The sequence below is a fragment of the Citrobacter sp. wls710 genome (genome assembly GCF_005281115.1).
GTDB lineage: Bacteria > Pseudomonadota > Gammaproteobacteria > Enterobacterales > Enterobacteriaceae > Citrobacter > Citrobacter werkmanii.
Window position 1 is genome coordinate 57,237 of record NZ_SZXD01000011.1, and the last position, 57,671, is coordinate 114,907.

47 protein-coding genes and 1 pseudogene (2 of these 48 cut by a window edge) are annotated in these 57,671 nt (G+C 53.7%); 19 read left to right on the forward strand and 29 right to left on the reverse strand.

Annotation, left to right across the window (positions count from 1 at the left end):
• On the forward strand, positions 1-549 hold the 3' portion of the coding sequence (locus FDX14_RS04535; RefSeq protein ID WP_003827547.1) for a DcrB family lipoprotein. Its footprint begins 9 nt before the window's first position; 549 of the gene's 558 nt are visible here — the last part of the coding sequence; its start codon lies beyond the left edge, outside the window; its stop codon occupies positions 547-549.
• Positions 550-552: 3 nt separating this feature from the next.
• Here FDX14_RS04535 and FDX14_RS04540 read toward each other — a convergent pair whose 3' ends face one another.
• Positions 553-1,770: an MFS transporter gene (locus FDX14_RS04540; protein ID WP_079225863.1), complete on the reverse strand. Its 1,218-nt coding sequence runs from the start codon at positions 1,768-1,770 to the stop codon at positions 553-555.
• A 133-nt stretch (positions 1,771-1,903) separates the two neighbouring features.
• On the opposite strand from FDX14_RS04540, the gene FDX14_RS04545 reads away from it, so the two are divergent.
• Entirely contained in the window at positions 1,904-2,953 is a 1,050-nt protein-coding gene (locus FDX14_RS04545; protein WP_137349079.1) for an AI-2E family transporter, read from the forward strand.
• Positions 2,954-3,015: 62 nt separating this feature from the next.
• Positions 3,016-3,606 (forward strand): 4'-phosphopantetheinyl transferase AcpT, encoded by a 591-nt coding sequence (gene acpT / locus FDX14_RS04550; protein WP_042311813.1) that lies wholly within the window; start codon positions 3,016-3,018, stop codon positions 3,604-3,606.
• Here the strand turns inward: acpT and FDX14_RS04555 are convergent.
• Positions 3,598-4,104, reverse strand: coding sequence for a phenolic acid decarboxylase (locus FDX14_RS04555; RefSeq protein WP_042311811.1), 507 nt, complete (start codon positions 4,102-4,104; stop codon positions 3,598-3,600). The genes acpT and FDX14_RS04555 overlap by 9 nt on opposite strands.
• Before the next feature lie 99 nt (positions 4,105-4,203).
• Between FDX14_RS04555 and FDX14_RS04560 the strand changes: the two genes are divergently transcribed.
• Positions 4,204-5,064 (forward strand): LysR family transcriptional regulator, encoded by an 861-nt coding sequence (locus FDX14_RS04560; RefSeq protein WP_137349080.1) that lies wholly within the window; start codon positions 4,204-4,206, stop codon positions 5,062-5,064.
• A gap of 91 nt (positions 5,065-5,155) precedes the next feature.
• The gene (gene nikR / locus FDX14_RS04565) at positions 5,156-5,557 is read left to right on the forward strand and encodes a nickel-responsive transcriptional regulator NikR (RefSeq protein WP_006687486.1); all 402 of its coding nucleotides are present in this window, start codon (positions 5,156-5,158) and stop codon (positions 5,555-5,557) included.
• A 50-nt stretch (positions 5,558-5,607) separates the two neighbouring features.
• Here the strand turns inward: nikR and FDX14_RS04570 are convergent, their stop codons facing one another.
• The 11 genes from FDX14_RS04570 to FDX14_RS04620 all read right to left on the reverse strand — a co-directional run bounded on the left by FDX14_RS04570 (position 5,608) and on the right by FDX14_RS04620 (position 20,700).
• Positions 5,608-6,732: an ABC transporter permease gene (locus FDX14_RS04570; protein ID WP_137349081.1), complete on the reverse strand. Its 1,125-nt coding sequence runs from the start codon at positions 6,730-6,732 to the stop codon at positions 5,608-5,610.
• Entirely contained in the window at positions 6,732-9,479 is a 2,748-nt protein-coding gene (gene rbbA / locus FDX14_RS04575; RefSeq protein WP_137349082.1) for a ribosome-associated ATPase/putative transporter RbbA, read from the reverse strand. Before rbbA ends, FDX14_RS04570 begins: the two co-directional genes overlap by 1 nt.
• Positions 9,476-10,543 (reverse strand): HlyD family secretion protein, encoded by a 1,068-nt coding sequence (locus FDX14_RS04580; protein WP_042311803.1) that lies wholly within the window; start codon positions 10,541-10,543, stop codon positions 9,476-9,478. Before FDX14_RS04580 ends, rbbA begins: the two co-directional genes overlap by 4 nt.
• 352 nt (positions 10,544-10,895) lie before the next feature.
• On the reverse strand, positions 10,896-12,062 hold the full coding sequence (locus FDX14_RS04585) for an iron-containing alcohol dehydrogenase (protein ID WP_137349083.1): 1,167 nt from the start codon (positions 12,060-12,062) through the stop codon (positions 10,896-10,898).
• 33 nt (positions 12,063-12,095) lie between these two features.
• Positions 12,096-12,410, reverse strand: a complete 315-nt coding sequence (locus FDX14_RS04590; protein ID WP_042311800.1) for a putative quinol monooxygenase — start codon at positions 12,408-12,410, stop codon at positions 12,096-12,098.
• Between the two features lie 17 nt (positions 12,411-12,427).
• Entirely contained in the window at positions 12,428-13,003 is a 576-nt protein-coding gene (locus FDX14_RS04595; protein ID WP_042311797.1) for a glycerol-3-phosphate responsive antiterminator, read from the reverse strand.
• Positions 13,000-14,559, reverse strand: coding sequence for an FAD-binding oxidoreductase (locus FDX14_RS04600; protein WP_137349084.1), 1,560 nt, complete (start codon positions 14,557-14,559; stop codon positions 13,000-13,002). The genes FDX14_RS04595 and FDX14_RS04600 overlap by 4 nt, the downstream gene beginning before the upstream one ends.
• On the reverse strand, positions 14,556-16,235 hold the full coding sequence (locus tag FDX14_RS04605; RefSeq protein WP_042311793.1) for a glycerol-3-phosphate dehydrogenase/oxidase: 1,680 nt from the start codon (positions 16,233-16,235) through the stop codon (positions 14,556-14,558). The genes FDX14_RS04600 and FDX14_RS04605 overlap by 4 nt, the downstream gene beginning before the upstream one ends.
• Positions 16,232-17,776, reverse strand: coding sequence for an FGGY family carbohydrate kinase (locus FDX14_RS04610; RefSeq protein WP_137349085.1), 1,545 nt, complete (start codon positions 17,774-17,776; stop codon positions 16,232-16,234). Before FDX14_RS04610 ends, FDX14_RS04605 begins: the two co-directional genes overlap by 4 nt.
• Positions 17,773-19,263: an MFS transporter gene (locus tag FDX14_RS04615; RefSeq protein ID WP_306463082.1), complete on the reverse strand. Its 1,491-nt coding sequence runs from the start codon at positions 19,261-19,263 to the stop codon at positions 17,773-17,775. Before FDX14_RS04615 ends, FDX14_RS04610 begins: the two co-directional genes overlap by 4 nt.
• Positions 19,264-19,503: 240 nt before the next feature.
• On the reverse strand, positions 19,504-20,700 hold the full coding sequence (locus FDX14_RS04620) for a BaiN/RdsA family NAD(P)/FAD-dependent oxidoreductase (RefSeq protein WP_042311785.1): 1,197 nt from the start codon (positions 20,698-20,700) through the stop codon (positions 19,504-19,506).
• A gap of 229 nt (positions 20,701-20,929) precedes the next feature.
• Here FDX14_RS04620 and pitA point away from each other — a divergent pair, with 229 nt between their 5' ends.
• Positions 20,930-22,429, forward strand: a complete 1,500-nt coding sequence (pitA, locus tag FDX14_RS04625; RefSeq protein ID WP_038635082.1) for an inorganic phosphate transporter PitA — start codon at positions 20,930-20,932, stop codon at positions 22,427-22,429.
• A 65-nt stretch (positions 22,430-22,494) separates the two neighbouring features.
• Here the strand turns inward: pitA and uspB are convergent, their stop codons facing one another.
• Positions 22,495-22,830 carry a universal stress protein UspB gene (gene uspB, locus FDX14_RS04630; protein ID WP_003023371.1) on the reverse strand — a complete coding sequence of 112 codons (336 nt, stop codon included), beginning with the start codon at positions 22,828-22,830 and terminating at the stop codon, positions 22,495-22,497.
• Between the two features lie 392 nt (positions 22,831-23,222).
• Here uspB and uspA point away from each other — a divergent pair, with 392 nt between their 5' ends.
• A complete protein-coding gene (gene uspA / locus FDX14_RS04635) occupies positions 23,223-23,660 on the forward strand; it encodes a universal stress protein UspA (protein ID WP_003023368.1) in 438 nt (145 codons plus the stop codon).
• Between the two features lie 281 nt (positions 23,661-23,941).
• Positions 23,942-25,414: a dipeptide/tripeptide permease DtpB gene (gene dtpB, locus FDX14_RS04640; RefSeq protein WP_042311784.1), complete on the forward strand. Its 1,473-nt coding sequence runs from the start codon at positions 23,942-23,944 to the stop codon at positions 25,412-25,414.
• 85 nt (positions 25,415-25,499) lie between these two features.
• Here dtpB and FDX14_RS04645 read toward each other — a convergent pair whose 3' ends face one another.
• The gene (locus FDX14_RS04645; protein WP_042311782.1) at positions 25,500-26,003 is read right to left on the reverse strand and encodes an RrF2 family transcriptional regulator; all 504 of its coding nucleotides are present in this window, start codon (positions 26,001-26,003) and stop codon (positions 25,500-25,502) included.
• A 232-nt stretch (positions 26,004-26,235) separates the two neighbouring features.
• Between FDX14_RS04645 and FDX14_RS04650 the strand changes: the two genes are divergently transcribed.
• Positions 26,236-27,435, forward strand: a complete 1,200-nt coding sequence (locus FDX14_RS04650; protein ID WP_137349087.1) for an NAD(P)/FAD-dependent oxidoreductase — start codon at positions 26,236-26,238, stop codon at positions 27,433-27,435.
• Positions 27,436-27,526: 91 nt separating this feature from the next.
• On the opposite strand, the gene rsmJ is transcribed toward FDX14_RS04650, so the two are convergent.
• Positions 27,527-28,285, reverse strand: a complete 759-nt coding sequence (rsmJ, locus tag FDX14_RS04660; RefSeq protein WP_061380965.1) for a 16S rRNA (guanine(1516)-N(2))-methyltransferase RsmJ — start codon at positions 28,283-28,285, stop codon at positions 27,527-27,529.
• 8 nt (positions 28,286-28,293) lie between these two features.
• Entirely contained in the window at positions 28,294-30,336 is a 2,043-nt protein-coding gene (gene prlC / locus FDX14_RS04665) for an oligopeptidase A (RefSeq protein ID WP_137349088.1), read from the reverse strand.
• Positions 30,337-30,544: 208 nt separating this feature from the next.
• Here prlC and FDX14_RS04670 point away from each other — a divergent pair, with 208 nt between their 5' ends.
• Together FDX14_RS04670 and gorA are read left to right on the forward strand one after the other, a co-directional pair.
• The gene (locus tag FDX14_RS04670; RefSeq protein WP_038635089.1) at positions 30,545-31,387 is read left to right on the forward strand and encodes a 23S rRNA (adenine(2030)-N(6))-methyltransferase RlmJ; all 843 of its coding nucleotides are present in this window, start codon (positions 30,545-30,547) and stop codon (positions 31,385-31,387) included.
• A 104-nt stretch (positions 31,388-31,491) separates the two neighbouring features.
• The gene (gene gorA, locus FDX14_RS04675; protein WP_137349089.1) at positions 31,492-32,844 is read left to right on the forward strand and encodes a glutathione-disulfide reductase; all 1,353 of its coding nucleotides are present in this window, start codon (positions 31,492-31,494) and stop codon (positions 32,842-32,844) included.
• A gap of 78 nt (positions 32,845-32,922) precedes the next feature.
• Here the strand turns inward: gorA and FDX14_RS04680 are convergent, their stop codons facing one another.
• Complete coding sequence (locus FDX14_RS04680; RefSeq protein ID WP_085049058.1) at positions 32,923-34,086, reverse strand: mandelate racemase/muconate lactonizing enzyme family protein; 1,164 nt, start codon at positions 34,084-34,086, stop codon at positions 32,923-32,925.
• 183 nt (positions 34,087-34,269) lie between these two features.
• On the opposite strand from FDX14_RS04680, the gene FDX14_RS04685 reads away from it, so the two are divergent.
• On the forward strand, positions 34,270-35,196 hold the full coding sequence (locus FDX14_RS04685; protein WP_137349090.1) for a LysR family transcriptional regulator: 927 nt from the start codon (positions 34,270-34,272) through the stop codon (positions 35,194-35,196).
• A gap of 65 nt (positions 35,197-35,261) precedes the next feature.
• Here the strand turns inward: FDX14_RS04685 and FDX14_RS04690 are convergent, their stop codons facing one another.
• A complete protein-coding gene (locus tag FDX14_RS04690; RefSeq protein ID WP_137349091.1) occupies positions 35,262-36,656 on the reverse strand; it encodes a cytochrome-c peroxidase in 1,395 nt (464 codons plus the stop codon).
• A 427-nt stretch (positions 36,657-37,083) separates the two neighbouring features.
• Here FDX14_RS04690 and FDX14_RS04695 point away from each other — a divergent pair, with 427 nt between their 5' ends.
• Positions 37,084-38,733 (forward strand): alpha,alpha-trehalase, encoded by a 1,650-nt coding sequence (locus tag FDX14_RS04695; protein ID WP_137349092.1) that lies wholly within the window; start codon positions 37,084-37,086, stop codon positions 38,731-38,733.
• Between the two features lie 27 nt (positions 38,734-38,760).
• Here the strand turns inward: FDX14_RS04695 and FDX14_RS04700 are convergent, their stop codons facing one another.
• Positions 38,761-40,350: an STY4199 family HEPN domain-containing protein gene (locus tag FDX14_RS04700; protein WP_137349185.1), complete on the reverse strand. Its 1,590-nt coding sequence runs from the start codon at positions 40,348-40,350 to the stop codon at positions 38,761-38,763.
• 410 nt (positions 40,351-40,760) lie between these two features.
• Here FDX14_RS04700 and FDX14_RS04705 point away from each other — a divergent pair, with 410 nt between their 5' ends.
• A complete protein-coding gene (locus FDX14_RS04705; protein WP_137349093.1) occupies positions 40,761-41,111 on the forward strand; it encodes a glycoside hydrolase family protein in 351 nt (116 codons plus the stop codon).
• An 18-nt stretch (positions 41,112-41,129) separates the two neighbouring features.
• Here the strand turns inward: FDX14_RS04705 and FDX14_RS04710 are convergent, their stop codons facing one another.
• Entirely contained in the window at positions 41,130-41,732 is a 603-nt protein-coding gene (locus FDX14_RS04710) for a helix-turn-helix transcriptional regulator (RefSeq protein ID WP_137349094.1), read from the reverse strand.
• A gap of 363 nt (positions 41,733-42,095) precedes the next feature.
• Positions 42,096-42,854 (reverse strand): SDR family NAD(P)-dependent oxidoreductase, encoded by a 759-nt coding sequence (locus tag FDX14_RS04715; RefSeq protein WP_137349095.1) that lies wholly within the window; start codon positions 42,852-42,854, stop codon positions 42,096-42,098.
• Positions 42,855-42,973: 119 nt separating this feature from the next.
• Between FDX14_RS04715 and FDX14_RS04720 the strand changes: the two genes are divergently transcribed.
• From FDX14_RS04720 to FDX14_RS04730, 3 genes are all read left to right on the forward strand, one after another.
• Positions 42,974-43,873 carry a LysR family transcriptional regulator gene (locus FDX14_RS04720; protein ID WP_137349096.1) on the forward strand — a complete coding sequence of 300 codons (900 nt, stop codon included), beginning with the start codon at positions 42,974-42,976 and terminating at the stop codon, positions 43,871-43,873.
• Between the two features lie 47 nt (positions 43,874-43,920).
• Positions 43,921-44,946, forward strand: coding sequence for an inner membrane protein YhjD (gene yhjD, locus FDX14_RS04725; protein ID WP_079225852.1), 1,026 nt, complete (start codon positions 43,921-43,923; stop codon positions 44,944-44,946).
• A 349-nt stretch (positions 44,947-45,295) separates the two neighbouring features.
• Positions 45,296-46,618 carry an MFS transporter gene (locus FDX14_RS04730; RefSeq protein ID WP_042311748.1) on the forward strand — a complete coding sequence of 441 codons (1,323 nt, stop codon included), beginning with the start codon at positions 45,296-45,298 and terminating at the stop codon, positions 46,616-46,618.
• 43 nt (positions 46,619-46,661) lie between these two features.
• Here the strand turns inward: FDX14_RS04730 and FDX14_RS04735 are convergent, their stop codons facing one another.
• On the reverse strand, positions 46,662-48,722 hold the full coding sequence (locus tag FDX14_RS04735) for an AsmA family protein (protein ID WP_137349097.1): 2,061 nt from the start codon (positions 48,720-48,722) through the stop codon (positions 46,662-46,664).
• Between the two features lie 77 nt (positions 48,723-48,799).
• A pseudogene (gene pdeH / locus FDX14_RS04740) lies at positions 48,800-49,567 on the reverse strand (cyclic-guanylate-specific phosphodiesterase).
• Positions 49,568-49,796: 229 nt separating this feature from the next.
• Here pdeH and kdgK point away from each other — a divergent pair.
• A complete protein-coding gene (gene kdgK, locus FDX14_RS04745; RefSeq protein WP_061380955.1) occupies positions 49,797-50,726 on the forward strand; it encodes a 2-dehydro-3-deoxygluconokinase in 930 nt (309 codons plus the stop codon).
• A gap of 92 nt (positions 50,727-50,818) precedes the next feature.
• Here the strand turns inward: kdgK and FDX14_RS04750 are convergent, their stop codons facing one another.
• The 5 genes from FDX14_RS04750 to FDX14_RS04770 form a co-directional block, all read right to left on the reverse strand.
• Complete coding sequence (locus FDX14_RS04750) at positions 50,819-52,312, reverse strand: M16 family metallopeptidase (protein WP_137349098.1); 1,494 nt, start codon at positions 52,310-52,312, stop codon at positions 50,819-50,821.
• A 222-nt stretch (positions 52,313-52,534) separates the two neighbouring features.
• Positions 52,535-53,821 carry a C4-dicarboxylate transporter DctC gene (gene dctA / locus FDX14_RS04755; protein ID WP_006687518.1) on the reverse strand — a complete coding sequence of 429 codons (1,287 nt, stop codon included), beginning with the start codon at positions 53,819-53,821 and terminating at the stop codon, positions 52,535-52,537.
• Positions 53,822-53,978: 157 nt separating this feature from the next.
• Complete coding sequence (gene hmsP / locus FDX14_RS04760) at positions 53,979-55,985, reverse strand: biofilm formation regulator HmsP (protein ID WP_072014793.1); 2,007 nt, start codon at positions 55,983-55,985, stop codon at positions 53,979-53,981.
• 225 nt (positions 55,986-56,210) lie between these two features.
• Positions 56,211-56,318, reverse strand: coding sequence for a type I toxin-antitoxin system toxin Ldr family protein (locus FDX14_RS04765; RefSeq protein ID WP_042311730.1), 108 nt, complete (start codon positions 56,316-56,318; stop codon positions 56,211-56,213).
• 85 nt (positions 56,319-56,403) lie between these two features.
• Positions 56,404-56,637, reverse strand: a complete 234-nt coding sequence (locus tag FDX14_RS04770; protein WP_137349099.1) for a hypothetical protein — start codon at positions 56,635-56,637, stop codon at positions 56,404-56,406.
• A 105-nt stretch (positions 56,638-56,742) separates the two neighbouring features.
• On the opposite strand from FDX14_RS04770, the gene megL reads away from it, so the two are divergent.
• Positions 56,743-57,671: the 5' portion of a methionine gamma-lyase gene (gene megL, locus FDX14_RS04775; protein ID WP_061380953.1), read on the forward strand. It continues 268 nt past the right edge of the window; 929 of the gene's 1,197 nt are visible here — the first part of the coding sequence; it begins with the start codon at positions 56,743-56,745; the stop codon falls past the right edge of the window.

Below are 57,671 nucleotides of genomic sequence, written 5' to 3' on the forward strand. Positions count from 1 at the left end.
CTGGTTAAATATGTCGGTATTGGCCTGCTGGTTATGGGGCTTGCGGCCTGTGATAATAGCGATACGAAAGCGCCGGCAGAGGGTGCCGCCGCAGAAAGTAACGCCACCGGACAACCGGTCAGCCTGCTGGACGGCAAACTCAGTTTTTCCCTGCCAGCGGATATGACCGATCAGAGCGGCAAGCTGGGTACCCAGGCGAACAATATGCACGTGTATTCTGACGCAACCGGCCAGAAAGCGGTGATTGTGATCGTCGGCGACAATACGAACGAAGATCTGGCGGTGCTGGCAAAACGCCTGGAAGATCAGCAGCGTAGCCGCGACCCGCAGTTGCAGGTCGTCACCAATAAATCTATTGAGCTGAAAGGCCACACGCTGCAACAGTTAGACAGCATCATCTCGGCCAAAGGCCAGACCGCTTACTCTTCCGTGGTGCTGGGTAAAGTGGACAACCAACTGCTGACGCTGCAAATCACGCTGCCTGCTGACGATCAGCAAAAAGCGCAAACGACCGCAGAAAACATCATTAACACGCTGGTTATCCAGTAACGGTTAAGACGATGACTCGGCCTCCGGTGACACCACCTGAGGCCGTTTTTTTAACCGCCAGGTCAGCAATAACGCCACCGCCACCAGCCCGGCTGCCGCCAGATAGATAACCGGTACGCCCGCCCACGTCATTACCAGCCCGGCCAGCGGCCCGGTAACGCCCAGCGATAAATCCATAAACACCGTATAGGTCGCCAGCGCGGCGCCCTGATTTTGCTGCGGGACGGCTTTTACCGCCACCACGCCCAGCGCCGGGAAGACCAACGAGAACCCGGCACCTGCCAGCAGAACGCCAATTTTCGCCATCCACGGCATGGAGGCCATGCCCACCAGCAGTAACCCAACAATCTCGACGCTAAAACAGATCATCGCGACATTGAGCCCACCTAACCGATTGATACCATTCGGGAATAACAAGCGAGTACCCACAAACGTACAGCTAAAAAGCGTCAGCGCAAAAGCTGCGCCGTCCCAACCTTTTGCATCATAAAACAGCGTGATAAAGGTGGCGATCACGCCAAATCCGGCGGAGGCCAATGCCAGCGCCATGCCGTACAACCAGACGCGTCCAAGTACCGCGCGAAACGGCAACGGTTTGCCTTTGCTGGCCTTCACCGCCGGGCGGGGGAGCGCCAGCAGTATTGCCAACAGCGCCACGCCCATCACGGTCAGCGCCAGCCCCTGTAAGCCACCCCAGGCATAACACAGAACGCCCAGCGGAGCGCCTATCGCCATCGCGCCATAGGTCACGATGCCGTTCCACGAAATCACCCGTCCGATATGCATCGAGCCAACAACTCCCACGCCCCATAGCGTAGAGCCGGTCCCGGCAAAGCTTTGCCCGATGCCCAGAATCACGCGCCCCAAGCATAGCAGCAACAGGCTGGCCAACGGCCAACCATTCGTTGATCCCGCCAGCAGGTAGCCCAAACCACTTAAAAAGCAGCCGCACAGTCCGAATACCACGATTTTTTTCGGCCCCAGCAGATCGGCATAGCGACCAGCATGAGGGCGGCTCAGCAGCGTGGCGAAATATTGCAGGCTGATAACCAGCCCCGCCCAGAAGGCGCTAAATCCCATCACATCATGGACATAGCCTGGCAATACCGCGAGCGGCAGGCCGATGGTCAGATAGCTGGCGAAGTTAAACATCACCACCGAAACAATGCGCAGATTAAGGCGCAAACCGCTTAGCGTCGGTTCAGCGACGGGTTCGGGCATGGAAGGTCACCACATTTTCACAACAGTGTTTCATTTCTACCATGTTGCAGACTATAAATCAGCAGCGAGTTTAGGAATAACAGACGCAAGCCAACCGCTACACTTAATGCAAAAACGCAAACAGGAAGAAAACATGACAACCGCTCAGCCCGATAAAACGGGTATGCATATTTTGCTCAAACTGGCCGCTTTGGTGGTGATCCTCGCGGGCATCCATGCCGCGGCGGATATCATTGTGCAACTGCTATTGGCGCTCTTTTTTGCCATCGTATTGAACCCGCTGGTCACCTGGTTTATTCGCCGAGGAGTGCGTCGCCCGGTAGCCATTACGTTAGTGGTCGTGGTAATGCTGATTGTTCTTACGGCGCTGGTTGGCGTGCTTGCATCGTCGATCACTGAGTTCATGGCCATGTTGCCAAAATACAATAAGGAGTTGACGCGCAAGGTTCTGTATCTGCAAGAAATGGTCCCCTTTCTGAACCTGCATATGTCCCCGGAGCGCATGCTGCAACGGATGGACTCCGACAAACTGATGACCTTCACGACCACGCTAATGACGAGTCTTTCCGGTGCCATGGCCAGCGTCGTCCTGTTAGTAATGACGGTCGTCTTTATGCTGTTTGAAGTGCGCCATGTTCCTTATAAGCTGCGCTTCGCGTTAAACAATCCGCAGATTCATATTGCGGGGCTGCATCGGGCGCTGAAGGGCGTTTCACACTATCTGGCGCTGAAAACGTTGCTCAGCTTATGGACCGGCGCCATTATCTGGCTGGGGCTGGCGCTGATGGGGATTCAGTTTGCTCTGATGTGGGGCGTGCTGGCATTCCTGCTAAACTACGTGCCCAACATTGGCTCGGTCATTTCCGCCGTCCCGCCCATGGTTCAGGCGCTGCTGTTCAACGGCATTTACGAATGCGTGCTGGTTGGCGCGCTGTTTCTGGTCGTGCATATGGTGATTGGTAATATTCTCGAACCCCGTATGATGGGGCACCGCCTGGGATTATCGACGCTGATCGTCTTTCTCTCCCTGTTGGTATGGGGATGGCTGCTCGGCCCGGTCGGCATGTTACTCTCCGTGCCGTTAACCAGCGTGTGTAAAATCTGGATGGAAACCACCAAAGGCGGCAGCAAACTGGCAATTTTGCTGGGACCAGGCAGACCCAAAAGTCGATTACCGGGATAAACTTGCAAATGGCACGTGAAGAATGATACACAACCCCATTATTACTAAAGGTTAGTCCTGATATGTATCAGATCGTTCTTGGGAAAGTTTCTGTTTTAAGCGCTGGCGAACTGCCTGCCGCGATGAAAGAGCAAGCGCCGCAAGGTGCTCGCCGGGCACGCTGGCTGGCTGGCCGCGTGCTGCTTTCCCATGCCCTTTCGCCATTGCCGGACATTGTCTACGGCGAGCAAGGAAAACCCGCTTTTCCCGCTGATACGCCGCTGTGGTTCAATCTCAGCCATAGCGGCGATGACATCGTCCTGCTGCTCAGCGACGAAGGGGAAGTCGGCTGCGATATTGAAGTCGTGCGCCCGCGCGATAACTGGCAGACGCTGGCAAACACGGTGTTCAGTCTCGGAGAACATGCCGAAGTAGAGGCCGAACGCCCGGAGCAACAGCTGGCGGCGTTCTGGCGTATCTGGACGCGTAAAGAAGCTATTGTGAAACAGCGTGGCGGCAGCGCCTGGCAAATCGTCAGCGTCGATAGCACCGCGCTGACCTCCTCACTCTCCGTCAGCCAGTGCCAGATCGATACCCTGAGCCTGGCGGTGTGCACCCCCACGCCATTTACCCTGACCGCCGACGCCGTGCAGCGTCTGGAAGCCTTAGCGTAAATTTTCCGGGAAGTTTTTCGGCAACTCACTCGCCGCGCAGGCAATCACGTCGTCATTGTTTGCCCCGCAGTCACGCACGAAGGTGATGGTCGCGAACTCATCAATCACCTCGGTTGGATACGCCGGACCCGCATCGCGATACGACATCATCAACGGAATATGATCATTCTGGAAGCACACCGTTTTTTCCGGATTGTTAATCACCCAGCGCGGGAAAAAGATGGTGCCGTGAAAGAGTTTGTCGCCCAGGTTTACGATCAGGCTGACGTCGGTCCCGGTCGGTTCGGTCCAGGAAATTTTATAAACACTCGCCCCTACCCGCACAATATACGCCCGCTGATCTTTCACCCAACGATTACCCACAATACCGCTGTGAATGCGGTAATCCAGCGTGGTCTCATTTTTTACGTAGATCTCGTAATTCCAGCCATTATCGTAGGTATAGACCAGATGTTTGCCGACAAATTCGCTCAAATCATGTTTATCAAAAGCGCTCATATTCGTTCTCCTCTTACTTGATGCGATGATCTTAACGCTTCAAAAATTGGATGAATAACGCTATGTTTACATCATATTCATTCAATTTTTAGATGAGTTATGTACAAAGCAACCCTCGAGCAATGGGCCCTGCTGGAGAAAGTAGTGGAACTGGGCAGCTTTGCGAAAGCCGCGGAAGAGACCAACCGTAGCCAGTCATCGGTAAGCTACAATCTGGCGCTACTGCAGGAGCGACTCGGCGTGCCGCTGCTGACGCCGGAAGGCCGCAGGGCGGTTTTAACCCCGGCGGGCGAGTTGTTGCTAGCTCAGGTCAAACCGTTACTGAAGGCCTTTTTATGGGTGGAGACCCGGGCAGCAACGTTGCAAAACGGCACGCGAACACGGCTGGATTTGCTGGTGGATAGTATCTTCCCACGCAAACGCCTGTTCGCGATCCTCAAGCAGTTTCAGCTGGCGTGGCCGCAAACGCAGGTGCGGCTGACCGAGGTACTGGAAAATGCAGACGACAGGCTGGCAGCGCATGCCGATGCGGACGTAATGGTCCTGACCCGGCGTCAGGATGTTACCGGGCGTGGTGAATGGCTGATGAACATTGACTTCGTGGCCGTTGCCCATCGCGATCACCCGCTCTGCACTCTTGATGCACCGCTGGATGAAGACGCATTACGCGCGTGGCCACTGATTCGCATTGCCGATCGCGACAACCCGCAGCAACCGGTGCGCGATGCCTGGACATTCTCTACCATTGATGCCGCGATTGATGCTGTCATGTATCAGGTCGGTTACGGCTGGCTGCCTGAGGAGCGTATTCAGACGCAACTGGCCCAGGGGCTTTTACGTCCGCTGCCGTTAAGCCATGGCGCTCGCCGCGCCACGCCGCTGCATCTGATCGTTAAAGATACGCTCGCCCCGCTGGATGAACAGGTCAGTACCCTGCTGCGTTTATTGCGGGAGCATTAACCTTTTCCCCGGATGCCTGACGTATGTTACAAAATACGCTATTCCCTTTATTCCCTGTGCGCCAACGCGCCACATGAAAGGTTAATTGCAGATGCAACGAGTCACCATTACCCTCGATGACGATTTACTGGAAACGCTCGACGGCCTGAGCCAGCGCCGTGGCTACAACAACCGTTCCGAAGCGATCCGCGATATTCTGCGCGGCGCACTGGCGCAAGAAACCACCCAGGAGCACGGCACCCAAGGCTTCGCGGTACTCTCATATGTTTATGAGCATGAGAAACGCGACCTGGCGAGCCGTATTGTTTCCACCCAGCACCACCACCATGATTTATCGGTCGCCACATTACATGTGCATATCAACCATGACGACTGCCTGGAAATCGCTGTGCTGAAAGGTGACATGGGCGATGTGCAGCATTTTGCCGATGACGTCATTTCCCAGCGCGGCGTACGCCACGGTCATTTGCAGTGCCTGCCGAAAGAAGAGTGATTGCCTGTTTCGTTGCCGGATGGCGGCTGCGCCTTATCCGGCAATAATGTTTACGCCATCGTGCCGATCGTCTTGCGAAAACGCAGCAGCGCTATCAGGAAAAACGCCCCGCCAATCGCCAGCAGCGTCAGGAACTGCGGCCAGACGATGTTAAACCCGGCCCCGCGATAAAGTATCGCCTGCGCGAGACTGACAAAGTGGGTGGTCGGCATGGTCAGCATAATGTCCTGCACCGCCTGCGGCATGCTTTCACGCGGTGTGGAGCCGCCGGAGAGCATCTGTAACGGCAGCAGCACCAGAATCATCAACAGCCCCAGTTGCGGCATGGAACGCGCCAGCGTACCCATAAAAATGCCGATCGAGGTGGTGGCAAACAGGCTCAGCGCCACGCCCAGCATAAACAGCGGTATCGAGCCTTCAATTGGCACCCCGAGTACGCCTTTTACCATCAGCATCAGCGACAGACCGGAAACCACCAGCACCACCAGTCCCATCGACCAGATTTTCGCCACCATTATCTCAAACGGTGTCACCGGCATCACCAGCAGGTGCTCAATGGTCCCATGTTCGCGCTCGCGGATCAGCGCCGACCCGGTAAGCACAATCGCCAGCATGGTAATGTTATTGATAATTGCCATTACCGCGCCAAAGCGGGCAGGCTCCAGGTTGGGGTTGAAGCGCATGCGCATTTCCAGCGCCACCGGCGGCTCATTATTGTCGCGGTAACGCGCCACAAAACTGTTCACTTCACCACTAATGATATTCTGGATATAGCTGTTGCCGGTAAAGGCCTGGCTCATCCGCGTGGCATCGACGTTGACCTGGATATCTGGCTGTCGCCCGGCCAGCACATCACGCTGAAAATCAGGCGGAATGTTCACGGCGAAGGTGTAGCGACCGGCATCCAGCCCGGCATCCATCTCATCGGCGGTGATCATCTCCGGCGGTAAAAACCACGGGCGATAAAAGCTGTTCACAATCCGGTTCGACAACTGCGACTGGTCCATATCCGCGATGGCAATCGGCGCCAGATGTAGCGACCCCGGCAGGACAGTTGCGGAGGAGTAAACCGAAATCGTGAAGGCGAAAACGATCAGCGTCAGCATCGCTTTGTCCCCCAGCAGACTGCGTAACTCTTTGATGCCAAGGTTATAAATATTGCGTAATCGGCGCATCACCCCTCCTGTTTTTTCAGCAGTAATACGCTCAGACCAACCACTACCGGAATAGCGATTGCCAGCGGGATAAATAGCTGCCAAAGATCCGCCAGATCCAGCGCTTTAGAGAACGTCCCGCGCGCAATGGTCAGAAAATGGCTGGTCGGATAAATTTCACCAATCCAGCGTCCCGGCCCTTCCAACGAGGCCACCGGATCGATCATCCCGGAAAACTGTGTCGCCGGGATCAGCGTAATAATCGCCGTACCAAAAATGGCGGCGATCTGGCTTTTCATAAACGTAGAGATTAACAAGCCCAGTCCGGTAGCAATGGTGACGTACAGCAGCGCGGCCAGCGTCAGTGTTAAAAAGCTACCCTTATGCGGGACGCCGAAAACAAACACCGACAGCGCACATAGCAGCAGGAAGTTCAGCATTCCCAGCACGATGTAAGGCAACTGTTTGCCGAGCAAAAACTCGCTGCGGGTGGTGGGCGTAACGTACAGGTTGATAATCGACCCCAGCTCTTTTTCGCGCACCACACTGAGTGCGCTGAGCATGGAAGGAATCATCATCAACAGCAGCGGGATAACCGCCGGAACAATCGCCGGCAGGCTCTTCACATCCGGGTTGTAACGATAGCGCGTCTCGATGGTCATCAACCCGTTTTGCCCGCTGGCATTGGGCTGACGGGCCATCACATCCTGCAGCCAGGTCTGGTGCATCGCCTGTACATAGCCTCTGACCGTTTCTGCGCGGCTCGGCATCGCCCCATCAACCCAGACGCCAATCTTCACCGGCGTTCCACGCGCGATATCGCGGCCAAAATTGGGCGGGATTTCAATGGCTACTGCCACCTCGCCCGAACGCATCCGTTTGTCCAGTTCGTCATAACTGGTGAGCGGCGGCTGCTCGATAAAATAGCGCGATCCCGCCAGATTCAACGTCCACGCCTGGCTGCTGACGGTCTGGTCACGATCGAGCACCGAAAAACGCAGGTTTTCCACATCCATACTGATGCCGTAGCCCATAATCAGCATCAGGATCACCGTCCCCATCAGCGCCAGCGTGGAGCGCACCGGATCGCGTCGCAGCTCCAGCGCTTCACGCCGGCTGTAGCTGAACAAACGCCGCAGACTAAAGCCCTGGCGTAGCGGCTGATTATTTTCATGCACCACCGGCGTATCCGCTTGCGAAAGCGTAGTCTCCGGCGCCGGACCAGCCGCTTCCTGTAACCAGGAGATAAACGCCTCTTCCAGACTGGCGGCACCGCGTTGCTTCACCAGTTCCTGCGGCGTGCCGCTGGCCAGCACTTTTCCGGCATGCATCAGCGACATGCGATCGCAGCGCTCCGCTTCATTCATAAAGTGGGTGGAGATAAAAATGGTCACTTTATCCTGGCGCGACAAATCAACCATCAATTGCCAGAACATGTCCCTCGCCACCGGATCGACCCCGGAGGTCGGCTCATCAAGAATGAGCATTTCCGGGCGATGAATCACTGCCACCGCCAGCGACAGGCGTTGACGGATCCCCAACGGCAGAGCGCCGGGCAACGCGTCTTCGACATCGGCCAGGCTAAAGCGCTCGCTCATCTCTTGTACGCGTTGAGGGATTTCTGCCTCGGGGATATGGAACAGCCGCGCGTGGAGTTCGAGGTTTTGCCGCACGGTCAGCTCGCTGTAGAGCGAAAACGCCTGTGACATATAGCCTACCCGGCGGCGGGTATCGATATTCTTCGGGTCAACCGCTTGCCCAAACAGCCATGCCTCGCCTTCGCTTGCGGGCAGCAGTCCGGTGAGCATCTTCATGGTGGTAGATTTGCCGCAGCCATTGGAGCCGAGAAAACCGAAGATTTCCCCGCGCGGAATGCGAAAGTTAACGTGGTCAACGGCGACGAACTTGCCGAAGCGCATGGTCAAATCTTTCGCCTCAATGGCAATCTCTTCCCGCTCAGCGTGATACGGCGGGATCACCACCGGTTTGTGTGCCTGACGCTGGGCTTCGGGTAACAGCGCGATAAACGCCTGCTCCAGCGTGTCGCTGGCGGTTTGTTCCCGTAGCTGTTGCGCGCTCCCGGTGGCTAACACCTCCCCGGCGTTCATCGCCACCAGCCAGTCAAAGCGCTCGGCTTCTTCCATGTAGGCGGTCGCAACCAGCACGCTCATGTTGGTCTGGCGCTGGCGAATACTGTCAATCAGATCCCAGAACTGAGCGCGGGACAGGGGGTCGACCCCGGTGGTGGGTTCATCGAGAATTAATAGCTCTGGGTCGTGGATCAACGCGCAGCACAGCCCCAGCTTTTGTTTCATCCCCCCCGAGAGTTTCCCGGCAGGACGATCGCGAAACGGCGCCAGGCCGGTACTATTCAGCAGCTCGGTAATCCGCGCTTCGCGCTCCGCTTTATCATGACCAAACAGGCGGGCAAAGAAATCGACGTTCTCATACACCGATAGCGTGTGATACAGGTTTTTCCCCAGCCCCTGCGGCATCCAGGCAATGCGCGGGCAGACATCCCGGCGGTGCTGCGGGTCGTGCATATCGCCGCCCAGCACCATCACGTTGCCGTGTTCAATGACCCGCGCGCCGGAGATGAGTGACAACAAGCTCGATTTCCCAACGCCATCCGGGCCAATCAACCCCACCATGCAACGGGCGGGAATATCCAGCGTGATATTGTTCAGCGCGACCGTTTTCCCGTAATGCTGACTCACGCCGTCAAGGTGCGCCACGGGAGGAACGGGAACCAGCGCCAGATGCGTCATTGCGGCAACCTCACCATCAGATCCTCAGGCCAGGCGCGATTTTCATCGACACGCACCCACGCCATGCCCGGCAAACCGGTTTTCACGTACTCGAGGTGCTGCTGCAACAGCTCTGGCGGGATACGCGCTTTGACGCGGAACATCAGCTTCAGCCGTTCATCACTGGTTTCCACCGTTTTCGGCGTGAACTGCGCGACGCTGGCCACAAAGCTGATGGTCGCCGGAATACGCAGATCCGGCGCGGCATCCAGCACCAGTCGCGCTTCGCCGCCAATCTTCAGTAAGCCCGCCTGTTCAGTAGGTAAGAAGAACGTCATGTAGACATCGCTGAGATCGACCATATTCAGCACGCGCCCACCCGCGGAAAGCACCTCGCCCGGTTCGGCTACGCGATACTGTACGCGACCATCGCGCGGAGCTTTCAGCTCACTGTCATCAATATCAGCGGCAATGCGACGTTCGGTAGCCTGTGCGGCTTCTACGCGGGTCTGCGCCTGAATGATGCTGGTACGAGCGGCTTCAATTGCCGCTTTGGCCGCAGAGACCTGCGCCTTTGCCGACTCCAGCGCGGCACGTGCACTTTCCGCCGCGGCCCGATCGTCATCCAGTTGTTGCTCGGACACCGCCCCTCGCTGGGATAGCGAACGGGAACGCACATGACGTTTAGAGACCGACTGCAGTTCCGCCTCACGCTGTTTTACCACCGACTGCGCGGCGCGCATTTCACTTTGCCGCTGTTCCAGCAACGCTCGCGCCGCCGCCACCGCGCTTTCTGCTTCTTTGATTTGCGCGATCGCCTCCAGCCGCTGCTCCTGCAGCACGCGGGTATCCATTTTCGCCAGCACCTCGCCCTGACGAACAAATTGCCCTTCCGAAACGAGGATGGTATCAATACGCCCGGCGATCTTAGTGGCAATATCCACTTCGGTGGCTTCAATTCTGCCGTTGCTGGCTGCAAACCCCTCCGGTATTCCCGCAGGGCGCAGCATCCACCAGGCTGTCGCGGCCACCACCACAAGAACACCCGCTCCCCACCACATCAGATAACGCTTAAACTTATCCATATTCGACCCGCCGTAATCCCTGTTATCAAACGTTGCGTGTCACAAAGCCCACTGAATAGCTATTCAGCGGGAGATTCCATCCGGGATGAGAAGGAATGAAAAACAATGGCCATTGAGCGAGCAGGCGTTAAGGCAACGCGCGCCACGAAGGAAGTGAATGACGAAAATGCTGTGAAATCGGGTAGTAATGTTGTCATCATCAGCGTTCCTGGCCGGAAATGAAACACGCATACTCATAACTGCTGTCTATTGAATACTAACACCTGGATTCAATATGTCTATTCGGTTGTAGTGGGTATATCGCCGCCGATAAAGCGTGTCTGGTGATCCACTCACCGGACACGTTCAGGGTTTAATAAGCCTGCTGGTAAAGCCGCAACGCATCGTCTTCATTAAGCGTAACAGGATTATTGCCCAGCAAGCGGGTCTGCTGCATGGCATCCTGCGCCAATATCGCCAGACCGTCTGCGGGAACACCAATGTCACGTAGCCTGTTCGGCGCCCCGGTTGCCGCAATAATGCTTACCATCCCGGCAATAAACGACTGGGCATCGATATCCACATTTCCTGTCACCTGCGCCCCAATGACGGGAGCCAGCTCGGCATAAAGTGGGGCAGTTACCGCCACGTTAAACTGCAGTACCGGAACCAACATTAGCGCATTCGACAAGCCGTGCGGGATATGGTGTCTGCCTCCCAAGGGATAAGCCAGTGCATGCACCGCCGCCACCGGAGAGTTAGCGAAAGCCTGTCCCGCCAGCATCGCGCCCAGCAGCACATTTTCTCGCGCTTCACGGTTGTGCCCGTCACGACATGCGGTCACCAGATGGCGACTGATTAAACGTAACGCTTCGCGGGCCAGCGCGTCCGAGAGTGGGTTTTTCTTATGCTTGCCGGTATAGGCCTCAATCGCATGCACCATCGCATCTATCCCGGCGGCGGCAGTATGGACAGGAGGAAGTCCCAGGGTCAGTTGCGCATCCAATAGCACCAAATCGCCATACAGTTGCGGGGAGACAATGCCCATTTTGCTGTCATCGTTGGTCGTCAAAATTGCAATATTGGTGACTTCAGACCCGGTGCCGGCGGTGGTGGGAATGTTAACCAGCGGTAGACGTTTCCCGGCGACCTTGTCGATGCCGTAAAGCTCCGGCAGGTCTTGTTCAGAGTTGATTAATACAGCCACCAGCTTTGCGACATCGAGCGAGGAGCCGCCGCCCAGACCAATAACCATTTCGCAGTTACCATCGCGTGCAACCTGTAAAGCTTCGCGAACGAGGCGCTCGTGTGGATCGGGTTGGACCCGATCATACAGCGTCACCTGAAACCCTGCGTTGTGCAGACTGTGCAGAACCGGTGGCAAAACCCCAGCCTTGACCAGACCGGGATCGGTCACCAGCAATACACGACGTGCGCTAAACCGTGGCTGAAGGATCTCTCCTAACCGTGACGCCCCCGCCCACTCGACGATGATTTCCGCTACCGTGGTAAACGCAAAATCCTTCATGACATTTTTCATTGGGGTATTCCTTGCAGTGAAAATGGACAGCTTTTAGCAATGCGGTTCATCGGGATGAATGTGAAAGCTTTTCACCTCTTTACGCGCCAGCATCGGGGCAATAATGCCAGTGCCAATACGTTGGAAATGCTCCGTTTGCCGATGAAGTTCCAGCCCCTCTGCACAACGATAAGTTTCAAGAATCACAAAGCGATCGCCATCTTCCGTGGAGCGGAAAAACTCATACGATATATTTTCAGGCTCCTGACGCGTTGCCTCTGCCAGCATTTTGAGCGCGTCGTTAACCTTGTCACCCATCGTCGGTTGGGCAAAATAATGTGCAACGACAAACAGCTGCGTGTTTTCCATTTTTGGCTCCCGGTGGTTTAACGTAGCAAATTCACATCCCATAACGCGCTGTCGCTGCTTGATACAGCTATCGCGCCGTGCAACAGCGCCGTCCGGGCATGTTCCTCATTGCAGACAAACCCGGAGGCCACAATCGGCGGCAACACATTACGATCGGCCTGCGGCAGCAACGGCAGCATCTGCGCAGGCATCAGTTGCACATAATCGGGTTCGCTTTGCTCCACGGCTTTCAGGCTGCGTAGCCAGGTGGAGCGGTCGGTGACGAAGATTTTCTGCATGGTGATCAGCCCGCATTTTTTCGCGCGCTGTACGGTTTGCAGACGCGTGGAAAGCAACCCCATCGCCCCCGTTTCGGCCACATAATCAATGCCGCCTTTATCCTGAGACAGCCCATTACAACTGTCGATATTCACGATGACGTACTTTCCCGCCTTCGACAGCAGTTCGATCACCGGCTGGAGCTTGATCAGATCGATATTGGCAATAATGCAGACTTCAGCTTTGCTGGACAGTGCGGTTTTCAGTTGCTCAATACCGTAAATCGCCATGATGACGGGCTGGCGTGCCAGAAGCACGCCAAGGTTTTTTATCATGATTGACCTGCCTGATGTGCGTAAAGCTGAGCGCTTAAGCCCAGCTTGCCCGGGTTAAGGATATTCTGCGGATCCAGCGCTTTTTTAATATCAGCCAGAACCGACAGCGATTCGCCTAAAGAAGCCTGCATGTAGGGGGAACGGAGCAGCCCGACGCCATGGTGATGGCTAAGGGAAGTATTGTGTTTAATCAGTACCGCATTTGCCGCATCCCATGCCGCACGATACCAGGCCGCACGCTGCTCGACGGGCACATCGCCACGCAGCGAGAAGTAAAGACATGCGCCGTCGACGTAGGCATGGGACTGATGCGCAGACCCCGCCAGCGTGCCCGGTACGGCGTTAATCGCAGCCACCACATCATCATAAACCGCACTGAGATCGCGCCAACGCCCCACCATTTCCAGCGTATCCGCCACCAGGCCGGGGCTTTTCTTAAAGCCTTCGGCGCTTTTTCCCGTCAGATACCGGGTATCCAGCCAGCGCTCAAAGATGGATTCACCGTCAAGTTCTTCTCCGCTCTGCTGACAAATACGTTCACTGATCGCCAACACCGCGTCGACAATGTCAGGTTCTCCCTCATCCGCAATCAACAGGACATTGGTCTCGGGCAGGCCAAACTGCACGCCGCTTTCCAGGTTATCGTACAAGCGCAGTGCCGCTGGATTAGCGCCATGCTGTAAGATTTCGCGACACGCCTCCAGCCCGCTGGCGAAACTGGAAAAACCCCAGGCGATAGCACGGCCATAATCCGGCAGACGATGTAGCTTCAAACGCACACGTACTATCACGCCCAGCGTGCCTTCCGAACCGATAAACATTTGCTGTAAATCAGGTCCGATAGCGCTGCGGGCATAACCGCCAACGGTGATTAAGCGCCCATCAGCCAGCACCACATCCATGCCAAAAACCATATCTTCAATTTTTCCGTAGCGTGTAGATAGCTGTCCCGCACCGCGACAGGCAACCCAACCGCCGACAGTACTGATCCCAAACGATGACGGCCAGTGCCCCATGGTCATGCCATACTCTTTTTGAATAGTTTTCTCGAAAATATCGCCAAACATGCCGGCTTCTACCTCAACAATCTGGCTTTGCGGGTCATAATCGAGCAATTTGTTGAGTTCGCAAACGTCGAGCACAATCCCCCCGCGCAACGGCAATGCGGCTCCGGTAACGTTACTGCGCCCGGCAGAAACTGTGACCGGAATAGCGGATTCACTGGCGAGGCGCATTACGTCCTGAATCTGTTCTACGGTAGAAACGCGTACAATCACGCCTTTTGAGGTGGCGGGCGCGCCCTGGGTTTCCGCAATCATCGAACCGGCCCACCAGTCGCGGGTCCAGGTAATCACATCGGACTCCGACGTCAGCACCTCATCAGCAATCACCCGCAGCCGGTCACACGTCGCTTCGCTAACCGCAACGGGATCTACCTGCATTCCTTTTGCGCCATTGCTGCGGGTGATATCCGTTGCCCATGCGGGGCGAGTATGTGCGCCAACGGTATAGTTTCCACGGTTGTAACCACGTTTAATCGCTTCTTTACTGATCATTCTGATGTCCCCATAAGCATTGATTTTTCATGTTTAATTGCGGCCTGATAGCTGGCTACCTGTTTTGCAACCTGTTCAGGCTGTAACCGGAGTTCTTGTTGCAGTATCTCCCCAACGCGTTCAGCGGCAGCGGCTGACGCATCGCGTGCCATCAGACGCGCGCGAATTCGACGCGACAGCACATCATCAACGGTGCTGGCAAGCTCATGGCGTACGGCATACACCACTTCCGCTTCGGTGTAGGGAAGCCCTTCCACAATAGGTTTAACCAGCGAGGAATCGGCCTGAATAATGTCACTGACAAAATGCGCTTCGGTGCCATAGCGCTCGCCCAGATGCGCAGACAGGCCGCCAGAGGCCAGAATGGCCTGTGGGTCATAGCCAGCCGCGCCCAGCAAATACGCAGTTTTCGTTGAGCAGGCTTTTTTACGGCCCAGTATTTTGCTGGCCGCATCAATGGTTTCTTCCGCCATGTGGCGTGATGTCGTCAGTTTGCCGCCGACAATGGTAATCAGTCCGTCCGCTGCAACCCTGATCTCATGGTTACGCTTCATCTCAACGGTTTTACCGCCCGCGGTACCGACAAGCGGGCGGCAACCAGCAATACTTCCCACCACATCTTCCGGACGCAGATCCGTTTTCAGCGCCGAGTTTGCGCCTTCCAGCAGAAAGTCCAGTTCAGTGCGATTGCAGTGAACATCGTTCAAATCACCCTGATAGTCTTCATCCGTGGTGCCCAGATAGGAGACGTTGCCCCAGCGCGTAATGGTCGCGCGCCGACTGCGTCCGGCCACCGGAATGGTCACCGTGCAATCATTGCGAATTTTCATCCACGGGATGGCGACATGAACCCCCTTCGCCGGACGGATATTAAGCGGCGATGATTCCCCTTTTTTCAGCCCACTCCAGTCACGCAACCAGACGCCCGTCGCCATAATGACCACCCGCGCTTTGACCCGGATTTCCCTGCCATCGGCATACACGATGCCCCCATTGACCTTGCCATGCTGGTCTCGTGTGGTTTCGATGACTTCGGCATGATTTGTCACCGTCGCCCCATGAAACGCCGCCGTCCGCACCAGGGCCAGCGTTAACCTGGCGTCATCAACGCGGGCATCGAAATACATAAAGCCACCGGAGAGTTGCTCTTCTTTCAGCGTTGGGCAGTGCGATAACACTTCCGCCGGAGTTAATTTTTGGTGAAGAATACCTTCCCGCCATCCCCCGGCGAGATCGTAGGTCCAGAGCAGACTTTCAAACGCAGAGGACATGCGTTTATCAAACACGCCATTCTTATCGAGTACCGGAAATAAAAAGGGCAGCCGCTGCACCAGATGGCGAGCATTGCGGCGCATGCGCTGGCGTTCGAGCAAAGAATGACGTACCAGTCCGAGGTTCCCTTGCTCGATGTAACGCAGGCCGCCGTGCACCATTTTTGATGACTTGGATGACGTCCCCGAGGCAAAATCACTCTTCTCAATTAACGCCACCCGATAGCCGCGCAGGCTGGCATCCAGCGCCGCATAGGCTCCCGTCACTCCGCCGCCGACAATCAGAATGTCGTAGGTTTCGCTTTCCAGCCGGTCCAGTTGCTCAGGACGCTGAAGACGCAACGGCTCGGCGCCGTACATATCACTGCGTGTTTTGTTTGGCTTTCGCGAAGGGAAAAACTTCATGAGTCGGCGTGCTCCTGATTAGCGGTAGTGAGGCTGCTGGCGGTTTCCATTTCGAGCGCAATACGCATCTCCCAGCGGTTGATTTTTTGTTCGCGAAGGTCATGACTGATTTTGGGTTCAAACAGACGCGCCGTTTTCAGCGTGGCGCAGGCATCAGACAACGAATCCCACAGCAGCCCATCGGCTCCCGCCAGAAACGCCGCGCCGCGTAAGCTAGCCCTCGCCGTTTCGGCCATCCGTCGTACGGGGATCCCGCTAACATCGGCCTGGATTTGCAATAACGTGTCGCTATTGGACAACCCGCCGCCTACCACCAGCTCTTGCGTTGCGATGCCGGTTGCCGCTTCATTCGCGCGCATACAGGCGGCTACCGAATGCGCAATGCCTTCCAGAATGGCGTAGGCCACCTGCGGACGCGTGGTCGAGATTGAAATACCGTTAAGCGAGGCGCGGGCATGCGGCTGCAAATGAGGAACACGCAGCCCCGTTAATGCTGGAATGAAACTCACGCCGCCAGAATCATTGGTCTGCGCAGCCAGCTCGCTGATTTGCTCGGGTGAGTCGAACCAACGCAGCTTTTCGCACACCCAGTTCAGGGCCGAACCGGTCGTCGGGACGAATGTTTCTACAGAGAAGTGCGAGCGTCCTTTTTGTCGGCGCGCGGTCATGGTGAGCGTACTTTCACAACTTTTTTTCAATGTCGGCACCGTCGGCCCCATCATTAAATCAACAAAGCTGCCGGTCCCATGCATACACAACGCCTGCCCGCGCTCAGTGCAACCCAGCCCAATAGCCCCCGCAAACTGATCCCCGGCGCAAGCCCGGATCGGGACGCTGATCCCGAGGATATCTTCACGTGTAGAGCCAAAATCATCGGTATCATCGTGCAATTCAGGCAGCAATGACGTCGGGAACTTCAGGGTCTGCAGCCATGGCAAATGGTACTGATGCTCGTTGAGGCAATACGCGCCCGCAGAGGTGGCGTTGGTGGGGGTGGTGACACATTTTTTTTCTTCCGCCAGATGCCAGAGCAACCAACTGTCAACGGTGCCAAAAACCAGTGTTCCGGCCTGGTGCGCCCTCTTTACTGCCGGTGTATTGGCGATATGGTATGACGCCCAGAGGTAAGGTGAACGTATCCCAACCGGTCGTCCAATTACTGGCAGCAGTTTCGCATCCCATTCGGGAGCAAGTCGCGCCAGCTCATCCGTAAAACGTGCATCCTGCCAGACCATCGCAGGTGCCAGCGCCTTGCCAGTGTCTGCATCCCAGAGCACCGCCGTTGAACGTTGCGTCGCAATCGCCAGCGCCACAATACGCATCTTGCTGTGCTGCGCATTAGCAATCGCTGTACGACATACCGCAATAGTGGCCTGCAAAATTTCATCAGCATCTTGTTCAACAACGCCATGGCGCTGGCTACTGACCTGAAGCGGTTGGTATTCAAGGCAGTGGACCTGGCTATTTCGCCCCACCACTGCCGCACGCGTACCAGATGTACCTTCATCAATAGCCAGAATGACATCTTCATATTCAATCATTTCGTACTCCTGTTTGATTCTGGGGCCATCGACTCGGGATAGGGTGAATGGGGTGATTCGAACTGCGGGGCGCCAGGCTCGTTATCCGGCTGAATCGTGGTGCGAGTGGGATCCCATGGGATCACAAAGCAGACGATGCTGGCGAACAACGGCACGGCGGACATGATCAGGAAGGTCGTTTGCAAGCCGTAGAGATCACGGAAAACGGGGAAGATAAACAGACCGAGCGCCGCACCTATTGCCCCGAGCGCACCGACCACGCCATTCGCGCCTGCCCGCAGTTCACTGCGAAAAGAGAGGGATGAAAGGCTTTTCCCGTTTGCACCGGGTCCACCTGAGTGACAAAGAATAAACAACGCGGGAACCAGCAAAGAGGCCCACAGCGGCATACTGTCGCTGAACAGTCCCAGCGTGAGCAGTACGAGAAAAGCCACGGCAAAACCGATCGCCGAAGAGCGGCGCAAGCCCAGACGACGACCGATTGCAGGAGACAAGAAACCACCAACAATACCAAATACGTTAAAAAATAGTGAACACAAGGTTGCGTACACAAAGTTTTTACCGAACATCGCGGCGCTAATAACCGGCAAATACCAGCCGACACCAAAATATTGGATTGACTGGCAGATCTGAACCGTAGAAGCCAGAATCGTACGCGGTAAATATACGCCACGGAATATTAGCAGTACATTTCTCGCCCCTTTTTCTGCTTGCCCAATGACAGGTTTTTGCTCCGCTTTTGGCGCCAGAATAAAATTATCACCGTATATTTTATTCATAGCGATCACAGCATCAGAAAGTCGTGATTTTCTCGCCAACCATACTGGACTTTCTACTAAATAACGGAACTGGAAAAAAAGTACGATGAGTCCACATAACGCTGTCACGGCAATAGAATAACGCCAGATAGCATCCCCAACATCCCATGAATAAAACATCAGCGCTAGTGCCAGATTTAAACAAACCGCAACATACCAAACCCCTTGCCAGGTGTTTAAACGGCTTTTTAGTTTCACCGGCGTGAACTCTGCCAGCATCGCCATGGCCACGGCAAAATCCATCCCATAAGACACGCCAACAAAGAAGCGGCCCACGATTATGGTGCTGAAACTGGAGGATGACATCACCAACAGCGCACCAATCACCGCCATTACTTTGGCGATAATCAGCGGTGGTACACGCCCCCAGCGATCGGCAATCCAGCCGCCAATGGGATTAAATAATATGGCAACCCACGATGAAAATGAGGTAAGTAACGCAACTTCAGTTGCGCTCAGATTTAAATTGCGGGTCATTGGATTTAATCCAGCACTCAGAGCTGAATTTGAAAAAGCATCAAGAAACAGGCCGCCTAATGCTAACCACCAAATAATACCGGCTCTGCCACTTATTTTTCCGCGAGAATCGATGCAATTGATAACGTCATCAACGCCACGGATTTTTATCGGATTTGAGAATGAGCATGCGGACATGGCTTTCCCCTTCATAATATTCGGAAGAAGGTCGCCATTAGCTAAAAAAATGCAATAAGAGACCATCTTAATTTCACAGATAGTCTCTTATCTAAAATCTGTATTTTTCCACTCTAGAAGGTAAGGCAAAGCGTGTCAAAGCGACTTTTTAAGCTGGCTTTAATTTTGTGATATGTAGCACAATTGTTAATCAAGCATTTAAAAAAAGTTAGGCGACAGGCGTTTATACCCGCCACCTGCGTCGGAGGTATTAAGTTAGTTTTTTTCGATCAAATCCTGCGCGCACGCCCAGGCGCTCGACCATGCCCACTGGAAGTTGTATCCACCCAGCCAGCCGGTGACGTCCATCACTTCACCGATAAAATAGAGTCCTGGCACTTTGCGGGCTTCCATTGTGCGCGATGACAGCTCGTTGGTATCCACGCCGCCCAGCGTGACTTCAGCGGTACGATACCCTTCCGTACCGTTCGGCTGCACCCGCCATTCGGTCAGGGTCTCCACCAGCGTTTGCTGATCGCGCACGTTCAGTTGTTTCAGCGAGACATCCGGGATTTGCCCTAACTGCTGTAAACATTCCACCAGGCGTTTTGGCAACTGCATAGCAAGCGTATTCTTTAAGCTCTGATTAGGGTGGGCGCTGCGCTGTTCATCAAGGAAGCTCGCAAGGTCAACATCCGGCAACAAATTAATGCTGACAAATTCACCTGGCTGCCAAAAACTGGAAATCTGCAGCACGGCCGGACCAGAAAGCCCGCGATGCGTAAAGAGCAGGTTTTCACGAAAGACCGTACCGTCCTCGGCGGTGATAACGGAGGAAACGGATACGCCAGAGAGCACCTGAAGCTGCTCCAGCAGCGGCTTGTGTAAAGTAAAAGGCACCAGACCTGCGCGCGTCGGCAACACGTTCAGACCGAATTGTTCGGCAATTTTATAGCCAAACGGCGTCGCGCCCAGACCCGGCATCGAAAGACCACCAGAGGCGATAACCAGTTTTTTCGTGCCGACAGTCATCCCGTTCAGCGCCAGGATGAAATCTTCACCCTCCCGCTCAACGCTGAGGACTTCGCTCCGTAACCGCATAGTTACGTTACCTTTTTCACACTCGTCCACCAGCATATCGACAATTTGCTGGGCAGAATCGTCGCAAAACAGCTGACCCAACGTTTTTTCGTGCCAGGCGATACCGTGCTTGCCCACCAGATCGATAAAATCCCACTGGGTGTAACGCGCCAGCGCCGATTTGCAAAAATGCGGGTTTTGACTCAAATACGCGGCAGGTTCGACATAAAGGTTGGTAAAGTTGCAGCGGCCCCCGCCAGACATGAGGATCTTGCGTCCCGGCTTTTTACCATTATCAATCAGCAGCACACGACTACCTGCTTGTCCTGCCTGCGCGGCACAAAACATACCCGCTGCGCCAGCGCCTATAATAACGGTATCAAACCTTTCCACGTTGCGATCCTCTCTAAAAAGCGGAGGTGAATTGTAAAGATTCCTCAGTGGTCGCACCAGCGCCAAACTACCGATAAAGGGTATTTATCTGAAATATATAGGATAATTCTTTAGTGGTGTAAAACAAAGCAGGAGACAAATCAAAAAAACTCTATATTTCACTTTGCCCGCGCCGCCAAAGTCACTGATAATGCGCCGCGTTCATGTCCTCAAAATGGCGTAACGTCCTATGCTACATTTGTTTGCTGGCCTGGATTTACATACCGGGCTTTTACTATTGCTTGCTCTGGCTTTCGTGCTGTTCTATGAAGCAATTAACGGCTTCCATGACACAGCCAATGCTGTCGCAACCGTGATCTATACCCGTGCAATGCGTTCGCAATTGGCGGTGGTCATGGCTGCGTTGTTCAACTTCTTTGGTGTTTTGCTGGGTGGTCTCAGCGTAGCGTATGCCATCGTGCATATGCTGCCAACGGATCTGCTGCTAAATATGGGATCATCACATGGCCTCGCCATGGTGTTCTCCATGCTACTGGCGGCAATTATCTGGAACCTGGGTACCTGGTACTTTGGTTTACCTGCATCCAGCTCCCACACGCTGATTGGCGCGATTATCGGTATTGGTTTAACCAATGCGTTGATGAACGGCACCTCGGTGGTGGACGCACTTAACATCCCGAAAGTGATGGGGATTTTTGCCTCGCTTATCATCTCGCCGATTGTCGGCCTGGTGGTTGCTGGCGGTCTTATTTTCATTCTGCGTCGCTACTGGAGTGGTACGAAAAAACGTGCCCGTATCCACCTGACCCCGGCAGAACGTGAAAAGAAAGACGGCAAGAAAAAGCCGCCGTTCTGGACGCGTATTGCCCTGATCCTCTCCGCTATCGGCGTGGCGTTTTCTCACGGCGCGAACGATGGTCAGAAAGGCATTGGTCTGGTGATGCTGGTACTGATTGGCGTAGCGCCTGCGGGCTTCGTAGTGAATATGAATGCTTCCGGTTACGAAATTACCCGTACCCGCGATGCTATCAATAACGTCGAAGTCTTCTTCCAGCAACGCCCGGACCTGCTCAAGCAGGCGACTGGCGTTGACCAGCTGATTCCGTCCCCGACGGAAACGGTCACAACGGCATCGACAGAGTTCCATTGCCACCCGGCGAATACCATCAACGCGCTTGAGCGTGCGAAAGGTATGCTGGCGAATCTGGAAACCTACGACAAGTTAAGCGTTGAACAGCGTGGTCAGCTGCGCCGTATTATGCTGTGTATCTCTGATACTACAGATAAAGTGGTGAAATTGCCTGGCGTAAGCGCCGACGATCAACGTCTGCTGAAAAAACTGAAAGCTGACATGCTGAGCACCATTGAGTACGCGCCTATCTGGATCATTATGGCCGTCGCACTGGCGCTGGGTATTGGTACGATGATCGGCTGGCGTCGCGTAGCCACCACCATCGGCGAGAAAATCGGTAAGAAAGGCATGACCTATGCCCAGGGGATGTCGGCGCAGATGACTGCCGCAGTCTCTATCGGTCTCGCCAGCTACACCGGTATGCCCGTTTCCACCACCCACGTTCTTTCCTCTTCCGTTGCGGGAACGATGGTTGTTGATGGCGGCGGTTTGCAGCGTAAAACGGTAACCAGCATTCTGATGGCCTGGGTCTTCACCCTGCCGGCGGCGATTATTCTTTCCGGGGTGCTGTACTGGCTCTCCCTGAAGCTTATCTAAGCGGATGCACGGTAAAAAAGCGGGTCAGGAAACTGACCCGCTTTTTTTGTATCCGTTGTTGGTAATCAGTGCCAGATAATCAGCGCAACCATGCTGATAAGCACCAGTCCGCATAACGCGCTGGTAAGAATGAACTGACCGCGAACCCGCTCACAGCGGCGTATAAATTCATCATCATGATGATCGCGGTAACGCTGAGCGTAGATATACCACACCAGACGCATCTGCTTGTTGGGTTGCCCATGCGAGGTAAAAAATCCCCCACCATCGACATACTGGTAAAGTAATGGATCGCAACCACGAAGTACCACTAACAGTGCGCGTAACGAAGAAAAATAGCGCGCCATATTAACAATGCAAACGACACACAAAGCCCAGAACAACGCAATGGTGCTTATCATATCTCCTCCCCGGCGACCCGCCCACGGAACTCCTTTCCGGGACTACCGCTCCCCGATACCCTACCAATCATTCAGTGAAGAGTGCTACCGAAACCGCTCGTGTTAGTATCACGCATCCGAGCGCCTCTCTAAATAGTGTAGGAGATTAGTTAATTTTTTTGCCAGAAGGTTAATCGCTATCAATGCAATTAACTAAAAAATTTGTTTAACTGCTTGGCAAGCAAGGCGGATTGACGGATTATCCTGGTCGCTATAATGTAAGGATAGTCCTTATATGATACGTTTTTACGACTGGGCTAGCCCCGCGCATAAGGTTCGCAGGACGCGAATGACGCGGCGGCAGATAAACGCCAGCAGGCTAGTCATCGACAACTTATGGAAGGAGTAACACTATGGCTTATAAACACATTCTTATCGCGGTTGATCTTTCTCCGGAAAGCAAAGTTCTGGTTGAAAAAGCGGTCTCCATGGCGCGGCCTTACAATGCTAAAGTCTCCCTTATCCACGTTGACGTAAACTATTCCGACCTGTACACCGGGCTAATCGACGTGAATCTGGGCGACATGCAGAAACGTATTTCTGAAGAAACCCACCACGCGTTAACCGAGCTGTCCACCAACGCAGGCTACCCTATCACCGAAACCCTGAGCGGTAGCGGCGACCTGGGCCAGGTTCTGGTTGATGCCATCAAAAAATACGACATGGATCTGGTCGTTTGTGGTCACCACCAGGATTTCTGGAGCAAACTGATGTCCTCCGCACGTCAACTGATCAACACCGTCCACGTCGACATGCTGATTGTTCCGTTACGTGACGACGAAGAAGCATAAAATGCTTGCCGCCGGGAGATAACCCGGCCCGCTGCAAACAGTAAAGCCTGTAAACGCCCGCTCGCGCGGGCGTTTTTGTTTTTATCATCCGGACACAATTAGTACATCAACCCAACAAATAAATCATAATTAGTGTGATCAACTAATTGGATCGAAAACTATCTGTATAATACTCTACCCGCACGGCTAATCGCCGCAGTCTATAACAAAACAAGACTTTTTCGGCGCGTTTAAGCATACGCGTTCATACTTTTCGGGATGGCTTTGAAAGGCGATGGAATATGAATAAAACTGCACCTACGGGCTTGCTGCAGCAACCTCGTCCGTTCTTCATGATCTTCTTTGTGGAATTATGGGAACGATTTGGCTATTACGGCGTTCAGGGCATCCTGGCGGTATTTTTTGTTAAGCAACTCGGTTTTTCTCAGGAACAGGCATTCGTCACCTTTGGTGCTTTTGCCGCACTGGTCTACGGCCTGATCTCGATCGGCGGCTACGTCGGCGACCACCTGTTAGGGACCAAGCGCACGCTGGTACTCGGTGCGATTGTGCTGGCGATCGGCTACTTCATGACCGGGATGTCGCTGCTCAAGCCCGATCTGATCTTTATTGCTTTGGGTACCATTGCCGTGGGTAACGGGTTATTTAAAGCCAACCCGGCAAGCCTGCTGTCAAAATGCTATCCACCGAAAGACGCCCGACTGGATGGCGCTTTCACCCTGTTTTATATGTCGATTAACATTGGTTCGCTGCTGTCGCTGTCGCTGGCGCCGGTGATTGCCGATAAGTTTGGCTACGCGGTGACCTACAACCTGTGCGGGGCCGGGCTTATCGTCGCGCTGCTGGTCTACTTTGCCTGCCGTGGAATGGTGAAGAATATCGGTTCTGAGCCAGATCATAAGCCGCTGAATTTCCGTAATCTATTCTGCGTGCTGGCCGGTACGGTAGTGACGATATTTATCTGCGCCTGGCTGATGCATAACGTGAAGATTGCCAACCTGGTGCTGATTGTCCTGTCGATTGCCGTGACGATCATCTTCTTCCGCCAGGCCTTCAAACTGGATAAAACCGGGCGCAACAAAATGTTCGTGGCTTTTATCCTGATGCTGGAAGCGGTAGTGTTCTATGTGCTGTACGCACAGATGCCAACGTCACTTAACTTCTTTGCTATCAATAACGTGCACCATGAAATTCTTGGTTTCGCCATCAACCCGGTAAGCTTCCAGGCGCTGAACCCGTTCTGGGTGGTACTGGCAAGTCCGGTGCTGGCCGCAATTTATACCCGTCTGGGAAACAAAGGCAAAGACCTGACCATGCCGATGAAGTTTACACTCGGTATGTTCCTGTGTTCGCTGGGCTTCCTGACCGCTGCTGCTGCCGGAATGTGGTTTGCCGATGCGCAGGGACTGACGTCGCCGTGGTTTATCGTGTTGGTGTATCTGTTCCAGAGTCTGGGTGAACTGCTGATAAGCGCCCTGGGACTGGCGATGGTCGCCGCGCTGGTGCCGCAGCACCTGATGGGCTTTATTCTTGGGATGTGGTTCCTGACCCAGGCAGCCGCTTTCCTGATGGGGGGTTATGTCGCGACGTTCACCGCAGTACCGGAAAACATCACCGACCCGCTGCAAACGCTGCCTATCTATACCAATGTCTTCAGTAAGATAGGCCTGGTGACGCTGGCGGTAACGGTCGTAATGGCAATTATGGTGCCATGGCTGAACCGAATGATTAATACGCCAAGTACCGAACAGTAATACTCAGTGCCGGATGCGGCTTACGCCTTATCCGGCCTACATTTAACAAGCCCGATTGCCTTGCGCTATCGGGCATTTTCACTCACTACCCTTTGCGCGCGTCTATCCACTCCTGCACTTCCACCACAAAGGTGTCCGGTGCTTTGCGGTACATTTTGCGCGCCAAGTCCAGAATCGTATGCTGGCCGAGCGCTTCTTCCATTCGCTGCTGGGCCATGTCCATTACCGAACGCACACCGCAAATGCCTTCACAGGCCCACTCCGGTGGATGCTCCTCAAATACCGCCAGCCGCTGACGGATCTCGCGGCACTCAAAGATGCGTTTATCGCCGTCAATGGCGTTGGCAACGTCCAGCACGGTGATCTCCTCCGCCGGTTTCGCCAGCTGGAAACCGCCGCCCTTCCCTTCGCTGCTCCGTACCAGCCCGGCCTTCGACAGGCGGGTAAAGATTTTGGCCAGATAGTCATAGGGCACGCGCTGCAGCTCGGCGATTTCGCGCACGCTCATATCGCGTGCGTCGCCTTTGCTGTCCACCATACACATCAGGCTATGGATGCCGTACTCAACCCCGGAACTGTAAAATGCCATGCTCTTATCTCAGCCAAAATGAATCTGAGTATATTGTAGCTTTTTCGCATCACGCATTCCAGATACCGGATAACACCTGCAAATAGATTAAAATTTAAAAGTATATTTATCAAAGAGATAATAACAAATCACCGGACTCGATCCGCGACAGGATCCAAATCTCATTGCAATCTTTAACTACGACAAATAAAATCCGAGTAAATAAATCGGAGTCACCAGTGAGATAAGCATCATGCAAAAACAAATTCTGATCGTGGGCGCCGGCTTTGCCGGGATGTGGGCAGCGCTGAGCGCCGCGCGTTTAGCGGATAAAAACCAGCAAAATATTGATATTACTGTGATTGCACCTCAGCCCGAGCTGCGCGTGCGTCCACGCTTTTATGAAAATGCCGTTCACACGTTGGTCGCTCCGCTACAGCCACTGTTCGACGTCACCGGCATACGCTTTTTACAAGGGCATGTAGAACAGATTCTGCCCGGATCCCGCGAAGTTAGCTGGCAAGACACCAACGGAGAAAACCATCTGCATCGCTATGACCGCCTGGTACTGGCCAGCGGCAGCCACGTTAACCGCGACGCCGTTTCCGGTGCCGCAGAACACGCCTTTGATCTCGACCAACTGGAGAGCGCCGCAGTGCTTGAGCAGCACATTAAAGATCTGGCCTTACAGCCGGAAAGCGAGGCGCGCAATACCGTGGTGGTTTGCGGCGGCGGCTTTACCGGAATTGAAATGGCGCTGGAATTACCCAGCCGTCTGCGCAACATTTTAGGGGCTGATGCTAAGACCAGAGTAGTCGTAGTTGAACGCAGTGCACAACCGGGCGGACGCTGGAGTCAGGCGCTGCGCGATGTGATTATCGACGCTTCCGCCGAGCTGGGCGTGGAGTGGCTGGTCAACGCGGAAGTAGAGAGCGTCGACGCGGCTGGCGTAACGCTGAAAGATGGGCAGGTTATCGCTTCACAAACGGTGATCTGGACCGTCGGCGTCCAGGCGAGCGACCTGACCGCACAGATTAACGCCCCACGCGATCGTCAGGGACGCCTGCATGTGAACAAGAACCTCCAGGTACTGGGTCATGAGGATATCTACGCCACCGGCGACGTCGCCTATGCGGCTACCGATGACAAAGACAATCATGCGCTGATGACCTGCCAGCACGCCATTCTGCTGGGGAAATTTGCCGGTAATAATGCGGCGGCGAATCTGCTGAACGTCGCGCCGCTGCCGTATCGTCAGGAGATGTATGTCACCTGTCTGGATCTCGGCGCGTGGGGGGCGGTATACACCGAAGGATGGGATCAGCAGGTGAAATTGACGCGTGAAGAGGCGAAAAAGCTGAAGATGTCGATTGTCAGCGAGCTGATTTACCCGCCGAAAGCGGATCGTGCAGTGGCGTTTGAGATTGCGGACCCACTGGCGCCGTTTGTTTAAGCCGTAATGCCGGATGCGGCTACCGCCTTATCCGGCCTACAAATAATTGAGAATCGTAGGCCGGATAAGCGTAGCGCCATCGGACAATCCGTTACTCCGTCAGAGGGGTTCCGGCATAAATATCAAACCGATGCCCTTTGGTCACCACCGCGTTAGGCGTGGCCACGTCAGCCAGCGGCGGCGCGTAGTCCGGGCGCTTCACCACCACACGTTTGGTTGCCAACTGACGCGCCGGTTCCAGCAAACCGTCAGCATCCAGATCCGGCCCCACCAGCGACTGAAACACGCGCATCTCTTTTTTCACCAGCGCGCTTTTCTGCTTGTGCGGGAACATCGGGTCGAGATAGACCACCTGTGGGCGTGGGGTAATATCGGTTAACGCCGTCAGGCTTGAGGCGTGAATCAGCTGTAAACGTTCCTGCAACCACGGGCCAATTTCCGCATCGGCATAGCCGCGCGCCAGGCCGTCATCGAGTAACGCGGCGACCACCGGATTGCGTTCCAGCATCCGCACACGGCAGCCGACGGAGGCCAGCACAAACGCATCGCGCCCCAGCCCGGCGGTGGCATCAACCACGTCCGGCAGATAATCGCCTTTGATGCCGACGGCTTTCGCCACCGCTTCACCACGACCGCCGCCGAATTTACGTCGGTGCGCCATGGCACCGCCGACAAAATCGACGAAGATGCCGCCGAGTTTCGGTTCGTCTCGCTTGCGCAATTCCAGATGTTCCGGCGTCATCACCAGCGCCATCAGGTTGTCTTCATCATGCTCCAGCCCCCAGCGGGCGGCCAGAACAGATAAGGCGCCGTCTCCGGCGCCCGTTTCATCCAGTAAACAAATTTTCACGCGAACGATCAGCCCTTGATGCCGTAATGCGCCAGCATGGCATCGAGCTGCGGTTCACGGCCGCGGAAGCGTTTGAACAGCGTCATCGGCTCTTCCGAACCGCCACGGGTCAGGATGCTATCGAGGAATGACTGACCGGTTTCGCGGTTGAAGATGCCTTCTTCTTCGAAGCGGGAGAATGCGTCTGCCGCCAGCACGTCGGCCCACAGGTAGCTGTAGTATCCCGCCGCATAGCCACCGGCAAAAATGTGGCTGAAGGCGTGCGGGAAGCGGCCCCAGGTTGGGCCAGGCACCACGGCGACCTGTTTCTTAATTTCGGCCAGCGTCTCAAGGACCTTCGCCCCCTGCTCCGGGTTGTACTGCGCGTGCAGGCGGAAGTCGAACAGGCCGAACTCCAGCTGACGCAGAATAAACAGCGCGGCCTGGTAGTTTTTCGCCGCCAGCATTTTATCCAGCAGTTCCTTCGGCAGCGGTTCGCCGGTCTCATAGTGACCGGAGATAAACGCCAGCGCTTCCGGCTCCCAGCACCAGTTTTCCATAAACTGACTTGGCAGTTCGACCGCATCCCACGGCACGCCGTTAATACCGGACACCCCGGCGGTTTCGATGCGAGTCAGCATATGGTGCAGGCCGTGACCGAACTCGTGGAACAGGGTGATCACTTCGTCGTGGGTAAACAGCGCCGGTTTGCCGTTCACCGGACGGTTAAAGTTACAGGTCAGATAGGCGACCGGTTTTTGCAGCGTGCCGTCGGTTTTACGCATCTGGCCAACGCAGTCGTCCATCCACGCCCCGCCGCGTTTGTGTTCGCGGGCGTACAGGTCAAGGTAGAAGCTGCCGCGCAGTTCGTTGCTTTCATCGTACAGCTCGAAGAAACGCACTTCCGGATTCCAGACGTCAACATCGGTACGCTCTTTTGCGGTGATGCCGTAAATACGTTTCACCACTTCAAACAGGCCGTTAACGGCTTTGTTTTCCGGGAAGTACGGACGCAGTTGTTCGTCACTGATGCTGTACAGATGCTGTTTTTGTTTCTCGCTGTAGTAGGCGATATCCCACGGCTGCAGCTCATCAACGCCAAAATCGGCTTTGGCGAAGGCGCGCAGCTGGGCCAGCTCTTTTTCACCCTGCGGACGGGCGCGTTTCGCCAGATCAGTCAGGAAGTCGAGCACCTGCTGCGGGTTTTCCGCCATTTTGGTGGCGAGTGATTTAAAGGCGTAGCTTTCGAAGCCCAGCAGTTGTGCCAGCTCGTGACGCAGCGCGAGGATCTCTTCCATTACCGGGGTATTGTCCCACTTGCCCGCGTTCGGCCCCTGGTCGGAAGCGCGGGTGGAGTAGGCGCGATACAGCTCTTCACGCAGCGCCTGGTTGTCGCAGTAGGTCATTACCGGCAGGTAGCTCGGGATATCCAGGGTCAGCAGGTAGCCTTCCTGCTCTTTGGCTTCCGCCTGGGCTTTCGCCGCCGCCAGGGCGCTTTCCGGCATTCCGGCAAGCTCCGCTTCGTCGGTCACCAGCCTGGTCCAGCCCATGGTGGCATCGAGCACGTTGTTGCTGTACTGGTTACCCAGCTCGGACAAACGGGTGGCGATTTCGCCGTAGCGCTGTTGTTTCTCTTTCGGCAGGCCGATACCGGACAGTTCAAAATCACGCAGCGCGTTATCGACCGCTTTTTTCTGTGCAGTGTTCAGGGTGGCGTAATGGTCGCCATCACGCAGGTCGCGGTACGCTTTGTACAGACCTTCATGTTGCCCAACCCAGGTGCTGTACTCGGAGAGCAGCGGCAGCGTTTGCTCGTAGGCTTCACGCAGTTCCGGGCTGTTTTTCACCGAGTTCAGGTGGCTGACCGGAGAGAAAATACGCCCCAGCACATCGTCTACTTCCGCAAGCGGCTGGCAGAGATTTTCCCAGGTGTACGGCGCGCCCTGCGCAACGACTCGCTCAACGTTTTCGCGACAATCGTTCAGCGCCTTAGTAACGGCTGGCACAACATGTTCGGGCTGAATTTTAGAAAACGGCGGCAGTTCGAAGGGAGTCAGCAATGGATTGGTCATTAGCGCGGTCCTGTTGAAAAGAGTGAATGAAGCGCGTATCCGGCGCTGTGCATATTAATTTGTACAATGGGGTTAAGTGTAGAGGATTTCAATGCTCACCGTGACGGAAAGACGCCCGGTGGTGCTACGCTTACCGGGCCTACGGGTAATCTGTGCCGATCTGCTGTAAACTGTCGCAAATCGTCATTTCAGCGGAATTTCATTACCCATGCTCAGCTATCGCCACAGTTATCACGCAGGCAACCACGCCGACGTCCTTAAACACACCGTTCAGAGCCTGATCATTGAATCGCTCAAAGAGAAAGAAAAACCGTTTCTCTATCTGGACACCCATGCTGGCGCAGGCCGTTATCAGCTGAGCAGTGAGCATGCCGAACGTACCGGTGAATACCTGGAAGGTATTGCCCGTATCTGGCAGCAGGACGATTTGCCTGCTGAACTTGAACCCTATATTTCCGTGGTGCAGCATTTCAACCGTAGCGGCCAGTTGCGCTACTACCCAGGCTCCCCGTTAATTGCGCGTCAGCTGCTGCGCGAACAGGACAGCCTGCAATTAACTGAACTGCACCCGAGCGACTTTCCTTTGCTGCGCGGCGAATTTCAAAAAGATGAACGCGCACGTGTGGCCAAAGCCGACGGTTATCAGCAGCTAAAAGCAAAATTACCGCCGGTTTCCCGCCGCGGACTGATCCTTATCGATCCGCCATACGAAATCAAAACCGACTACCAGGCGGTAGTGACCGGCATTAACGAAGGCTACAAACGCTTCGCAACGGGCACCTATGCGCTGTGGTATCCGGTGGTCCTGCGCCAGCAAATCAAGCGCATGATCCACGATCTGGAAGACACCGGTATCCGCAAAATTCTGCAAATTGAGCTGGCGGTGCGCCCGGACAGCGATCAGCGCGGCATGACGGCGTCCGGCATGATTGTGATTAACCCGCCGTGGAAGCTGGAGCAGCAGATGAACAACGTCCTGCCGTGGCTACATAGCAAGCTGGTTCCCGCAGGAACCGGACACACTTCCGTAAGCTGGATCGTGCCGGAGTAATCGCAGCCATCGGTGGAACCTTTTAATTTCAGGTATACAATCGCGAATATTTTGGCGGATGGCGTAACGCTTCTCCGCCCTACAATGAACATGAAGGAGCGGTCATGACCAAGCACTATGATTACATCGCTATTGGCGGCGGCAGCGGCGGTATTGCCTCCATTAACCGTGCGGCAATGTACGGCCAGAAATGCGCACTGATTGAAGCCAAAGAGTTAGGTGGCACCTGCGTTAACGTTGGCTGCGTACCGAAGAAAGTGATGTGGCATGCCGCACAAATCCGTGAAGCGATTCATATGTACGGCCCGGATTACGGTTTCGATACCACCATTAATAAGTTCGACTGGGATAAACTGATCGCCAGCCGTACCGCCTATATCGATCGCATTCATACCTCGTACGACAACGTGCTGGGTAAAAATAACGTTGATGTGATTAAAGGCTTTGCCCGCTTCGTTGATGCCAAAACCATTGAAGTGAACGGTGAAACCATTACTGCCGATCATATTTTGATCGCCACCGGCGGGCGCCCTAGCCATCCGAACATTCCAGGCGTGGAATACGGTATCGACTCCGATGGCTTCTTTGAGCTGCCAGCGCTGCCAAAACGTGTAGCCGTTGTTGGCGCAGGCTACATCGCCGTTGAACTGGCAGGCGTAATTAACGGCCTGGGCGCAGAAACTCACCTGTTCGTGCGTAAACACGCGCCGCTGCGCAGCTTTGATCCGATGATCGTCGAGACGCTGGTCGAGGTGATGAACACCGAAGGTCCGACTCTGCATACTCATGCAATTCCGAAAGCAGTCGTTAAAAATGCTGACGGCAGTCTGACCCTGCAACTGGAAGATGGTCGTAGCGAAACGGTAGATTGCCTGATTTGGGCGATCGGTCGTGAACCAGCCACCGACAACTTTAACCTGGCCGTTACTGGCGTGAAAACCAACGAAAAAGGCTACATCGTCGTTGATAAATACCAAAACACCAGCGTACCGGGGATTTATGCCGTTGGCGATAATACCGGTGCCGTTGAGCTGACGCCGGTTGCCGTTGCCGCGGGCCGTCGTCTGTCCGAGCGTCTGTTTAACAAAAAGCCGGACGAGCATCTGGACTACAACAACATCCCGACCGTGGTCTTCAGCCACCCGCCGATTGGCACCGTGGGCTTGACCGAGCAGCAGGCTCGCGAACAGCACGGCGATGACCAGGTGAAAGTGTATAAATCCTCGTTTACCGCGATGTACACTGCCGTGACTTCACACCGCCAGCCGTGCCGCATGAAGCTGGTTTGCGTGGGTCCGGAAGAGAAGATTGTTGGTATTCATGGCATCGGTTTTGGCATGGACGAAATGCTGCAAGGCTTCGCGGTGGCGCTGAAAATGGGCGCGACTAAGAAAGACTTCGATAACACCGTTGCGATTCACCCAACGGCGGCAGAAGAATTCGTCACCATGCGCTAATTACCCACCTGTAGACGCTATTCACTTAACACGCGCCCCTCCGGCAACCAGAGGGGCGTTATCTCACCGCCGCTCGCGCTATTCGGCCAACGCGCGCATCTCTTTAATCAGGTCAGATTTACCTTCAAACCCTATGCCCGGCAGTTCTGGCATGACGATATGACCCTCTTCCACCTTAACTGAATCCGGGAAACCGCCGTACGGTTGGAACAGATCCGGATAACTTTCATTCCCACCAAGACCAAGACCCGCCGCAATGTTCAGCGACATCTGATGACCGCCATGCGGTATGCAGCGTGATGGGGACCAACCAAACTGCGCCAGTACGTCGAGGGTACGCAGATATTCGACCAGACCGTAGGAAAGCGCACAGTCAAATTGCAGGTAGTCGCGATCCGGGCGCATGCCGCCGTAGCGCAGCAGGTTGCGCGCATCCTGATGAGAAAAGAGATTTTCACCTGTCGCCATCGCGCCTGGGTAAAATTCTGACAGCGCGGCCTGGAGAGAATAATCCAGCGGGTCGCCGGCTTCTTCGTACCAAAACAATGGATAATCCCGTAGCATTTTGGCATAGGCAATACTGGTTTCCAGATCAAAGCGGCCATTGGCATCGACGGCAAGACGCGCTTCGTCGCCAATTTCAGTCAATACCGCTTCGATACGGCGACGGTCTTCTTCCAACGATGCACCGCCGATTTTCATTTTAACCACGTTGTACCCGCGGTTCAGGTAGCCCCGCATTTCCTGACGCAGCGCGCTCAGGTCTTTACCCGGATAATAGTATCCCCCCGCTGCGTAGACAAAGACGCGTGGATTCGCCTCAACGCCCTTCATCTCAGCCAGCAGACGGAACAACGGCTTATTGGCAATTTTGGCAACGGCATCCCAGATAGCCATATCCAGCGTACCCACAGCCACCGAGCGCTCACCATGGCCCCCCGGCTTCTCATTACTCATCATGACGTCCCAGATTTTATGCGGATCCAGGTTATCGCCTTCGGCATTCAGCAGACTTTCCGGGTCAGCGTCCAGAATGCGGTTACGGAAGCGTTCGCGGATCAATCCTCCCTGGCCGTAACGACCATTAGAGTTAAATCCGTATCCCACCACGCGACGACCCTCTATCTCAACGTCAGTCACAACGGCCACCAGACTGGTCGTCATCTTGCTGAAATCGATATAGGCGTTACGAATAGGGGAAGCGATGGGTTTGGTAATTTCTACAACATCGAGGATACGCATGTTTTCTCCGGCGGGTTGTTAGTCAGTTATGCTCGCACTTACGCGCCTGTAAAAAGTGATAACTCATGCCGGTTTATTATTGGCATAATGCATCCAGGCAGCATTTAAGGACGCCATCGTCCTGTATTTCTCCATCTTAAGCAGTGCTTATTTACTGATCTAATGCCAAAGAGGCTGGCTGTAATGCAAAATCGGCATCACCTGGAACTCACCTGGCTTGAAGACTGCGTTGCGCTGGCGCAGTCACTCAATTTCTCCCGTGCAGCCGCTTCCCGATATGTGACGCAGCCCGCATTCAGTCGGCGCATTGTTTCGCTGGAAGAGTGGCTTGGAACGCCGATTTTTGAACGTAACCGCCGTGGCGTCAGCCTGACCCGTGCGGGGGAAGTTTTCGTCGCTCAGGTGCCCGAACTGATCCGGGCGCTATACACCCTGAGAAATGAAACCATCGAAGCGGCGGGAAATACCCGACCGGATGTTATTTTCTCCGCAACACATTCCCTGTCGTTCTCATTTTTTCCGGCGCTGATGCGTAATAACGAAAAAATCGCCCGTTTCGGCTCATTTCGCCTGCTGTCAGACACGCTCAGCGCCTGTGAACGGATGATTGAAAAAGGGGATGCGCAGTTCCTGCTGTGTTATTACCACCCTCACATGCACATCAACCTTGATCAGACGAAATATCTCAGCGTCCGCCTTGGACGAGAAACGTTAATACCTTACTCCAAATGCGATCCCCGCTCTCATCAGCCGCTCTGGCAGGCTACGGGGGGCAAAAAGTTTCCGTTTCTCTCCTTCTCTGCAGAATCCGGTCTGGGGAGGATCCTCTCGAATACGTCACCGGTGAATCATGCCCGACGCGGTATGGACATCGCCTTCACCGCCGATCTGGCCGCCACGCTGCTGGCGATGGTTAAAGCCGGGGACGGCATTGCCTGGCTGCCGGAAAGTCTGGCGGCTCCGGACGTTCAGGCCGGGACGATCGCCGCAGCGGCTCCACAGAAGAGCGGGTTATGGGTACCCATTGATATCCGACTGTTTCGACCTGCAGGCAGAATGTCCAGAGCGGTAGAAGAATTATGGGAAATATTCGTGGGCGAGCAGAGGTAAACACCCGCCAGGTAAAGGAGAATTATCCAGCCTGCAAAATGCGCCAGGCTGGATAGGGGCAATAATTATTTACCCTGCATGTACGGCGTATAAACCCCATTCAAACTTTCGAGGAACGCCACGATATCGTCGATATCTTCCTGCGGCAGTTCTTTACCCACCTGATAACGCAGCATCAATTTAACCGCGCCATCAAGCGTTGGCACATCACCGCGATGGAAATAAGGCGCAGTCAGCGCAACGTTACGTAATCCTGGAACTTTCTGACGAAGTTTGTCACGTAGTTCATTGGTCACGTTCATCCTGCCAATATCTGCGGCAGTAACTTCGCCGAAATTAAAGTCCTTTTTCAAACCTAATGGTTCAAATGAGCGTCCGCCTAAAATAATACCTCCGTGACAGGTCGCACACTTATTTTCTTTAAATAATTGATAGCCATGTTTTTGCTGGGCCGTTAACGCCTCCTCATCACCACGTAACCACTTATCAAACGGCGAATTTGGCGTAATCAGCGTTTTCTCAAACTCAGCAATCGCATCAGTAATATTATCTCCGCTGAACCCCTGTGGATAAACCGCAATAAATTCTTGCTTCAATAGCGGATCTTTATCCAGCTTCTGGATAATTTCATCCCAGGATTTAGACGCCATTTCAATTGGGTTCAACGGCGGACCACCTGCCTGCGCCTGCAATGTCGGCGCACGACCATCCCAGAACTGTTCCACGTTGAAGACTGAGTTAAACACCGTTGGCGCGTTGATCGGCCCAACCGCTCCGCCTACGCCAATTGACGTTTTCCGGCCATCCACACCACCCGCATTCAGGGCATGACAGTGCGCGCAAGAGATCGTGCTGTCGCCGGAAATACGTGGATCGTGATAAAGCGTAAAGCCCAGCGCCACCTTCCGGGCATCGGTCGGGATGCTTTCTGGTATTGGCTGTACGGGTTCATTACGATGCTGCGCGGCGGTATCATTACTGGCGTAGTACTGTTCACGCTGTTTCGCAATCCAGCCCAGAATTTCTTCGCGCTCCGCATCGCTCACTTTACCGGCCCAGTGCAGCGCGGTATAACGCGTCGGTGGCATGGTGTCGTACTGCATCACCCATTCAATTTTATTCAGGTCGCTTTGCGAAACGGGTTTATCCGCGACCAGCGCCGCACGAACGGCCTCAAGATTGAAGGATTTATATCCCAGTTGAATGTCGTAATTCATCAACTGCTTAGCGACAGGAAAAGAAGAATAGAAAGGTAATTCAGCCGAAGGGGTGTGACAATAATCGCATCCTTTTTCGCGCAAGAATCCTAAAACTTTATTATTTGCTTCCAGCGAAGAGGCCTGAACATCAGCCTGTTTGCTCCGTTGATTATCGTGATACCACACATAACCGGATAATCCAAAATAACAAATCACGATGCCAGCTATGGCAATCGCGGTAAGACGGGTAATGATTTTCATTATTTTACCCTCACCGTTGTGAGTTATTGTGACCCAGAAAAATTAGAATAATTAATGCACAGTCTTTGTCAGACTTGACCATCATAGGAAATGAGGGGATTACTATTTTGATAAGTATCAAGCAATTACATGGAGGAGAACTATCAATAGAATAGCCTGTGCCTATTATAGCGTTAAGCCATTAGCAGGTTTCGTTCACACCTCGTTGCAATCGAATGTTCTGAAAATGGAATATCTTCAGGTCGCGCACGATTCTGAATTATTCATTATTATCATTGGGATAGTTTAATTTTTTAAATAATGTTCAACACTAAAACGTGATCAACCGCACGCTTTACTCAGCCAATACCGAAGCGAATGTCTACGCTTAACTGACGACCGGGCAACAGCCTTACTATTTCAACGTCCATCGGAGGTCTTTCTCATTATGCTCAACCAGAAACTACCCCACGCCCCTTCTGAAGAACTGACGATCGACATCGATCTGCTTTATGAAATGGATCCGTGCGAGTTAAAGCTGGATGAAATGATTGAGGCAGAGCCTGAGCCGGAGATGATTGAAGGGCTGCCCGCCTCAGATGCGTTAACCCCGGCCGATCGTTACCTTGAGCTGTTCGAACATGTCCAGTCGTCGAAACTGTTTGCCGATAGCAAAACCTTCCCCGACTGTGCGCCCAAAATGGACCCGCTGGACATTTTGATCCGTTATCGCAAGGTCAAACGCCATCGGGACTTTGACCTGAAGCGCTTTGTTGAGAACCATTTCTGGCTCCCGGAAACGCCCTCCAGCGAATACGTTTCTGACCCGGAAAATTCGCTGAAAGAACATATCGATCAACTATGGCCAGTGCTGACGCGCGAACCGCAGGATCACATTCCCTGGTCCTCTCTGCTGCCGTTACCGCAGTCATATATTGTGCCTGGCGGACGTTTTAGCGAAACCTACTACTGGGATTCCTATTTCACCATGCTGGGTCTGGCAGAGAGCGGTCGCGAAGATCTGCTGAAATGTATGGCGGATAACTTTGCCTGGATGATAGAAAACTATGGTCACATCCCAAATGGTAATCGAACGTACTACCTGAGCCGCTCGCAGCCGCCAGTCTTTGCGCTGATGGTGGAACTGTTTGAAGAAGATGGCGTACGTGGCGCGCGCCGTTATCTTGATCATCTAAAAATGGAGTACGCGTTCTGGATGGATGGCGCCGATTCCCTGGTGCTCAACCAGGCCTACCGCCACGTGATCAGAATGTCGGACGGATCCTTGCTCAACCGCTATTGGGACGATCGTGATACGCCGCGCGATGAATCGTGGCTTGAAGACGTCGAGACCGCCAAGCATTCGGGGCGACCGCCCAATGAGGTGTATCGCGATTTGCGTGCAGGCGCGGCCTCGGGATGGGATTACTCCTCGCGCTGGCTACGCGATGCAGGTCGCCTTGCCAGCATACGCACGACACAATTCATCCCAATTGACCTAAACGCATTCCTCTACAAGCTGGAGAGCACCATCGCCAATATTTCGGCGCTGAAAGGTGATAAAGAAGCTGAATCGCTGTTTCGCCAGAAAGCCAATGACCGGCGCGACGCGGTGAATCGCTACTTATGGGATGATGAAAACGGCTGCTATCGCGATTATGACTGGCGACGTGAACAAATGGCCCTCTTCTCTGCCGCCAGTATCGTACCGCTGTATGTCGGCATGGCAACGCATGAACAAGCCGACCGGCTGGCCAATGCGGTACGCAGCCGCCTGCTAACGCCCGGGGGCATTTTAGCCACAGAACATGAAACCGGTGAGCAGTGGGATAAACCCAACGGCTGGGCACCGCTGCAATGGATGGCTATTCAAGGTTTCAAACTGTATGGCGACGACCATCTTGGCGATGAAATAGCCCGTAACTGGTTGAAAACGGTGAATCTCTTTTACCAGGAACACCACAAACTTATCGAAAAATACCATATTGCCGACGGCATGCCGCGCGAAGGCGGCGGCGGGGAATATCCGTTGCAGGACGGCTTTGGCTGGACAAACGGCGTGGTGCGCCGACTCATCGGTCTGTATGGCGAACCTTAGCCGCTAACGGCCTGGCTCCTCAGGCCGTTAGTTAATCGCATCGTAGAGTTCAGTATGAATTTTTTGCCACTTCTTATTCTCCGGGCTGGGCTCTGCACGAGCGCGCCGCTGAGCCTGTTCCAGATCATACTGCTGACGCGCGATAACCGCCGGAACCGAACAAAAACTTTGCAGGTAGCTTTTGTGCAAAGAAGTGAGTGACGCCCCATTCGACATGGCATGACTGAGCGTACTCATAAACTGTCTGCAAGGTTTGCTCTCGTTCATCTGCGCAGGATAGCGCAGCAGCAGTCTCAATACCTCGGTATTGCCCGCAGAAAATGCCTGCTCCGTCCACGCCAGCTTCCAGTCCATCCCGCCTTGCAGGAACAGTGACGTCACGCGAGTATCGTTGCGATCGATAGCCGCGCGCATGTTAAAAGCATCCCAGGTGATCCCCATTCGGGTCACAGATTCCCGTGCGGAAGGTGCATCACGCCGTGGCTCCTCCTGCACGATTTCAACGGCTTGTCCGGATGACGCCTGTGGCGCTGGCGAAGTGAATAACCAGAACGCACCCAACGAAATCACCAGCACCATCACGCCGACCGCGACCCACAACACGCCGGAAATCAGCTGTTCACGCTCCTCCGCACTGCGCTTTGCTCGCTTCTCCGGCGGATCAATACTGTCGGCAATTTCCTGTTTATCGCCGCCCGCCTGCTCATCCTTTTGCTTTGCCGTTTCCCAGAACTGGCGGACGGTCGCCTCATCAGACTCCATATACGACGCGGGATTAACACGCGTACGCCGTTCTGCAAATGCCCGTTGTACAGGGTGAGTAATCTGTCGGTACTGACACTCCAGCAGCATCAGTTGTACCGAGGTCAGCGGCTGCTGTGCAATAACGCCGTTACGGGCCAGCCGACAATCATCGAGGAACATACGCAACGTAAGACGGGGTTCGACAAACAGCGTCAGCACCGAGGTGTCGTTAAAAATCTGGGTAAAGTGGCGTACAAACAATTTCTTATCCACAACCATAAGCGCCAGCTCGCTAAACATCATGCCGTCCAGCGCATCCCGACTTTCACCCAGCTTTAACCAACGGCGCAGGCGTTCCCCCCCGAAGTGCTGCTTCAGGAAGCTGTTGAGTGGATGTTGATCCGGCCATACCCGTGCGATAAGCGATTTGAGCGCTAATTCTATTGCACGAAGCTGACGCTGCGCGTGGATCTGTGCTTCCGGCTCTGCACGTTCAATTTCGGTTTGATACTTCAGGATGGGCTGTTGCTGACGCAACTGTTCCAGAGACGCCACGAAGCGCAGCGCAGAAATCAGCTGGTTTTCACTGACGTCCTGGCCATTTTCATACTGTGGCACGCTCTGCTGCAGATGACGCAGCCGCAGAGTGAACTGGCTCAACTGCGCATCATTCATCTGCAACCGTCTGGCGACAGCTCCCCAACCGCCCAGATTCAGTCTGGCCTGATCCAGTTGCTCGAGGAACCATCGCGGCTCTTTGCCTTCTGCTACATGCACGCCTAACAGCAGCAATATTTCTACCGATGCCTGACGAATGATAGTCAGACAACGTTCAAAGGGGGTACATGTCGCTTGTAACGCGCTATTGGTCATCATCTTCCCTAAAAGGACCCAAAACGTGCGGCCTCACAATGGTATGTCGTTATTTTTTATAAAAGCAGATATGTATCGACGTAGACTAAAATACATTCATATAACAAATAAATCTGTTTTACAGTGACTTCCGCACAATCATTGAAAATTATTCAGGAGGTATGCCCGCGCCTGTATTGAAAACATCGCGCCCGATCTGTCGTCCACTGAGGATGAACGAATACATTCACAAAGATACGCTGCGGGAAGCGGCTGCATCACATATGGCGCGATGACTGAATTTTCGGCCTGTTAAAACGTGAATATCGGCCGCCAATGCCATAAGGCGTTTTGCTGTAAAAACTGGCCACATGGCAACTGGCGTAACAGAGTGGATTTCTTAAAATATATCTCTTTGTTCAGAGAGTATTATGCCGCTCCGTTCGACGCATTTCACACCCGCCTGTGTCGCATTTATTAAGCAATGGCAAGGCCTGTCGCTGGAAAAGTATCAGGATAAAAATGGGGTTTGGGTGATAGGTTACGGGCATGAAATTGCCGCAGACGAAACCTTTGATACCCCCATTACGCTAATGCAGGCAGAATCACTGTTGCTCGCCGATCTGCATCTCTGTGAGGCGTTCATACATGAGAAAAAACCGCAAATAAAAGATCGGTTTCAACTGGAAGCATTAATTACGTGGATATTCAGCGTGGGAATAACTCGATTTAGCGCTACAGAAATTTGGCCTGTGGCTATTTCACAGCCAGAAGTATTCTGACTGTGAAATTTGCGGCCATTAAATGGCGTCGTTTAACATCATTGCCGCCTGCGTACGGTTTTTTACCTCCAGACGCTGATAAAGCGACTCAAGATGGGCTTTTACCGTTCCGGTACTGATATTTAACAGTCGACCAATTTGTTTATTCGATTCGCCCGCAGCCAGCATAGTCAGAATTTCTCGCTGACGCGCACTGAGCGATCTAATATTTTGGCTGCTACTCTCAGTCGCTGTAATACAGTCTCTGGGGATAAACATCATGCCCATCGCGACACTATTGAGCGCCAGTGTGAAGGTTTCCGCGTCAGAGTCACGTGGAACAATGGCCAGCACGTTTAATTGGGTGACCTCCTGTAGCCACCTTTTACGGCAATCCGTTACTGTTACCAGCACTTTTGCCGCCGCATAGCGCTGCGCGATCTGTTGTAGCAAGCTGCGGCAGAACTCAGCATCAAGATCGCCATCCAGCATTACCAGCGCATCAGGGTTGTCTTCCAGTTTCTGCCACAGATCATCTGCCTGACTGACACCCTGAACATTCACTCCTGGAATACGTTGCTGTAAACTTACATTCATTCCATGAATAAATATTGACTGCCTGTCAAACATTATTAACTGCATTATTTATCTCCGTCTGAATAAGATATTAGCCTTAGCGCGCGGAAGGGTATAACCCATAGGGTAAAATAAGAAGTCACCATTTGGCGGAGGGCCATTCTACCGATAGTCGCAGAAGAAAGAAGCAGAAATTATGATTAGTTGCAGCTCAATCAACAGAATCACACAAAGGAACAAAAACAGCGACACATATTAAGTAAATTCTTATATTCTGACGTTTATATCCATCAAATTAAAATTAATTAAACGCAGTCTATATTTGTGGCGAAAAATAAGGAATCCATACTATCAGCCAAATGTGTTACAAAATAAAAAATCGCATTAAATGCTTATTCAGCCAATATCTGGCTGAATAAGACACGACGGTTACAGGAACATCCCGCCGGAGACCTCAATACGCTGCGCCGTCATCCAGGCCAGCTCATCGCTGAGCAATGCGGCAATCGCGTCACCGATATCATCCGGCAAACCAACGCGCCCCAGCGCAGTTTGCGATGCAATGTACGCATTCAGTTGCGCGTTATCCCGCACATTTCCACCGCTAAAATCCGTTTCTATCGCGCCGGGGGCAATAATATTGGCGGTAATTCCGCGCTCCCCCAGCTCTTTTGCCTGATAACGGGTTAACACTTCCATCGCTCCTTTCATGGCCGCGTATGCGCTGTAACCCGGCAATGCAAAGCGCGCGAGCCCGGTTGAAACATTCAGGATCCTGCCGCCTGTATTCATCAGCGGTAAAAGGTTCTGCGTCAGGAAGAATGGACCTTTAAAGTGGATATTCAAAAGTTGATCAAATTGCGCTTCGGTGAACGCCGGATACGGCGCATTAATACCAACCCCGGCATTGTTCAATAAATAATCAAAGGTGTCGCTTTGCCACTGGGCCTGTAAGGTTTCCTGCACCTGTATTATAAACTGAGGGAATGTTGAAATATCCCCGACATTCAACGGCAATGCCGCGGCTTTACCGCCAGATTGGCGAATTTCATCCACAACCTTCTGCGCTTCTTTTTCATTGCTGTTCCACGTCAGGAGGATACCAATTCCTTTGCTCGCCAGCTTAAGCGCCGCGTTTTTACCGAGTCCACGACCGCCGCCGGTCACCAATGCGATACGTTGCGTCATAAGAAACCTCATTTCTTGTGTAGTGAAGATTGAGACAAAGCTTATTAGGTGGTAAAAAAACAATAAATACCGCCAACTACGCATTACTGTTTCGTACAGAACAACAATAGGGTATGGGAATGGATAAAATTCACGCAATGCAGTTGTTCATCCGCGTCGCAGAACTGGAGAGTTTTTCGCGTGCGGCGGACACCCTTGGACTACCTAAAGGTAGCGTATCGCGACAAATCCAGGCCCTGGAAAATCATCTTGGCACGCAGCTGTTGCACCGCACCACCCGACGCGTCCAGCTCACACAAGACGGCATGATCTATTATGAACGCGCGAAAGATCTGTTAAGTAATCTGGATGAACTGGATGGCCTATTTCATCACGATCCGGCCAGCATCAGCGGCAAGCTGCGCGTGGATATGCCGGTGGGCGTTGCGAGAAATCTGGTGATGCCCCGCCTGACAGCCTTCTTGCATCAATATCCAGGACTTGAACTCGAACTCAGCAGCAGCGACCGTCTGGTGGACTTGATCCGCGAAGGTTTTGACTGCGTGGTACGCGTCGGTACGCTGAAAGATTCAGGGCTGATTGCCCGTCCGCTGGGGAAACTCACGCAGATTAACTGCGCCAGCCCAAAATATCTGGCCCGCTTTGGCTACCCGGAAAGCCTGGAAGATTTAGCCTCGCATGCGGTGGTGCATTACTCAGTGAACCTGGGAACCCGTGCGCAAGGTTTCGAAGTGGCAACAGAAAACGGTACTCAATGGGTTAAAACCGGCGGCATGCTGACGGTGAACAGCACGGAAACCTATCATGCCGCGTGCCTTGCCGGCCTGGGCATTATTCAGGTGCCACGCGTCGGCGTACGCGACGCCCTGCGCAGCGGTACGCTGGTCGAGGTATTACCGCAGTATCGTGCCGCGCCAATGCCGGTTTCTCTGTTGTATCCGCATCGCCGCAACCTCTCCCGCCGGGTTCATCTGTTTATGGAATGGGTGACCGGCGTAATGAAAGACTATGTTGACTGACAAGCTATACTGTCCTGAGAATGAACAGAACAAGGAATACTGGCCTGATGACGCAGGAAAAAGAGATAAAACGCCCCATTCAGGAACTTGAGCACGCGCCGATCCCAAAAATTGAGACCCAGGAGCGTGAAAAAATAGAAACCAACGGTACAACCAACCAGGCATTGCAAACAGCCCTGACCCTCGCCGATAAAATTCAACGTCAGCCCGTCATCGCCCATATGATTCGAGCCGCAGAGCGTTTTAATGACCGCATGGGAAACCAGTTTGGCGCCGCTATCACCTACTTCTCGTTCCTGTCGATGATCCCTATCCTGATGGTGTCATTTGCCGCCGCCGGTTTTATTCTCGCCTCGCACCCTACGCTGTTACAGGATATCTTCGGCAAGATTCTGCTTAATGTCAGCGACCCGACGCTCGCCTCCACGCTGAAAAACACCATTAACACCGCCGTTCAGCAGCGAACCACCGTGGGTCTGGTCGGGCTTGGGATCGCCCTTTATTCCGGGATTAACTGGATGGGCAATCTGAGAGAAGCGATTCGTGCCCAGTCGCGAGATGTCTGGGAGCGTACACCGCAGGATCAGGAAAAAATTTGGGTAAAATACCTGCGTGATTTTGTCTCATTGATTGGTTTGCTGATTGCGCTGATTGTCACCCTGTCCATAACTTCTATCGCCGGTTCCGCCCAGCAGATGATTATCTCTGCGCTGTATCTCGACGGCATCGAATGGCTGAAGCCCGCCTGGCGCCTGATCGGCCTGACCATCTCTATTTTTGCCAACTATTTGCTTTTCTTCTGGATTTTCTGGCGACTGCCGCGTCACCGGCCACGTAAGAAAGCACTTATTCGCGGTACGTTTATCGCGGCGCTGGGGTTTGAAGTTATCAAAATGATCATGACCTACACGCTGCCGTCACTGGTGCAATCGCCGTCAGGCGCGGCGTTTGGTTCCGTGCTTGGACTGATGGCGTTCTTCTACTTCTTCGCTCGTCTGACGCTGTTTTGCGCCGCCTGGATTGCGACAGCGGAATACAAAGATGACCCGCGAATGCCGGGGAAAACTCAATAGCCACTGCCGGATTAGTTGTGAATTGCCGGATGGCGACGCACGCGTCTTATCCGGCCTACGGGTGAGTTTGTAGGCCGGATAAGCGCAGCGCCATCCGGCAATTATAATGCCGCCTGCTCTTACTGATTTAGTGAATAAATCCAATTCGTAACTTTTATTTAACCAAAAACCAGTTTTATCATCTAAGTTTTAAATTATGTGAAGCATTTCATGGAAGTGAAATCTCCAGCATAAATATTATTCCCTTTTTGCTCGCTTTTTGCTCAATCACAGGGTTTGTTACAGATTGAAATATCGCTTTTGCTGTGCGTAATATGGCCTTTCGTTCGGCCAAAAATAAGAAAATATTATGCAAGCAACAGCCACAACACTCGACAACGAACAGGAACACACCCCGGTCAACTCGCGCAATAAAGTCGTCGTCGCCTCACTCATTGGTACCGCCATTGAGTTCTTCGACTTCTATATCTACGCGACCGCCGCGGTGATCGTGTTCCCCCATATTTTCTTCCCGCAGGGAGATCCGACCGCGGCTACGCTGCAGTCCCTCGCCACCTTCGCTATCGCTTTTGTGGCCCGGCCAATCGGCTCCGCAGTGTTCGGCCATTTCGGCGATCGCGTAGGCCGTAAAGTCACGCTGGTTGCATCACTGCTTACCATGGGGATTTCAACGGTTGTCATTGGCCTGCTGCCGGGCTATGAAACTATCGGCATTTTCGCCCCGTTGCTGCTGGCGCTCGCTCGTTTTGGTCAGGGCTTAGGTCTGGGCGGTGAGTGGGGCGGCGCGGCGTTGCTGGCAACGGAAAACGCGCCGCCGCGTAAACGCGCACTGTACGGGTCATTCCCGCAACTGGGCGCGCCTATCGGCTTTTTCTTCGCCAACGGCACCTTCCTGATGCTTTCCTGGCTGCTGACCGATGAACAGTTTATGAGCTGGGGCTGGCGCGTACCGTTCATCTTCTCTGCGGTACTGGTGATCATCGGCCTGTACGTTCGCGTTTCATTGCATGAGTCCCCGGTCTTCGCCAAAGTGGCTGCGGCGAAAAAACAGGTGAAAATCCCGCTGGGTACCTTACTGACAAAACATGTTCGCGTAACGATCCTCGGTACGTTCATCATGCTGGCGACCTATACGCTGTTCTATATCATGACCGTCTATTCAATGACGTTCAGTACAGCCGCTGCGCCTGTAGGGCTTGGCCTGCCGCGTAATGAAGTGTTGTGGATGCTGATGATGGCGGTAATTGGCTTTGGCGTTATGGTGCCTGTAGCGGGGCTGCTGGCCGACGCATTTGGTCGCCGCAAAAGCATGCTCATCATCACCACGCTTATCATTCTGTTTGCGCTGTTTGCCTTTAAACCGCTGCTCGGCTCAGGCAATCCGGCACTGGTGTTCGCTTTCCTGCTGCTGGGTTTAAGTCTGATGGGACTGACATTTGGTCCAATGGGCGCATTGCTGCCGGAGCTGTTCCCAACCGAGGTTCGCTACACGGGCGCCTCATTCTCGTATAACGTTTCGTCGATTCTTGGCGCTTCCGTTGCCCCTTATATTGCCGCATGGCTGCAGGCGAACTACGGTCTGGCAGCGGTAGGAACGTATCTGGCGTCGATGGCGGCGTTAACATTGATCGCGCTGCTGTTAACCCATGAGACCCGTCATCAGTCATTGTGATTCTTTTGCCGGATGCGGCGTAAACACCGCATCCGGCCTGACATCACTTCTTCATTTGCGACAGTATCGTCCGGCACTGATTGGTTTCACCTTCGGAAGGGGAAATCAGCGCCAACAGTGCCGCCGCTGGGGTGACTAACGTGGCTAATGCGGCGGCAACCGCACCACGCGCAATCAATGGCCCAGCTTTTACGCCTGCCTGCGGGTTCTTGAAGGTCCCGCGAACATACAGCGGCGAACGCAGCGTAATAATACGAATACCTTTGCTCTCCGGATCGATGGTTAAATCCAGTTGCTCAGACGCAAAACTCGCGGTCCCGGTCACATTGATCACCGCATTTTCCGTATCAAAAGCAAAGATCTGCGGACGTGCCACGCCGTTAACGATATCCAGATTCGCCGCCGCGCAGTTTACGCGAACTTCGTCGTCACCAAATATCTGACCAACAAGATAGTTACCCAGATTTAACCCCACAATTTCCATCAGATTCCGGCTGATTAAGCCATCGTTCATCAGCAGCTTCAGGTTGCCATTGCTGTTCCCCAACAGCGCGGCCACCGAGTTTCCACTGCCGCTAAATTTAGCGTCACCATTCATTTCACCGAGCGTTTTCTGCATCAGTTCTACATCCGGCATGAGCTCTTTTAGTTTCAGGCGGCGAGCCTGAATGTCCGCCTGCCCGCGCATCGGCTTTTTATCCCCTTCCAGATGAATTCTGGAAACAATGCTGCCTCCCGCCAGGCCAAATTTCAGCGGCTGCAGGCGCAGGTCGGCATTTTTCAGGATGATATGGGTGTAGAGATCGCTAATCGGTAGGCTGCTGCCGTGTTCAATGCGCCGACCTTTGAAACGTACGTCAGCATCCATAACATTCCATTTGTCAGTTTCGAAGCGGTCATACGGTAAGACTTTATCGGCAGGCTGGACGCTCTTCTCACCTTTGCGCTGTTCAGATTGTTTGGCCTTTTCCGCGCCTTTACCCGAATCCACACCAATCAGCGGTCCCAAATCAGCCAGTCTCAGCTGGCGTGATTCGACGTCCCCTTCCAGTTTCGGACGCGGCTTACCGGTCGTATAAGTTAGCGTTCCATGAATATCGCTGTCGCCAATGCGACCATTAAAATCGCGGTAATCAAAAACAGAGGATTTTTCCGGATCGATTTTCGCCACCAGACGCCCGTCGGTTTCAAATGGCGGCGTATCCGGGAGCAGCACCCCCGTCAAATCGTACAAATCCCCTAGCGAATCACCCGAGAATTTAAGCCGCAGATCCACGCCGCCCATATTCATCGGGTCATTTACCGTACCGGTAAATGCTACCCGCGTATTGCCCGAACGGAAATCAGCCTGCACCGGGAAAGGGGTTCCTTCGCCCCTCAGCGCCAGCATCCCGCCTATTTTTCCGCTACCGCTTAGCGGTTCGTCGTTATAGCGTCCTTTGGCCTGCAAACCAAATACGTAATCCTCAACGCGGGTTTGACTCCCTTTACTTTTTGCGCCCGTCACTTCGCTAAAGGGCAATGGCTTACCCAGCGGATCGACCAGGATCTCAAGCTCCGAGCGGGTCACCTTATCGTTAATAGCGATGCGTCCTTGATCGAAGAGAATATTATCCAGCCGGAAAGACCACGCGGATGGCGGCGCATTCGGATCACGGTTTTCGTCTTCTGCGAGGGTAAAGGTCCAGTTATTGTTTTTCTCCGACAGGCGGATAAGGCGCGCATCAGGCTTTACCAGCTTGACCCACGGTAGCCAGACGGTTTTTGTCAGTAATGCTAGTGGCGCGAGCGTGGCTTCCACGCGGGGAAGATGCACCATGGTGACGTCGGGAATCTCCGGCGGGTTGCCAAGGATAATATCCTCGGCATGAACGTGCGGCCACGGAACCCAGCTACGCCAGCCGGTTTCCTGCTTCTGGCGCTCCCAAACCACCCCCAGATCGCCCCGTATGGCGAAGGGCCGGTTGAGTTCTGTAGAGACTTTCTGGTTGATGGTCGGTTTGAGCCGGTTCCAGTCAAATGTCGCAATCACAATGATGAATACGACGATCAACAACAAGAAAACCCCTGATATTGATACGGTTATTTTGCCTGCTTTTGTCATAGTTAGCGTCCTCACTTCCTTCCTTGCCTGTCCTAAAGATAGTCCAGCAGGGCAAAATGAGGGACGTTACATCCGAATCAAAGCGACAGGATCACCTCTTCGAGGGTGTCCAGAGGTACTGGACGAGAAAGAAAATAGCCTTGCGCCGCGAAAGCCGGTGAGTTTTGCACATCACGCCACTCTTCAAGTGTTTCAACACCTTCAACAATCACCCCGCGGCAATAGCGGTTCATCAGCTGTAACAACAGCGTGAAGAGATTGCGGCCTTCCGGCGTCTGACGCAGCATGACAAACAGATCCCGCGCCACTTTAATATAGTCGTAACTCACTTCGCTCAGGGCCGAGAAGTTCGCCATTCCGGTACCAAAATCATCCAGCCAGAGGGGACCAAACTCGCACATTGAGGCGAACGACGATCCCTTCGGCAGGCGGATATGCTCCACCAGCTCAAAACGCAGCCAGGGCAGGCATTCGATGATTTTCAGGATTTCAGGATCCTGGCGCATTGCAATCAGCGTTGGGCCATCGACATTCACTGATGCCAGCAGGTTATTGGTTCTGAAAAAGTCACCTTTCAGCTCAAGCTACAGAAGCTGCTCTTTCACGACCTCTATACGGTGTCGGACGGCCACTTCAGCAAAATAGCGATCTGGCGCAATACGTTGGGCAGGATTATCCGGATGGCTCACGACGGTCAACAGTTCAACGGCCATCAGCCGTCCATCGGTCTGGTAAATCGGCTGATAGGTGTAAGCACGCTCGCACTGCAGCCAATAGCGTCTCGCCTGCAAGCTTTCGATACTCGCATCGGGCGTAATGAGCTGCTGGGTAACCTGCTTTATCATCAAAGATGTCCTGTAAATAAGAGTGTGACTGACCGGACTCGTCAAAGGTTATCGGCGCTCGGGCGCAGAACTTTACGCTCCGCCGCAGGCAAAATAAAAACTAAGCGGCAAAAACAGCGCAGAACACGTGCTGGCTCAAAAAAATAATGGAACGTTGTTTTAATATAGTTGACCACTTAACACCCACAGCGCACACTAACGCTAATTTTTTTCAGAGCAGGTTACGACTATGTCCAGAAAGATTGCCGTGATTGGCGAATGCATGATTGAGCTGTCACAGAAAGGCGCTGACGTTCAGCGCGGATTCGGTGGCGACACGTTGAATACATCCGTTTATATCGCCCGCCAGGTCGATGCGGCGGCACTTTCCGTACACTATGTGACTGCACTGGGTACTGACAGTTTCAGCCAACAAATGCTCGAATCCTGGCAGAGTGAAAATGTTGACACCTCATTAACCCAGCGTATGGAAAACCGCCTGCCGGGACTCTACTACATTGAGACCGATAGCACCGGCGAGCGTACCTTCTATTACTGGCGTAATGAAGCCGCAGCAAAATTCTGGCTGGAGAGCGAACAGTCCGCCGCTATTTGCGAAGAGCTGGCGACGTTTGACTATTTGTATCTGAGCGGAATCAGCCTGGCGATTTTAAGCCCGGCCAGCCGTGACAAACTGCTGTCGTTACTGCGTGAATGCCGCGCTAACGGTGGAAAAGTTATTTTTGACAATAACTACCGCCCACGCCTGTGGAGCAGCAAAGAAGAAACGCAGCAGGTTTATCAGCAGATGCTGGAATGCACCAATATCGCGTTCCTGACGCTGGATGATGAGGACGCGTTGTGGGGTGAAAGACCTGTAGCCGAGGTAATTGCCCGTACGCACGCGGCTGGCGTCCAGGAAGTGGTAGTGAAGCGCGGCGCAGACTCTTGCCTGGTTTCTATCGAGGGCGAAGCGCTAATCGACGTCCCGGCCGTTAAATTGCCGAAAGAGAAAGTGATTGATACCACCGCTGCGGGAGATTCCTTCAGCGCTGGGTATCTGGCGGTACGTCTGACCGGTGGCGATGCCGCCGATGCCGCAAAACGCGGTCACCTGACGGCAAGCACGGTGATTCAGCATCGCGGGGCGATTATCCCACGCGACGCTATGCCGCAATAACGTGTTGTTCTTGTAGGCCGGGCAAGCGAAGCGCCCCCGGCATACCCACCCAAGGCCGGATGGCGGCGTAACCGCCTTATCCGGCCTGGAGGTTACTGTACCGGCGGGATATCCGTCACTTCAGAATGTGACTCATCCGTTTCTACCGGCGTTGCCGCTGCGGTAACGGGTGCCATAATGCTATCCCACGTCGCCTGCAGTTCCTTCATATTGAATTCAGGCTCCCCCTTCGGCTGCAGCAGAATTAACGCCATATCTTGCGACAGTTGCTGGCGCAGATCCTGATTCAGCATCTCAACGTTCAGACTGTTGAGGAAGCTCTGGCGTAAACGCTGATACTGTTCAGGCGCGATATCCACCACCTGATTTTGCAGCGAGCGCAAACGCTGGCTGATCAAAATGTCGGTATCGGTACGGCCATAGGTGGCAAACAGTTTCTGCAGTTCCAGATTTTTTTGCGCGACCAGCGCATTGAACTCTTCTTCCGGCAGGCCCTTATCACGCACTTTCGCCAGCTCACGCGCAACCGTACCGAGGTTCGCATTCAGCTTACCGTTCGGCGATTCCACGTTGATAGCGCACTGGGCACGCAGGAACAGGACCCGACAATCAAATCCAAGGCCGATATCTTTGGCATTGTTTTTGGTCAGTTCCTGCTGAATATGCCAGAACAGCGCTTCACGGGCTAAATCAGCGCGCCAGTAGCGTAACAGCGCGGCAGATTCACGGATTGGCTGCCACGGCGTGTCCCACATGATGGAAAGGCGATCCTGACGTACCGCATCGGTCATAATGCTCACGGCTTCCGCACGCAGCGGCGAAAGCGTCGGCACCGGCGCAGGTGTTTCGCGTTTTCCTTTTAACTCGCCAAAGGTTTTGTTGATTTGCTCAGCTACGCTGCGCGCATCTACATTACCAACGATAATCAGCGTCATCGCGTCCGGGGTATACCATTTCTGGTAGAAGGACTGGATTTTCGTGGCGTCGACAGGCGTTTTCAGCGGATCGGCTGGATCGTGCCCCAACAGGGTTGAGCCCTTCAGACGGTAGCGCCACCACCCCTCTTTGGTATCGGACGGCCAGGTTGCGACCATATCTTCGCTACTCAGCGCGTGGTTGATCGTTTCAGGAGTGATGCTCAGATTGCCGGAAATATTCGCCAGGTAAGAAAGTGACTCTTTCAGCAGATCGTTACGGCTGTTAGGCAGACTGAGGTTATATAGCGTGGAATCATAGGAAACGATAACGGGCGGCATGGGGCGTTTAGGATCGAACCCCTGCTGCCATAATGAACGGGCTTGCGTGGCATCGAGGCCACCGCTTTGCGTCAGCGCGATACGCGGGATCGCATGGCTGAAACCACTCTGTTGCGTACTTTCGGTGAGTGAACCGGTATTGACCAGCAGGCGAACCTCAATACGGTCGCTGGGGCGCTGGGGAGTGGCTAACACTTGCCACTGCAAACCATTTGCCAGCGTGCCCTGTTGCCACGCCGGGTCAGGCTGGAGCGCATCTGCCTGCACATAGCCGGCAGTAGCCATCATCAGCAAGCCGCCCGCTAAAAGTCGAATTTTTGTGCCCTGCATGTGAACCCCTGATCAACTATCCTGGTAATAAAAAGACAGCCCGCGAAAGGGCTCTCTGAATATGACGTTAAAAACACTTCGTGTTAGACCGCAAGAACATGAAAATGTCACGGAGGAAGTGAAAAAATCCCGACGCCGCCGAATCGACGGTTTCAGGCACAGGGGGTAATTATGCGCAAACACCCGCAGTCCTGGAAGGGACTACGGGCATAAGTGACGAGATTAAGAGGATAAATCGTGCGTTTTGCCATCCGGCGCACGATTATTCAGCGTGTCATCCAGCTTTTTGGTATCCAATTCTTTCACCCATTTAGCGACCACTACAGTAGCAACACCGTTACCAATCAGGTTGGTCAGCGCACGGGCTTCAGACATAAAGCGGTCAATACCGAGAATCAGCGCCAGGCCAGCGACCGGTAAATGCCCCACCGCAGAAATAGTCGCGGCCAGAACAATGAAGCCACTCCCGGTCACACCCGCTGCGCCTTTCGAGGAGAGCAGGAGCACCACCAGCAGGGTTATCTGATGGAAGATATCCATGTGACTGTTGGTGGCCTGAGCGATAAATACTGCCGCCATCGTCAGATAGATTGATGTTCCATCAAGGTTAAACGAGTACCCCGTGGGTATAACCAACCCGACAACCGACTTCCGACAGCCCAGTTTCTCCATTTTATCGAGCATACGCGGCAGTGCGGATTCAGATGAAGACGTACCCAGTACGATCAGCAGCTCTTCACGGATATAGCGGATGAATTTGAAGATGCTAAAGCCAGTCGCGCGAGCAATGGAGCCCAGTACAAGAACCACAAACAGAATACAGGTGATGTAGAAGCAGATTATCAGCTGCCCCAGTTGCACCAGCGTTCCGACGCCATATTTACCGATGGTAAAGGCCATGGCACCGAAAGCACCGATCGGCGCCAGGCGCATGATCATATTGATGATGCCGAAAATAACCTGCGAGAAGCTTTCAATTACGTTGAAGATCATCTGGCCTTTGCTGCCCAGACGATGCAGAGCAAAACCAAACATTACCGCAAACAGCAATACCTGCAGGATGTTACCGCTGGCAAACGCGCCAATGACGCTCGCAGGGATAATGTCCATCAGGAAACCTACGATCCCCTGGTCTTTTGCCTGTTCGGCGTAAATCGCTACCGCTTTGGCATCCAGCGTTGCCGGATCGACGTTCATCCCGGCACCGGGTTGCACCACGTTGACGATGATAAGGCCGATGATCAGCGCAATCGTACTGACAATTTCAAAATAGAGCAGTGCAACCGCACCGGTGCGGCCTACTGCTTTCATACTTTCCATACCTGCAATGCCGGTCACGACAGTACAGAAGATGACAGGTGCGATGACCATCTTGATGAGCTTAACGAAAGCATCACCAAGCGGCTTCATTTGGGCGCCTAATTCAGGGTAGTAATGGCCAAGGAGAATACCAATGGCAATTGCTGTCAGGACCTGAAAGTAAAGGCTTTTGAATATAGAGGTCTTCATAGGGTGTCCTTAAAGTAAAAACCACAGGTCTTGTAAGGTTTTGTTTAACCTGCGGCCTTAAAGTAACACCCACTCAACATGACAGAAATGCACCTGGATCATAATTGATACAAAAATGTTAAAAATTTTGAGCTGGCTCGCACAAGCGAGACCTTTTTTAACTTTTGTAATCAGCGCTTTCCGGTGCCAGGTAACGTTCTTCAAAGATATTTGCCGGAACGGGTCGGGCAAACAGGAAGCCTTGCGCCACTTCCACCCCGGCTTGTGATAACCATTCGCGTTGCGCTTCCGTTTCAACGCCTTCGGCGATCATCTGCAAATTGAGGCTGTGTGCCAACTGAATGATAGCGGAGATCATGCTGCAATCTTCGGGCACACCATCGACAAACATCTTATCGATTTTGAGTACATCCACCGGTAGCGACTTCATATGCTGTAGCTGTCGCAGACCCGCATACCCCATGCCAAAGTCGTCCAGCGCGATGCGCACGCCCGCGTTGCGCAGCGGTCGCAAAATGGTCACTGCGGCGTGGGGATCGTCAATATGCCGACTTTCAGTCACTTCCAGAATCAATGTGCCAGGCTTAATGCGATAGCGCGTCAACAATTCCAGCAGATCAGACACCATACTTGGGTGCATCAACTGGAGAGCGGATAAATTCACCGAGAGCGGCAGCATCAGACCGCGTTCCTGCCAGGCTGACAGCTGGCGGCATGTTTCTTCCAGCACCCAATAACCGACTGTCACCATCAGACCACAGGACTCAATTCTGTCGATTAACCCTTCCGGAAGCTCCCAGCTACCGTCCGGCTGCTGCATCCGCAATAATGCTTCTGCGCTCAATACCTTGCCGCTGGACATCTCTACCTGGGGCTGCATCCAGAGCGCAAACTGCTGGTTATCCATAGCAGTTAAAATATCGTTCTCTTGGGTTAAACGCTGCTGCGCCTCTTCCATTTGCAACGGATCAAAGAACTGAATTTGGTTTTTACCTTTATGACGCGACGTTAACACGGCGGACAGGGCGCGGCGATAGAGTTGCTCTGCGGTTAAATCACCATAAAACATCGCCACCCCAATGTTGCAGTTCGGACGTAGTTGAATGCCCTGAATCGGTAACCGCTCATTAACGATAGTGAGTACTTGCTGACCTAGTGTAATAGCATGCCAGGGCTCTTTTACACCATGCGCGATGATGGCAAAGTCATAGCCGCTCACCTGGGTAAGCACCATTCTGGGAGCCAATACGGATTTCAGTTTTTCGACCAGCGTGAGCAGCAGGATTTCTCGCTGAGTTTCGGTTAACACGCCCGCGGTATCACGCAGGGTTTCACAGGTGACAATCATCAGCGCCGTCGTTTGCTGACGCGTCACTACCTGCTCCAGCAATCCCATTAAAAACGATTTGTTGGGCAATTCTGAAACCGGGAAGCGCATCGAATGGTCGCTTTGCTCTTCGCTATGGCGTTTGATGAGTTGCTGATTGAGGTTGTAGCTACGCACCAGCATACCAATCTCATCATCCTGATGCAGACGTGGTAATGCCAGTTGATAGCCAATCAGGTCCTGCTGTTGAATGTCGTTCAACTCACGAGCGATTTTGCGTAATGGATGCACAATCAAACGGTTAATACACCATGAGATGGCTACCGTGAGTATTAACGATAAAAGTAAGTAAATGGTCACTAACGTTGAGAGAGTGCTCATCACAAACTTGTACATGCGGTACGAATCCGCCTGCAGCACCAGATACGCCAGCGGTTGTGGGTTCGCTGAACGCTCAAGTGAATAGACCGGCAGCGAAATTTGCACCGGCAGCTCAAACAGGCGGGTCACCGTAACGGGAACCGGGCGTTCGGGAATAAAGCTCATCCGCAGCGCCTGAAACTGATTGGGGAGCACCACATCAGCGCGGCTGACCACGCCTGCTGGCCGAATACTGCGTAGAACGGCTTCCGCTTCGGGAATATCCCCTTTCAGGATAGTGTCGGAAAGAGGTTCACGGACGGAGCGAGCGATACTTTCCAGTTGTGTAGCCGTGTTATAGCGGTTCTGCTGTACCAGATGGAACAACAAAACGGTGCAAAAAATGAAAACAAACACCATGACAACGGCCGCGACCATTGCCATCTGCTTAATTGTTAACGAGCGACTGACACGCAAACTGACTCTCCACGGATAGACGAAACTGCCGTCAGAGTATACCCGATCGTAGCGGTATTAAGAGAGACGGTATCTGAAAACTTCCCAGCGTGCATTATCGCGACAGGATAGGCACCTGACGACGAGATTTATCTGCATTTAAGCCGAAAAAGGCCGCAAGGTCACCCCTGCGGCCTGGTTCGGGCGCATGTTGCCATCACGGTAGGCAGACGCCCACTAAGAGCATTACTTCCTGTTACGCAGCCAGCTCAGAATCAGGCTGGCAATAATACCAGCGATGATCGGAGCCGCTAAATCGTGCCAGAAGGCCACGCCTAACTGTGCGAGCGTCATATAGCCGCCTGTGTTGCAATGGCAACTGTTCGCGGCTATTCTTAACTTGTCTGGAGTCAAGTTAGCCCCCGTTTTGTTGCCAGGTTTATACCGAACAACGTGCGGGGGTTTTCTCTTTCCAGCAACCGATGCCGCCGGGGATCAAGCCCCCGCAACATTGCGCCTCACCGGGAATTCCCAGCTTGCCGCTGATTCTACGGCAGCCCATTCGCCATATCACCGCGCAATATTCCGCTTTGCGTAGCGCCTCGCATTTCACCCGTTTCTCGCCAGGATGCTGGAAAGATTCTTGCCAGTTGGCAACATTCCTGCCGACCATCAACCCAGGTAAATACATAACTCGTTGATATCTATTAATTCAATTTCTGGCACAGCGATTGCTATTTGAGTGTGAGCTGTTCTGTTCCGAATTAAAGGAGATATCATGTCTGACTGTCGTACTTACGGATTCAACACCCAGATCGTTCACGCGGGGCAACAACCCGACCCTTCAACTGGCGCGCTCAGTACGCCTATTTTCCAGACTTCAACGTTTGTGTTTGACAGCGCCGAACAAGGTGCCGCCCGCTTTGCGCTGGAGGAGTCCGGGTACATTTATACTCGTTTGGGTAACCCCACCACCGATGCGCTGGAGAAAAAGCTGGCGGTGCTGGAAAGAGGTGAAGCTGGACTGGCAACCGCGTCCGGTATTTCTGCCATCACCACAACGCTGCTGACATTGTGCCAGCAGGGTGACCATATCGTTTCCGCCAGCGCAATTTACGGCTGCACCCACGCGTTTCTGTCACACAGCATGCCGAAGTTCGGGATTAACGTCAGCTTTGTCGATGCGGCGAATCCTGAAGAAATTCGCGCCGCCATGCGCCCGGAAACCAAAGTGGTGTATATCGAAACGCCCGCCAACCCGACGCTCTCATTGGTTGATATTGAAACGGTGGCCGGTATTGCCCATCAGCAAGGTGCAGTGTTGGTGGTGGATAACACCTTTATGTCGCCGTACTGTCAGCAGCCTTTGCAACTGGGCGCAGACATCGTGGTGCACAGCGTCACCAAATATATCAACGGTCACGGGGATGTGATTGGCGGCATTATCGTCGGCAAGCAGGAGTTTATCGACCAGGCGCGGTTTGTTGGGTTGAAAGATATCACCGGCGGCTGCATGAGTCCGTTCAACGCCTGGTTGACGCTGCGCGGCGTTAAAACACTGGGCATTCGAATGGAACGTCACTGCGAAAATGCGATGAAAATCGCCCGCTTCCTGGAAGGACATCCGTCCATCACCCACGTTTATTATCCCGGCCTCTCTTCACATCCGCAGTATGAGCTGGGCCAACGGCAGATGAGTCTGCCAGG

Bases quoted from the DNA above. Each gene is read 5' to 3' on its own strand.
- FDX14_RS04710 (WP_137349094.1), bottom strand. From the start codon at position 41,732: ATGCAGTTAATAATGTTTGACAGGCAGTCAATATTTATTCATGGAATG.
- acpT (WP_042311813.1), top strand. From the start codon at position 3,016: ATGTATCAGATCGTTCTTGGGAAAGTTTCTGTTTTAAGCGCTGGCGAA.
- pitA (WP_038635082.1), top strand. From the start codon at position 20,930: ATGCTACATTTGTTTGCTGGCCTGGATTTACATACCGGGCTTTTACTA.
- FDX14_RS04680 (WP_085049058.1), bottom strand. From the start codon at position 34,086: ATGCGTATCCTCGATGTTGTAGAAATTACCAAACCCATCGCTTCCCCT.
- FDX14_RS04715 (WP_137349095.1), bottom strand. From the start codon at position 42,854: ATGACGCAACGTATCGCATTGGTGACCGGCGGCGGTCGTGGACTCGGT.
- rbbA (WP_137349082.1), bottom strand. From the start codon at position 9,479: ATGACGCATCTGGCGCTGGTTCCCGTTCCTCCCGTGGCGCACCTTGAC.
- FDX14_RS04670 (WP_038635089.1), top strand. From the start codon at position 30,545: ATGCTCAGCTATCGCCACAGTTATCACGCAGGCAACCACGCCGACGTC.
- FDX14_RS04615 (WP_306463082.1), bottom strand. From the start codon at position 19,263: ATGAAGGGGAAAGCCATGTCCGCATGCTCATTCTCAAATCCGATAAAA.
- FDX14_RS04770 (WP_137349099.1), bottom strand. From the start codon at position 56,637: ATGGTCGGCAGGAATGTTGCCAACTGGCAAGAATCTTTCCAGCATCCT.
- FDX14_RS04690 (WP_137349091.1), bottom strand. From the start codon at position 36,656: ATGAAAATCATTACCCGTCTTACCGCGATTGCCATAGCTGGCATCGTG.
- FDX14_RS04730 (WP_042311748.1), top strand. From the start codon at position 45,296: ATGCAAGCAACAGCCACAACACTCGACAACGAACAGGAACACACCCCG.
- gorA (WP_137349089.1), top strand. From the start codon at position 31,492: ATGACCAAGCACTATGATTACATCGCTATTGGCGGCGGCAGCGGCGGT.
- nikR (WP_006687486.1), top strand. From the start codon at position 5,156: ATGCAACGAGTCACCATTACCCTCGATGACGATTTACTGGAAACGCTC.
- FDX14_RS04610 (WP_137349085.1), bottom strand. From the start codon at position 17,776: ATGATTGAATATGAAGATGTCATTCTGGCTATTGATGAAGGTACATCT.
- yhjD (WP_079225852.1), top strand. From the start codon at position 43,921: ATGACGCAGGAAAAAGAGATAAAACGCCCCATTCAGGAACTTGAGCAC.
- FDX14_RS04750 (WP_137349098.1), bottom strand. From the start codon at position 52,312: ATGCAGGGCACAAAAATTCGACTTTTAGCGGGCGGCTTGCTGATGATG.
- FDX14_RS04585 (WP_137349083.1), bottom strand. From the start codon at position 12,062: ATGAAAAATGTCATGAAGGATTTTGCGTTTACCACGGTAGCGGAAATC.
- FDX14_RS04765 (WP_042311730.1), bottom strand. From the start codon at position 56,318: ATGACGCTCGCACAGTTAGGCGTGGCCTTCTGGCACGATTTAGCGGCT.
- FDX14_RS04700 (WP_137349185.1), bottom strand. From the start codon at position 40,350: ATGACCAATAGCGCGTTACAAGCGACATGTACCCCCTTTGAACGTTGT.
- FDX14_RS04570 (WP_137349081.1), bottom strand. From the start codon at position 6,732: ATGCGCCGATTACGCAATATTTATAACCTTGGCATCAAAGAGTTACGC.
- FDX14_RS04695 (WP_137349092.1), top strand. From the start codon at position 37,084: ATGCTCAACCAGAAACTACCCCACGCCCCTTCTGAAGAACTGACGATC.
- FDX14_RS04685 (WP_137349090.1), top strand. From the start codon at position 34,270: ATGCAAAATCGGCATCACCTGGAACTCACCTGGCTTGAAGACTGCGTT.
- FDX14_RS04705 (WP_137349093.1), top strand. From the start codon at position 40,761: ATGCCGCTCCGTTCGACGCATTTCACACCCGCCTGTGTCGCATTTATT.
- uspB (WP_003023371.1), bottom strand. From the start codon at position 22,830: ATGATAAGCACCATTGCGTTGTTCTGGGCTTTGTGTGTCGTTTGCATT.
- FDX14_RS04650 (WP_137349087.1), top strand. From the start codon at position 26,236: ATGCAAAAACAAATTCTGATCGTGGGCGCCGGCTTTGCCGGGATGTGG.
- FDX14_RS04605 (WP_042311793.1), bottom strand. From the start codon at position 16,235: ATGAAGTTTTTCCCTTCGCGAAAGCCAAACAAAACACGCAGTGATATG.
- FDX14_RS04590 (WP_042311800.1), bottom strand. From the start codon at position 12,410: ATGGAAAACACGCAGCTGTTTGTCGTTGCACATTATTTTGCCCAACCG.
- FDX14_RS04560 (WP_137349080.1), top strand. From the start codon at position 4,204: ATGTACAAAGCAACCCTCGAGCAATGGGCCCTGCTGGAGAAAGTAGTG.
- FDX14_RS04540 (WP_079225863.1), bottom strand. From the start codon at position 1,770: ATGCCCGAACCCGTCGCTGAACCGACGCTAAGCGGTTTGCGCCTTAAT.
- dctA (WP_006687518.1), bottom strand. From the start codon at position 53,821: ATGAAGACCTCTATATTCAAAAGCCTTTACTTTCAGGTCCTGACAGCA.
- FDX14_RS04735 (WP_137349097.1), bottom strand. From the start codon at position 48,722: ATGACAAAAGCAGGCAAAATAACCGTATCAATATCAGGGGTTTTCTTG.
- FDX14_RS04580 (WP_042311803.1), bottom strand. From the start codon at position 10,543: ATGGATAAGTTTAAGCGTTATCTGATGTGGTGGGGAGCGGGTGTTCTT.
- FDX14_RS04595 (WP_042311797.1), bottom strand. From the start codon at position 13,003: ATGATAAAAAACCTTGGCGTGCTTCTGGCACGCCAGCCCGTCATCATG.
- FDX14_RS04555 (WP_042311811.1), bottom strand. From the start codon at position 4,104: ATGAGCGCTTTTGATAAACATGATTTGAGCGAATTTGTCGGCAAACAT.
- FDX14_RS04545 (WP_137349079.1), top strand. From the start codon at position 1,904: ATGACAACCGCTCAGCCCGATAAAACGGGTATGCATATTTTGCTCAAA.
- dtpB (WP_042311784.1), top strand. From the start codon at position 23,942: ATGAATAAAACTGCACCTACGGGCTTGCTGCAGCAACCTCGTCCGTTC.
- kdgK (WP_061380955.1), top strand. From the start codon at position 49,797: ATGTCCAGAAAGATTGCCGTGATTGGCGAATGCATGATTGAGCTGTCA.
- uspA (WP_003023368.1), top strand. From the start codon at position 23,223: ATGGCTTATAAACACATTCTTATCGCGGTTGATCTTTCTCCGGAAAGC.
- prlC (WP_137349088.1), bottom strand. From the start codon at position 30,336: ATGACCAATCCATTGCTGACTCCCTTCGAACTGCCGCCGTTTTCTAAA.
- FDX14_RS04720 (WP_137349096.1), top strand. From the start codon at position 42,974: ATGGATAAAATTCACGCAATGCAGTTGTTCATCCGCGTCGCAGAACTG.
- FDX14_RS04645 (WP_042311782.1), bottom strand. From the start codon at position 26,003: ATGGCATTTTACAGTTCCGGGGTTGAGTACGGCATCCATAGCCTGATG.
- FDX14_RS04600 (WP_137349084.1), bottom strand. From the start codon at position 14,559: ATGATCAGTAAAGAAGCGATTAAACGTGGTTACAACCGTGGAAACTAT.